This is a genomic window from Arthrobacter sp. AG1021 (assembly GCF_003633665.1).
GTDB lineage: Bacteria > Actinomycetota > Actinomycetes > Actinomycetales > Micrococcaceae > Glutamicibacter > Glutamicibacter soli.
The window spans coordinates 572,832-629,695 of record NZ_RBLB01000007.1 but is presented as its reverse complement, the minus strand read 5'-3'; the positions used below and the strand labels follow the sequence as shown (position 1 = coordinate 629,695).

Sequence of the window (56,864 nt, the reverse complement as noted above, 5' to 3'; positions counted from 1 at the left end):
CTGTTCATCGGCGGTCTGTCCGTGCTGGCTCCGTTCTTCGGCACCGCGATGCTCGGCTGGCTGGTCGATTCCGGTTCGCCGTCCATCGTCGTGGCCTACCTGCTGGTGGGCGTGGCCTTCCTGATCCTGCGCCGCCGCGAACCGCAGATGGACCGCCCGCTGCGCATCGGCGGCAAGGGCAACTTCGGCCAGGTGATCGGCGTGATGTCGGTGCTCTTCTGCGCCGGCCTGATCTCCCTGTACCTGCCGGGCATGCCGGCGGCCATCACCTGGCAGCCGTGGGCCCTGTTCGCCGCATGGTGGGTGTTGGGAACGTTCTTCCTGTTCCGGGTCCCGCGCGGCGTCCAGCCCGGCGAGAATGCCGAAGAGGAACTGCTGCACCTGCTGAGCATCCGCCAGCAGTCCAAGCTGGGCGCGATCGGACCCGACGGCGCGGCCGCCACCTCCCGCAGGGGGCGACGCCGGCAGGCAACCGACGCGAAACGCTAAAACCGACAGGAAAGCCCCGACCGGAAGGTCGGGGCTTTGCCGCGCCGCAGGGCTTGCCGGTCCGGCTCAGCCTTGGTTGCGGCGCAGCGCCAGCCAGAGCGACGCCGAGATATCCGGGTCATCCAGATCGATGCCCAGCAGGTCCCCGGCCACGGTGATGCGGTGGCGCAGCGAATTGCGGTGGATGCCCAGCGCGCGCGAGGCGTCCTCCCAATGCCCGCGGTGGCGCAGGTACTGGGTGACGGCCGACAGCAGGTCGGCACGGGTGTAGGCGGCCAGCGCCTCCACCCACGTCTGCGCGCTGGCGTCGAAGTCCGCCCCGGCGTCGCTCAGCTCCCCGGCCGGGGCGCCGGACAGCGCCTGGCGCAGCGCCGGAAGATTCGCCGGCAGCTCGGCCAGCGTGAGCGGGGCGGAGAGCACCGCACGCAGGCTCCGTGCGCTCTCCCTGGCCCCGGCGTCCGGTTCCTGCGCCGGGGCGGCAGGGGCCTTGCCCAGATGGGCTTCGTCCAGCAGCAGGTAGAGCACCGCATCATCCGTTAAGCGCAACTGGCAGCGTGCCGCGGCATCCGCCACCGGAGGCAGCGCGGCGCTCGCCGGCAGCGCGCCGAGGGACTGGATTGCGGAGCGGGCCTCGGCCTCGTCGCCCACGGACAGCGCCAGGACCCTGACCCGGGAGGGCAACTCGTCCATGCCAGCCTCTTGGGCAACCAGCCGGGCGGATTCAGGCTGCCCGTGCAGCAGCAGCTTGGCGGTGGCTCCGCCCAGGGCCGCATTCGTGCTGACCATCAGCTCACGCTGGCGGGCGCGCAGCGAGAGCAGCATGCACACGGTCATGATGATCTGCCGGTCGGCCTTGGTCAGCGTGCGTCCCGAGCCCACCCCCAGGAAGCCGTGGATCCTGGTCCCGGCCAGGATCGGATACAGCACCACGGCCTGGCCGTTGATGCCGAAGGTGGACGCCGAGGGCATGCCGGTGCGCGGGAAACGCTGCGACTCCTGACGCAGCAGGGGCACGAAGCCCTGCGCGGAAGCGGGGTAAACGGTGGCCGGCTGCGGGTCGTCAGGGAGGAACGCGGCCCAGCCGCCCAGCGCCTGCGCCAGCCCGCGCACCACCGCGTTGATGGCATCGGAACGGATCGCGGCCCGCGCCAGCGCGGTCTGGGTACCCAAGGAGCTCATCAGGTTCACCGTGTCGTCCCTGGCCGAGAGCCGCCAATAGGCACGCGAAACGCTCTGGAAGGGCGCGCCGTCCGGAACGATGCCCAGTTCCACTCCGGTCTGCCGGCAGGCGTCGATCACGTGCTGCGGAACCGTGTCCAGCCACGGGCCGAGACCCAGGCCCAACGCCTTGACGTCCTTGTCCTTCAGCCGCTGCATGTAGGCCAGCGAGGCGGTGGCCGAATGGCCGAAGGGCATGCCGGTGGTCAGCAGCAGTTCGCCGCCCTCCAGATAGGTGGTGGGATCCTCCAGCTCGGAAATGTGCACGCCGGTGACCGGGGCGGCGCTGAAGGTGGTCGAATCGGCGGGGAAAAACTCGTTTCCGAGCTCTGACCCCAACTGCAGCAAGGTGATCATGGGTAAATTATCCAATCATTTACCGCTCGTTGGACATAAAAGCTAATGACGCGTGTCACATGGATTTCTATCGTTGGATGCATGACCGAAACTCTTGCGGCGCGCGACGCCGAAACGCTGACCCAGACCCGCTACCTGGCCACCGCCATTCCGGGACCGCGCTCCACCCAGCTACACGAGGAACGTGTGCAGCAGGTCAGCAGCGGCCTGGGCATCACCCTGCCGGTCTTCGTCTCCCGCGCCGACGGCGGCATCATCGAGGACGTCGACGGCAACCGCCTGATCGACTTCGCCTCAGGCATCGCCGTGACCTCGCTGGGCGCCTCCAACCGGCGGGTGGCGCAGCGCGTGGCCAAGCAGCTGGAAGCCTTCACCCACACCTGCTTCATGGTCACCGAATACGAGTCCTTCACCCAGGTCTGCGACTGGCTGAACCGCAACACCCCGGGCGACTTCGACAAGCGCACCGCACTGTTCTCCACCGGCGCCGAAGCCGTGGAAAACGCTGTCAAGATCGCCCGCGCCGCCACCGGCCGCGCCAACGTCCTGGTCTTCGACGAGGCCTACCATGGCCGCTCGCTGCTGACCATGGGCATGACCGCCAAGGTCAACCCGTACAAGCTGAACTTCGGCCCGATGCCGGAGCATGTCATCCGCGCCGCGTCGGCCAACCCGCTGCGCCCCGCTGTCGAGGGCGGCGTCGAGGCGGCGCTGGCCTCCGTGGAGGCAACGCTCATCGAGAACGACCCGGGCAGCTTCGCCGCCATGGTGATCGAGCCGATCCAGGGCGAGGGCGGCTTCATCGTCCCGATGGCCGGCTTCATCCCGGGCCTGCGCCAGCTGGCCGACAAGTACGGCATCGTGCTGGTCATCGACGAGATCCAGGCTGGCATGGGCCGCACCGGCACGCTGTTCGCCTCCGAGCACGAAGGTGTGGCCGGCGACCTGATCCTCACCGCCAAGGCGCTGGCCAACGGCGTCCCGCTGTCCGCGGTCACCGGGCGCACCGAGCTGCTCAACGCCCCGCACGCCGGCGGCCTGGGCGGCACCTACGCCGGCAACCCGCTGGCCTGCGAAGCCGCGCTGGCGGTCTTCGAGCAGTTCGAGGACGGCGGTCTGCTGGAAAACGCCCAATTGATCGAGCGCGTGGCCCGCGAAGTGCTGGAGCCGCTGCTTGAATCCACCGCTGTGGTGGCCCAGGTCCGCGGCCGCGGCGCCATGCTGGCGGTCGAGTTCGCCGACCGCGGCACCTTGGCCCCGCGTCCGGAGCTCGCCGCCGCCGTTTCCAAGGCCTGCCACGCCCAAGGTGTGCTGACCCTGACCTGCGGCACCCACGGCAACGTGCTGCGCCTGCTGCCTCCGCTGGTCATCGGCGAAGCGCTGCTGCGCGACGGACTTGAGGTGCTTGCGCAGAACATCGTCGAGCTGGCCGGCTAACCGCCCGCCGCTGGCCTGCGGACCGGCTCCGCCGCCCCTGACCGGGACGGCGGAGCCGGTCCCTTTTGTTGCGCCGGGAAGTTTCGGGGACTCCGGAGTTTCGCGGCGGCCAGCGCCTTGACGTGGCGCAGATCGCAAAATAGCATAATAGGAAACTGAAGTTTCATATTAGACAACTAGTTGCGGACTGGTCCGGGTTGTCGGAAGGATGCTCCCATGAAGGAAATCAGGATTGAAGAGAACGGCAACCTGGGTCCCATCAACGCGGCCCAGATTCCGCGTTATGCGGGTGCCGGCACCTACGCCCGCCTGCCCCGCCTGGACCAGGTGCAGCAGGCCGACATCAAGATCGTCGGCATCCCCTTCGACACCGGGGTCTCCTACCGTCCAGGGGCCCGCTTCGGCGCCAACCACGTGCGCGAATCCTCGCGCCTGATCCGCCCCTACAACCCGGCCACCGACACCTCGCCGTTCGCGCAGAGCCAGGTCGCCGACGCGGGGGACATGGCGGTGAACCCGTTCAACATCCACGAGGCCATCGAGACCATCGAGCACGAGGCGCTGGAACTGACCGCCGACGGCTCCACCCTGGTGACCCTGGGCGGCGACCACACCATCGCGCTGCCGCTGCTGCGCGCGGCCGCCCAGCGCGCCGGCGCCCCGGTGGCGATGCTGCACTTCGACGCGCACCTTGACACCTGGGACACCTACTTCGGCGCCGAATACACCCACGGCACCCCGTTCCGCCGCGCGGTGGAGGAAGGCATCCTGGACACCGAGGCCATCTGCCACGTCGGCACCCGCGGCCCGCTCTACGGCAAGAAGGACCTGGAGGACGACAAGCGCTTCGGCTTCGGCATCGTGACCAGCTCGGATGTCTACTACCAGGGCGTGCGCGAGATCGTTGACAAGCTGCGGGTGCGCATCGGCAACCGCCCGCTGTACATCTCGGTGGACATCGATGTGCTGGATCCTGCCCACGCCCCGGGCACCGGCACCCCGGAAGCCGGCGGCATCACCAGCCGCGAGCTGCTGGAGATCCTGCGCGGGCTGCGCGGGCTGAACATCGTCGGCGCGGACATCGTGGAGGTCTGCCCGGCCTACGACCATGCCGAGATGACCGGCGTGGCCGCCAGCCATGTCACCTACGACTTGATCTCCCTGATCAGCGACTTCCGCAGCCGTGGCGGGGTGAACGCCCGATGACCGCCGTACAGGACACCGTACAGGGCACCGCGCAGCGCAACGGCGGCGACCTGGTCATCGAGACGCTCACCGCGCTGGGCGCGAAAACCGTGTTCGGCATCCCCGGGCAGCACGCGCTGGGGCTTTTCGACGCGCTCTCGCGCTCTGAGCTGCACTTCGTCTCCTCGCGCGTGGAGAACAACTCCGCCTTCGCGGCCGACGGCTATTCGCGGGCCACCGACGAGGTCGGGGTGCTGTTCCTGTCCACCGGTCCCGGCGCGCTGACCTCGCTGGCCGGGTTGCAGGAGGCCTATGCCACCGGCGTGCCGATGGTCGTGATCGCCAGCCAGATCCCGCTGGACGGACTGGGCGCGCGCCGCAAGGGCATGCTGCACCAGCTCGACGACCAGAAGGCCTCGGCCGCGAACGTCACCAAGTTCCAGCAGACGGTGCACCACGCCTCCGGCATCCCCTCGGCCATCCAGGACGCCTGGGCCAGGGCTATCACGGTGCCCATGGGCCCGGTCTGGGTGGAGGTGCCGCAGGACGTATTGCTGGCCCCGGTCATGGTGCCTCCGGTGCGCGACGCCCTGGCCGAGGCCTACGAGCATCCGCCGCGCGTGGAACTCATCGAGGAGGCGGTGCGCTGGCTGTCCGAGGCCAAGCGCCCGGTGATCGTGGCAGGCGGCGGCGTGCGCCGCGCCAAGGCCCGGGCCCAGCTGCTCGAAGCGGCCCAGACGCTGCAGGCTCCGGTGCTGTGCACCCCCGGCGGCAACGGCGCCTTCCCCTGGGAGCACGAGCTTTCGCTGCAGTCCTGGGTGGAGGACCGCTACGTCTCCGAGGTCCTGGAGGACGCGGACGTGCTGGTGGTCATCGGCTCCTCGCTGGGCGAGGTGTCAAGCAACTACTTCACCTTGGCCCCGCGCGGCCGGCTGATCCAGATCGACGCGGAACCGCGGGTGCTGGAGTCGAACACCCCGGCCCTGGGCATCCGCGCGGACGCCGGGGCGGCGCTGGACTTCCTGAACGCGCAGCTGCGCCGGGAAGGCTTCGCCGCCCGCGCCGAGTGGCGCGGGCGCAGCCCGCAAGAGGTCGTGGCCGACACCCTGGCCAAGGTCGAAGCCCGGTTGGATGCCCAGGACCTGGGCCTGGAGCGCCGTTTCATGGCGGACATCCGCGAGGCGGTTCCGGCGGATATGCAGACCTTCTGGGACATGACGATTTCCGCCTACTGGGGCTGGAGCTGCTGGGATTCGCGGCAGGGGCAGTTCCATTCGGCGCAGGGGGCCGGCGGCCTGGGCTTCGGCTTCCCGGCGGGCATCGGCGGGGCGATCGGCCTGGGCGAGCGGGTGCTGGCGGTCAGCGGCGACGGCTCGGCCATGTACTCCATCGCGGAGCTGGCCACCGCCAAGCAGCATGAGGCACCGGTGACCTGGCTGATCGTGGACGACGGCGGCTACGGCATCCTGCGCGAATACATGGAAGGGGCTTTCGGCAAGGCCACCGCCACGGAACTGGCCCGCCCCGACTTCGTCGCGCTGGCGAAGTCCTTCGGCGTCCCGGCCCGCGAGGTGCAGCCGCAGGATGTCGGGCAGGCGCTGCGCGAATCCTTCGCGGCGCAGGGCCCGAACGTCGTGGTGGTCAAGACGCTGCTGAAGATGTTCGCGCCGACCCACCTCTAGCGCCGAAATGCGGCCAGGGGCGGCACCCGTACGGGTGCCGCCCCTGGCCGCGTTCTGCACTGTAATTGGTGTTCCCAGTATGGTGCTCAGTGCGTGAAATGGTAGACGATGCCGAACATCATCGTTGAGAAGCCCAGGCTGACGCCGATGAGCAGCGGCACCCAGTCCTGCGTGTGACTCTGGGATGCCAACATCACTGCGAAAGCACCGAAGAGAATCATCACTCCGATCCCTCCCAGGATCAACCCTCCGCCCCCGTGATGACGCACGGCGGAGTGTGCGTTTCGGTGGAATAGTGGTTCCATACTCGTATCGTACGACCGGGAATCTCGAATTCCGAGGGGTTTGCGCAAGATCTTTGGAGTTGTCAGATTACATCGCGGACCCGGTGGTGCGCAGTGCATGCATCCGCTCGGCCGCCCGGGACAGCGAGGGGTAGTCGGCGCCCGGCCCCTGGGCGATGAATCCCGGGCACAGGTGGTCCGCCGCCGGCTCGGATCCATAGCCCAGCCCCCGGTAGCTGCCGCCGGCCATGCGCACCAGATGCGCGCCGGCGGCTACGTCCCACACCTTGGTGTCGAACCCGATGGTCGCATCGCTCCATCCGGCGGCCACATGCGCCAGCGCCAGCGCGGCGGACACCTTGCGGCGTACCGTCGCGAAATCACGGATCCACCCGCCCAGCAGCTCCAGGGCCAGCGGGCCGTCGGCCTGAAGCGATTCGGCGCCGGGGTAGTCGGTCATCAGGTTCGCGCGCGCCTGCTCCGGACGCGCGGCCGGGCTCAGGACCTGCCCGTTGAGGTAGGCGTGGGACAGATCGGCGCTGAATTCGTCCCCGGAGACCGGGTCGATGATCGCCGCGGCGACCAGCCGGTCGTCGACAGCCGCCGCGATGGACACGCAGAAGAAGGCGATGCCGTGCACGAAGTTGCTGGTGCCGTCGATCGGATCCACGATCCACTGCACGGCGCCCGGCGCGGCGGTGCCGGCTTCCGCCTCGACCTGTTCCTCGCCCAGTACCCAGGAACCTGGAACCGCTGCACGCAGCGAACGGGTGATCAGTTCCTGGCTCTGCCGGTCGATCGCGGTGACCAGGTCGTGGGTGTTGGTTTTCTCCTCCACCCGCACGCCGCCGCGGAAGGCGCCGCGCAGCAGCTCGGCGGCCTGCCTCCCGGCGGCCAGCGCGGCGCTTCTCAGGGTTTCGGCGGAGGATTCCAGGTGCGCTTCGGAAAGATCAATCACGACTCCAGCCTATCGGGAGTGAGACCCAGAAAACGTTGACCAAGGCAACTATCTAAACTTAGAGTTGAGTGGAACCCCCGAAGATAGGCAGGCGATATATTGTGCAGTGGCCAGTGAACAAGGCTCCGACCGAGCTGCTCGGACGCCTGCTGGACGAGCTGGCGCGGACCTCGCGGCTGCTGCGTTCCTTCTCGCACCTGGACCAGACCGATCCCGAAGTCTCCAACGCTTCGCACCATGTGCTCAAGACCCTAGACATGCGCCAGCCCACGCACGCGGCCGACCTCGCCAGCCATCTGGGCATCGGCACGGCGGCGATGAGCCGGCATCTGGCCGAACTGGAGCAGGCGGGACTGCTGGACAAGCGGCCCAGCGACCTGGACGCACGCCGCCAGGTCCTGTGGGTGACCGAAGCCGGCAGCGACCGGCTCGAAGCCCGGGCCCAGCTGCGCATCGAACGTCTGCGCCCGCTGCTGCCCGACTGGGACAACGACCGCCTGACCTTGATCGCCGACGCGCTGGGCGAACTGAACAACTCGATGATCCAGGGCATCCATGAACACCGCGAGCTGCAGGCCGAAGAACCGCGAAGCGGCTCGGATGGCTAACCGGACTCCGCGGGCCGCGGGCCCGACCGACCTGGCCGAGGCGGCCGCCGACACCCCGCAGATGACCCAGCGCGAGGTGCTGCGCTCCATCGCCGGCGTGCTGGCCTCGTTCTTTGCGGCGATGCTCGCCGCCACCATCGTCGCCATCGCGCTGCCCACCATCATGGACAAGCTCGGCGGATCGCAGACCGACTTCAACTGGGTTTTGTCCACCACCTTGCTGGCCAACGCCGCCACCACCCCGATCTGGGGGAAGATGGCGGACCTGTTCAACAAGAAGAAGATGCTGCAGGCGGGCATCCTGGTCTTCATCCTCGGATCCTTCCTGGCGGGCATGGCCTGGTCCATTCCGGTGCTGCTGGCCGCCCGCGTGATCCAGGGGATCGGCATGGGAGGGCTGACGGCCATGGGCATGGCGGTGATCGGCACGGTCATCGCCCCGCGCGAACGCGGACGCTACTCCGGGTACTTCGGCGCCGTCATGGCGGTGTCCACCGCGGCCGGCCCGCTGCTGGGAGGATTCATCGTCGACTCGCCACTGGGCTGGCGCTGGTGCTTCTTCTTCGGCATCCCGATCAGCGTGCTGTCCATGATCCTGATCCAGAAAACCCTCCACCTGAGCCACCAGAAGCGCAAGGTGCGCATCGACTGGGGCGGGGCGCTGCTGCTGACGGTGGCGGTCTCCACGCTGCTGATCTGGGTGTCCTATGTGGGCAAGGACGAGTTCTTCGCCTTCAACTCCTGGCAGACCTACACCATGCTCGGCGGCGTCGCGGTGCTCACCGCGGCCCTGCTGCTGGTCGAATCGCGCGTCGTGGAACCGATCATTCCGCTGAAGATCATAACCACCCGCACCACCTCGCTGGCGATCATCGCCTCCGTGGCGATCGGCGTGGGCATGTTCGGCAGCGGGGCGTTCATCGGGCAGTACTTCCAGATCGCCCGGGAAGCCACACCCACCGCGGCCGGGTTGATGACGCTGCCGATGATCGCGGGGAACTACTGCGGCTCCGTATTCTCCGGCCAGATGATCACCCGCTTCGGACGCTGGAAAATCTACCTGGTCATCGGCTCGCTGCTGAACGTGGCCGGGCTGGGCCTGCTGGGCTCCATGCACCACGACACCGAGTACTGGATCCTGGCCATCGGCATGTTCCTGAACGGCGTGGGCATGGGCTTCATGCTGCAGAACCTGGTGCTCGCTGTGCAGAACACCGTGAAGGTCACCGACATCGGCGCGGCCAGCTCCTCGGTGGCGTTCTTCCGTTCCGTGGGCGGTTCCGCCGGCGTCGCGTTCCTCGGCGCGATGCTCGCCACCCAGGTGGCCTCCCTGGTCTCCGAGGGCCTGGCGAAGCTGGGCGTTGACACCTCGAAGGGCGGTTCCGGGGACTCGCTGAACCTGTCGGGCATGCCGCCGGCAGTGCGCGGCGTGGTCGAATCCGCCTACGGGGAAGCCACGGGGCTGGTCTTCCTGGTCTCGGCAGCGGTCGCGGCCATCGCCTTCATCTGCATCCTGTTCATCAAGGAAGTCCCGCTGCGCAAGACCATCTAGGACCTGCGCCGGGACGCTCCCGTTCCGGCGACCACCGCAGAACCCTTCCGAACCGGGCGGGGCCGCCTAGGAAAGGAACTGCCGTGCCGAACCCACGTTTTCCAGCATTCCGCCGGATCAGCGCCGCCGCGCTGGCCGCGACGCTGTGCCTCGCCGCCGTTCCGGCGGCGCAGGCCACCGAAGCGCCGCAGGGGTGCAGCGGCACCGCCGAGCCGGACACCTGCCAGACGGTCATCGGGTGGGCCGCCGCGCAGCTCGGCGACGTGCCCGGGGACGAAGCCGAGCTCGGGGCCGCGAACGGGATGCTCTCCACCTATGTGGACTTCGCCAACCAACCCGGATTCCCCGCGGACTACGCGGCCGAAGCCGCGCGGCGCAACGCGGCCCTGCTGATCGCCTGGGAACCCTACGACTGGGAGAACCGCAGCGTGGACCAGCCGGAATACCGCCCGGCGGCCATCGCTGCTGGAAGCCACGACGACTATCTGGTCTCTTGGCTGAAGCAGGCCCAGAAGTACGCGGCGAACCAGCCGATCCTGGTGCGCTTCGCCCCGGAAATGAACGACGCCATCCGTCCCTGGTCCGTCGGGGTGAACGGCGGGAACACCGCCGCCGACTACGTGCGGATGTTCCGGCACGTGTACCAGCTCAAGGAACGCTGGGCGCCGGATGCCGCTTTGGTCTGGAACCCGCTAGTGGCCGGATCCGCCCCGGATGGGACACCCGTCGACTTCGCCTCGGTCTACCCGGGCGCCGACTCCGTGGACATGCTGGCGCTGGACGGCTTCAACTGGGCCGACGCCAACGACCCCGCTGTCAACTGCAACTGGCAGTCCTACGACGACGTCTTCGGCGCGCCGGTGGCGCAGCTCAAGCAGCTGGCCGGCGGCAAGCCGTGGGGCATCGCGGAGGTCGCCTCGGCCTCGCGCGGCGAATCCTTCTTCACCGCGGGAGGTGAATGCGCCGAGGCCTGGGGCTCCTGGGTATTCCAGTGGCCGCAGAGCCCGCCGTTCTACGCCGAGGCCGATGACTGGATCACCCAGGCTGGCTGGATGAAAACGATGATGCTCCAGGCGCACGCGGACGGCGCGCTGTTCGTCAACCTGTTCAACATGGACAAGGAAACCGACTGGCGGCTTGAAGCCACGCCGGCCGGAACCGAGGTGCTGGGCCGGATCGACGCCACCGGCTCCTTCAGCTTCGGCAATGAGCGCAGCTCGCAGCTGATCCGCGACGCGCTGCACCCCGAACCGGCAGCCCCGTAGCCGCCGCCGGCCGTCTGTGCGACGGCAAACAATCCGAGCTTTTGTGCATTCTTCACAAGAACTTGGGCAGAACAACCCAAGCCCGTGACGGCGCGCACACCTAGGGTAGAGAAGGACGAAATCAACGAGTAGGGGAGCATCATGAGCGGACTTCGACCATTGGAAGGAATTGTCGTCGCTGACTTTTCCCGGGTTCTCGCCGGACCCCTGAGTACCATGACGCTCGCCGACCTGGGTGCGCGCGTCATCAAGGTCGAACGCCCGGATACCGGGGATGACACCCGCAGCTGGGGCCCGCCATTCTCCGCGACCGGCGCCACCTACTTCGAATCGGTCAACCGCAACAAGCAGTCCATCGCGCTGGACCTGCGCAACGAGCAGGACCGCGAGGTCGCCCGAGACCTGGTTTCCAAGGCCGACGTGCTGGTGGAAAACTTCATCACCGGCGGCATGGACAAGATGGGCCTGGGCTACGAGGAGCTCTCGGAGCTGAACCCGTCGCTGATCTACGCATCGATCACCGGCTTCGGGTCGGCGGGCGGATCCAAGATCCCCGGCTACGACTTCATCGTGCAGGCCCTGGGCGGGCTGATGTCCATCACCGGCGAAGCTGATGCGGATCCGATGAAGGCCGGCGTGGCGCTGGTGGACGTGCTCACCGCCAAGGACGCCACCATCGCGATCCTCGCGGCGCTGCAGAACCGGCAGAAGACCGGCCGCGGCGCGCACATCGAGGTCAATCTGCTCTCCAGCCTGCAGGGCGCGCTGGCCAACCAGGGCCAGGCCTACCTCGGCGCGGGGAAGATCGCCGGGCGCATGGGCAATGCGCACCCCTCCATCGTTCCCTACCAGCTGCTGGACTGCCAAGACGGCTCGGTGGCCGTGGCCTGCGGCAACGACGGCCAGTTCGTCAAGCTGTGCGCCGAGCTCGGGGTTCCCGAGCTGAGCGGCGACCCGAGGTTCTCCACCAACACCCAGCGCGTCGCGCACCGCGAGGAGCTCATCCCGCTGCTGGAACAGGCCCTGCGCGCCGACACCGGCGCCAATTGGCAAAGCCGCCTGACCGAGGTCGGCGTGCCGGCCGGCAAGGTCGCGAACATCGCCGAAGGCCTGGACTACGCCGCCTCGCTGGGCCTGGAGCCCACCATTGAAGTGCTGGACGCGCAGGGCGTCGCGGTCGGCGAGCAGGTGCGCCACCCGGCCATCTGGACCCCGGCGCTGGACGCCCCGCGTCAGGCCCCGCCCAAGCTCGGCGAGCACAATGACGTGGTGCGCGGATGGCTGGGGGCCGCCGCCACCGTCTAGGGCCGGTTCCTAGAATCCGTGCGTTTCAGCGTGCCGCAGCGCAAGCCACAGGTGCGCTGAAACGTCCGGGTCATCCACATCCACGCCGATCAGCGAATTCACCAGCTGCATCCGGTAGCGCAGCGTGTTGCGGTGCAGCCCCAGTTCCCGGGCCGCCTCTTCCCAGGTGCCGCGATGGCGCAGGTAGCTGGTCACCGTGGCCACCAGGTCCGCCCTGGCATACTCGTGCAGCGCCTTGACCCAGTTGGACGCCTTGGATTCGTCGCTGGAACCCAGATGCGTCAGCATGCCCTTCGGCGCCCGCGCAATCGCCGCGCGCAGCGCCTGGAAGATGGCGGGGATCTGCGCTCCGTGGATTTGGGCGGAGAGCACGGCGGCCGTTTCAGGGATCTGGTTTTGGTTCTCGGGGGAGAAGCCAAGCACCTGGAACTCGGTGCCCTCCAGATCATCGAAGGGGCGCTCGCCCAGCGGGGCCACCAGCGACGCGTCAAGCAGGGCAATCAAGGACGACTCGTGTTCGAACACGAAGGGCGTGGCCTTCAACGCCGGCCCCAGGTCGTAGGGTTCCGGGCCCAGCAGCCCGCGGGCCGACTCGGCGGCGAATGACACCGGGATGCTTCCCTGCGCGCGCAACGCGAGCAACCGCAGCGTCGAGGGGACATCGGGCAGTCCCGAATCCTCGGCCAGCATCCTGGCCGCTTCCAGCTGTCCGCGCACCGCGAGCTTGGCCACCGCGCTGCCCAGCACCGCCGTGGACTCGGCCTGCTGCTCGCGCTGGCGCGAGCGCATGGCCAGCAGCACGCAAACCGTCGTGATGACCTGCCGGTCCGCCGGGGTCAGCCGCCGTCCCGGACCGAGCGAGAGCACCCCGTACACCTGCGCGTTGACCAGCACCGGATACAGCACCACCGGCTGGTTCAGGATCTCGAAGGTCGCGGTGCTGGGCGCCTCCAGCTTGTCGATGCGGTGCGTTTCCCGCCGCACCTTGGGCATGAACTGCTCGGCGGACGGGGGCCAGACGGTTTCTCCCTCGCCGAAGCGCGGCACGTAGGCCGCCCAGCCGCCCAGCGACTGCGCCAGCCCGCGCACCACCGCGGGCACTGCGTCGGGGCGCATGGCGGCTCGCGCCATGGCGGTCTGGGTGCCCAGCGAATCCATCAGGTCGGCATTGCTGCTGCGCATGGCCAGATTCCAGTAGGCGCGCGAAACGTTCTGGAACGGCACCTGGTCCGGGACCACCACCACTTCCAGTTTCGCTTCCGCGCAGGCCGCGGCCAGCGCCGGCGGGATGGCGGTGAGCGAGGGCCCCAGCCCGATGCCCAGGACCTTGACCGACTTCTCCTGAAGCCGCCGCACGTAGACGGCCGGGTCGACCTGGCCGCGGGCGAAAATCATCCCGGTGGTCAGCAGCAGCTCGCCGCCCGAAAGATACGGGGTCGGGTCCTCCAGCTCGGAGACGTGGACGCCGGCAATCGGGGTGGTGCTGTAGCGGCCCGATGGACCGGGCTCCAGGTCCGACGCGAGGGCGGTGCCGAGTTGAAGAAGCGTGATCATAGAAAAAGTATCCGACAATTCGGACTCTCTTGTACAGAATGTCCAAAGCGCGAATCACAATTGTTGCGTAATTTCAGAGGTAAGCAATTCGACGGTGTGTGACGCAGTCCCGGCCAACGGGACGGCAAGACGCCGAACCCCACGTTTCAACACCTCTTCAAGGAGACCACCATGGCACTGGCAGAACGCGTTTTGGACCCGGCAGACCTGATCAACTTCGACGCGCTGCTGACCAGCGAAGAGCTCGCCCTGCGCGACTCGGTGCGCGGCTTCGTCAACGAGAGCATCAAGCCGAACATCGCCCGCTGGTACGAGGACGCAGTCTTCCCGCTGGAGATCGTGCCGGAAATGGCAAAGCTCGGCCTGCTGGGCATGCACCTGGACGGCTACGGCTGCGCCGGACGCTCGGCCGTGGAGTACGGCCTGGCCGGAGCGGAGCTGGAAGCCGGCGACTCGGGCCTGCGCACATTCGTCTCGGTGCAGGGTTCGCTGGCCATGAGCGCCATCTACAAGCACGGCTCCGAGGAGCAGAAGCGGGAGTGGCTGCCGCAGATGGCCGCCGGCGAGGCCATCGGCTGCTTCGGCCTGACCGAGCCGACCGCGGGCTCGGACCCGTCCAGCATGAAGACCTTCGCCCGCCGCGACGGCGACGACTGGGTGCTGAACGGCTCCAAGCGCTGGATCGGCCTGGCCAACGTCGCCAAGGTCGCAGTGATCTGGGCGCAGACCGACGAGGGCATCCGCGGCTTCGTGGTGCCGACCAGCACCCCGGGCTACAAGGCCACCCCGATCGAGCCGAAGCTGTCCATGCGCGCCTCGATCCAGTGCGAAATCGAGCTGGTCGACGTGCGCCTGCCGGGCTCGGCAGTGCTGCCCGAGGTCAAGGGCCTGAAGGGTCCGTTCTCCTGCCTGAATGAAGCGCGCTACGGCATCATCTGGGGCTCCATGGGCGCCGCCCGCGATGCCTTCGAGGTCGCCCTGAAGTACTCGCAGGAGCGCCTGCAGTTCGACAAGCCGCTGGCCGGCTACCAGCTGACCCAGCAGAAGCTGGTGGACATGGCACTGGAAATCAACAAGGGCTTCCTGCTGGCGCTGCACATCGGCCGCCAGAAGGACGCCGGCACCCTGGACCTGCACCAGATCTCCGTGGGCAAGCTGAACAACTGCCGCGAAGCCATCGAGATCTGCCGCGAGGCCCGCACCATCCTGGGCGGCAACGGCATCACCCTCGACTACTCGCCGCTGCGCCACGCCAACAACCTGGAATCCGTGCGCACCTATGAGGGCACCGACGAGGTCCATACCCTGATCCTGGGCAACAAGCTGACTGGCGTTCCGGCCTTCCGCTAAACCGGCCGAACCGCACGAGAGAAGGCATATTTCGATGACCCTATCGACCTCCGCAAACCTGCTCGCCCAGCTCGACCAGTACATCAACGGTGTCTGGGTGCAGGGCGAAGGCGGCATGATCACCACGCAGAGCGCCTCGGACTCCGCCGTGGTCCTGGCCTCCGGCAACGCCGCCAGCGCGGACCAGATCGACCAGGCATTCCAGGCCGCCGAAGCGGCCCGGAAGTCCTGGGCGGCCACCCCGATGGCCGCCCGCGGGGCGATCCTGGTCAAGGCGGCCGCCTACCTGCAGGAGAACTCCGCCAGCTTCGGCGAGCAGCTTTCCGCCGAGGAAGGCAAGACCAAGGCCGAAGGCGTGGGCGAGGTGCTGCGCGCCGCGCAGATCCTGACCTACTACGCCGCGGAGGCTGAGCGCGCCGCCGGCACCGTGTACCAGTCCCCGCGCGCCGGGGAGCAGATCATGGTCACCCACAAGCCGCTGGGCGTGGTCGGCGTAATCACCCCGTTCAACTTCCCGATCGCCATCCCGGCCTGGAAGATCGCCCCGGCGCTGGTCTTCGGCAACACCGTGGTGTTCAAGCCTGCCAGCTTGGTGCCGCTGCTGGCGGTGCGCCTGGTGGAGGCCCTGGCCCACGCCGGCCTGCCGGCCGGCGTGCTGAACCTGGTCATCGGACCGGGCTCGCTGGGCGATGCGATCATGGAGCACGAGCACCTTGACGCGCTGAGCTTCACCGGTTCCACCGGGGTGGGCCGTCGGCTGTGCGCCGCCGGCGCCGCCCGCGGCATCCCGGTGCAGGCTGAAATGGGCGGGAAGAACGCCTCCGTGGTGCTGGCTGACGCGGACCTGGACCTGGCCAGCGAGCAGGTGCTGTTCGGCGCCTTCCGCTCCACCGGTCAGAAGTGCACCGCCACCAGCCGGCTGATCCTGGACGAGTCGATTGCCGAGGAGTTCCTGGCCAAGCTCACCGGCCGCCTGGATTCCTGGGTGACCGGCGATCCGCTGGATCCTTCCGTGCACATGGGCCCGCTGGTGGACGCCAAGGCCGCGGTCTCGGTGCGCGCCGGGGTGGACAAGGCGATCGCCGAAGGCGCCACCGTGGCCTACTCCGGCAAGGCTCCGAACGGCGGTAGCTTCATGGCGCCGACCATCCTGGAACTGCCGGCCGGGCCGGCCGGACGCGCGAACACCGCCTGGCGCGAGGAATTCTTCGCTCCGGTGCTTTCCGTAGTGCGCGTGAACGGGACCGAGGAGGCCTTCGAGGCCGCGGAGGACTCTCAGTTCGGGCTGAGCCTGGCGCTGTTCACCCGCGACCTGTCTGTGGCGCTGGCCGCGCAACAGACTCTCGATGTGGGGATTTTGCATGTAAATTCGGAATCAGCGGGTGCCGACCCGCACGTTCCGTTCGGCGGAGCCAAGGCCTCAGGCTATGGTCCCAAGGAGCAGGGCGCCGCCGCGCGCGAGTTCTACACGCACACCACCACGGTGTACCTGCGCGGCTAGTGACGTAACAGTACCCGAGCAGAAAACAGAGGAATCAATGACGATCGAACGCATTCTGGTAATTGGCGCAGGAACCATGGGACGGCAAATTGCCATGAGTTGCGCGCTGGGAGGCTACACGACCATCCTGCAGGACATTTCCGAGAAGGCCCTGGCCGCAGCCCGCACCGAGCTGGAGGGCTGGGCCGCCTCCCGCGTGGCCAAGGGCAAGCTGAGCCAGGATGAGGCCGATCGGGCGCTGGGGCTGCTGACCCAGTCCACCGACCTGGCCAGCTCCGCCGCGCAGGCGGATCTGGTCATCGAGGCCGCGGTGGAACGCCTGGACATCAAGGAGCAGATCTTCGCGCAGCTCGGCCAGGCCGCTCCGGCCCACGCCATCCTGGCGACCAACTCCTCGACCCTGCCTTCCTCGCGCATCGCCGCGGCCAGCGGACGCCCCGAACTGGTGTGCAACATGCACTTCTTCAACCCGGCCCTGGTCATGAAGTGCGTGGAGGTCGTGCGCAACGAGCAGACCAGCGACGCCACCGTAGAGGCGGTCACCGCGGTCGCCAAGCGCCTGGCCAAGCAGCCGGTGCTGGTGAACAAGGAGATCCCGGGCTTTATCGCCAACCGCATGATGGGCGCCATCAACCGCGAGGCGCTGGACCTGGCCGCGGCCGGGGTGGCCAGCATCGAGGACATCGACACCACTGCCCGCACCGCGCTGGGCCACCCGATGGGCCCGTTCGAGCTGATGGACCTGGTGGGCCTGGATGTGGTGGACTTCATCGCGCAGGCCACGTTCGAGGAGACCGGGCTGGAGGCGGACAAGCCCCACGCCCTGATCGTCGAGAAGGTCCAGGCCGGCAAGCTGGGCCGCAAGAGCGGCGAGGGCTTCTACCCGTACAAGGGCTGAGCCCCCGCCCGTTTCGGGCATACGCAGGACCCGCAGCGCCAACCGGTGCTGCGGGTCTTGCGTTTAATGGCTGCTGGCGCCTACTGCCCGACCTCGGGCTGCTCGCCGAGCTGGAAGTGGCGCCCGGAGATGGAGTGGACGTGGATGCGGATCCAGAAGTCCTTCTGCGTCGGAACCCAAGGGCTCACGCCGCTTTCGCGGGCTTCCTGGATGTCGGCCTCGTGCTCGAGCACCTCGGCGGAGCCGTGCACCACAACGGACCACGCTTCGTCGGCGAGGATCCCGTCGGCTTCGAAGGCCACCTTGTCGTTGATGGTCATGGATGCCAGCTTGTTGCCCGGTGCGGTGCGCAGGAAGAGCTTGCCCTTGTGGACCCCGTAGTTGACCGGGACGATATCGACATCACCTGCGACGGAGGTGGCAACGCGACCGTGCGAGGTATGGGCCAGAAGTTCCCAGGACTGCTCCTCGTTCAGGACGAGGACCGGATGGTTGTTGTCGTGATCGTATTTCATACTCTGATCTTTCTACGTAAAGTAGAAAACCGCAAGGTCTGCGACACATTGTGATTGGTCAAGCCTGCCGACGGCAGGCATGAAAGACTTGGAGCATGAGTCACGCTGCAAGCGACGGAGTTGCGCGCCATGTCGCCTCCCGGTTCGAGGACGGCTACCACCGCTGGAGGGTCCGCAACGCGGAACGCAAGGGCTTGGGTCCGGTCATCCTGCCCTACCTCGGCTACGGCTACGCCAGCAGCGCCGGCGGCTGGATCCGCGTGCTCGCGCGGGTGGTGCTCGCCAAGCCCGGCGCCTTCGAGGACGGCCACCACCAGGCGCAGGTCATCGCCGACGGCATCCGCGGTTTCCGGAATTTCACGTCCCCGATCCTGCCGGGCGGCAAGGTCTCCATCGAGGTGGCGGGCCAGCGCTTCGAGGTGCAGGCCGACCGCGGCGGGGTCATCGACGCGAAGCTGGCGGTGGACCTGGACCCCGGGTGGCACGAGGTCTCGCTGCGCGCCCACGACGGCGATGACGCCAGCGCGAAAATCCTGGTCATCGACGAGAGCCAGCGCTTCGGCGTGATCAGCGACGTGGACGACACCGTGGTGGTCACCGCGCTGCCGCGCCCGCTGCTGGCCGCCTGGAACTCGTTTGTACTCTCCGAGCATGCGCGCGTGGCAACCCCGGGCATGGCGGTGATGATGCAGCACATCCTCAAGGAGCACCCGCACAGCCCCACCATCTACCTGTCCACCGGTGCGTGGAACGTCGCGCAGACGCTGCAGCGCTTCATGTCGCGCAACCTCTACCCGCGCGGACCGCTGCTGCTGACCGACTGGGGGCCGACCGACCGGGCCTGGTTCCGCAGCGGCCAGCAGCACAAGGTCGACCAGCTGCGCCGGCTGGCCGAGGAATTCCCGAACATCTCCTGGGTGCTGATCGGCGATGACGGGCAGCACGACCCGGCGATCTACGCCGAGTTCGCCCGCCGCTATCCGGAGCACGTGCGCGCCATCGTGATCCGCCAGCTGACCCCTTCCGAGGCGGTGCTGGCCGGCGGCCGCTCGCAGGAGCTGTGGCGCACCACGCCGGGGATCCCCTGGGTCTATGAGCCCGACGGGGCGCGGATCCTCCAGGGGCTGGCCCGGCTCGGGCTGGTCGATGTCGATACCGATTTCCAGGAGGAAGACTAATGAGCGGTGCACCGCTGCGGGTCCAGGTGCCCATGCGCTGGGGCGACATGGACGCCTACGGCCACGTGAACAACGTGAACTTGATCAGGCTGATGGAGGAGGCGCGCATCGCCGGGTTCGGCGTGCCGGGCGGCACCGGGGCGCCGGGCATGGACCCGAAGGCGGATATCTTCTCCGCGGTGCCTGCCGGGGTGCAGATCCTCGTGGTCGAGCACCGCGTGCGCTATTCGCGGCCGCTGGAATACCGCAACGTCCCGGTGAACGTGGATCTGTGGGTGGCCAACATCAAGCCGGCCAGCTTCGAGATCTGCTACGAATTCCGCGACCCCATCGAGGACTACCTCTGCGTCAAGGCCGCCACCACCTTGGCCTATTTCGACCCGGCGGTGGGCCGCGTCCAGCGCCTGAGCGAGGCCGAGCGCCAGGGGCTCGCGGCGTTCGAAGGGGCGCCGACCTTCGCGAAGTAGGGCGCACGGCTTGGGTGAATTAGGATTGAGTTATCTAGTCTTATTCAGATAGGAAGTGCTATCGTGGCCAATCCCCAAGCCGAACGCCCGCAGGGTGGCGGGCGCGCTGCCCGTCCGCAGACCGTACTGCAGGTCATGAAGCGCGAACAGATTGCTCCGCACCTGGTGCGCCTGACCCTCGGCGGCCCGGGCTTCGAGACCTTCGTCGACAAGCCGGTCACCGACCGCTACATCAAGATCCTGTTCGCCAAGCCGGAGCTCGGTCTGACTCCTCCCTACGACATGGATGAGCTGCGCGAGAAGCTGGACATGCAGGACCTGCCGGTGCGGCGCACCTACACCGTGCGCAGCAGCGACGCGGAAGCCGGAACCATCCAGGTGGATTTTGTGGTCCATGGCGACGAAGGATTGGCCGGCCCCTGGGCCCGGGACGCCCAGATCGGCGACACCGTCTGCTTCTCCGGCCCCGGCGGCCTGTACTACCCGAAGGAGGAATTCGACTTCCACTTCCTGGTCGGCGACGAGACCGCCATCCCGGCCATTGCCGCGGCGCTGGAATCCATGTCCGAGCACATGCGAGGCGTCGCGATCATCGAGGTTTCCGCCGCCGAGGACGAGATGGACCTCAAGGCCCCGGCCGGCGTGGAGATCCGCTGGGTCCACCGCAACGGAGCCTTCACCCCCGAGAACACCAAGCTGGAGTCCGTAGTGCGCGACTACCCGTGGCCCGAGGGCACGGTGCAGGTCTTCTCCCATGGCGAGCGCGAAGTGACCAAGAAGCTGCGTGGCTACTTCTACAACGAGCGCGGCGTGGACCGCCGCGACATGTCGCTTTCCGCCTACTGGGCCTTCGGTCGTGCGGAAGACGATTTCCAGGCGGAGAAGCGCAGCCCGGTCGGCCAGATCTTCGAAGAGGCTCCGCTCCAAAGAAGTTAGAGTCACCTAAGTTAATTTTTATTAAATTAGCATGCAGGGGTTGACGTTATTGCCCACTGCCGGGTTATGCTTATTCCAGAGCTTCTCCCGTGTGTGGTCGGGAGAAGCTGCAAACTTGACCGATGTGAATCGGCTTGTTCACCGCGAGCCAGGAAATGCTCATCCTGCTCTGGTGGTCGGCCTAGCCGGCTTGAAATAAGGGGAATAGGGAAGCGGTTGACCTGCTCAGTCAGCCGAGTCGCAGAAAAATGGGACCTGCCGGGATCGCACACCCCGGCAGGTCTCATTTTTTATGCCGTCGCGACCGACACCGCGCGGCGGGAAGCCTACCGGGGCCAGATCCCGGAGGTGCCGCGGCGATGGGACCCGAGCAGGTGGGTGTCGACCATGCCCACGGCTTCCATGAGGGCGAACATGGTGGTCGGCCCCACGAACTTGAAGCCGCGCTTCTTCAATTCCTTGGCCAGCGCCTTGGATTCCTCGCTTTGCGTAGGGATCTCCGACATGGCGCGCGGTCTGGGGGTTTGCACCGGCTGGTGCGACCAGATGAGCTGGGCCAGCCCACCCTCGTCGCGCAGGGCCAGGGTGGCCTGCGCATTGGCGATCGTGGCGCGGATCTTCAATCGGTTGCGCACGATGCGCGGATCCTCGATGAGCCGCTCGAAATCCGTTTCGGAAAACAGGGCGACCTTTTCCGGGTCGAACTGCGCGAAGGCGTCGCGGAACGCCTCGCGCTTGGACAGGATGATCGCCCAGGACAAGCCCGACTGGAAGCACTCCAGGCTCAGCCGCTCAAAGAGACCGGTCTCGTCGGTGATCGGCATGCCCCATTCGGTGTCGTAGTACCGGCGCAGCATCTCGTTGCTCGAAGCCCACAGCGGCCGGGCCAGCCCGTCATCGCCAATGATCAGGTCGTTGCTCATTCCTCCATCTTGCCATTGGCAGATGGCGCCAGGATTGAGCGACCCTGTTGCGCGGCGGCCTGAAATGCTATCATCGTCATATGGCGATAATAGAGTCGCAGATCGATGCAATGGAAGAGGCCCAGCAGCGCCTGCAGCTCGCGGCGCTGTTCCATGCGCTGGCCGACCCCACGCGGTTATTGATCCTTGAGCACCTGAAAACCGGTGAGCACAAGGTCAAGGACCTCACCGAGCATCTGGGCCTGGCACAGAGCACCGTCAGCGCGCACCTTTCCTGCCTGAAGGACAGTGGCCTGGTCAGCGTCCGCAGCCAGGGCCGCGCGAGCCTGTACTCCCTGAGCCACGCCCAGGACCTGGCCGCCGTGCAGAGCCAGGCGCTGCGCCTGGGGCGCCCGGCCAACCGCAACCACCAGTGGCATGAGGGCCACCCCTCTCCGGAAGGCGGGGTGTAGCTCCATGGGCCACGACCACTCCCACGCGCATTCCCACGACCATTCCGCCACCAACCGGACCCGGCTGGCCTGGGCGCTGGGCATCACCGCCAGCATCCTGGTCGCGGAGGTCATCGGCGCGATCATGACCAACTCGCTGGCCCTGCTGGTGGACGCGGCGCATATGCTCACCGACACCGCCGGGCTGCTGATGGCGCTGACCGCTGCCAACCTGATCATGCGCAAGCCCACCATGAAACGCACCTGGGGCTTCCGCCGGGCCGAGGTGCTTTCCGCGACCCTGCAGTCGGCGCTGCTGCTGGCCGTGGGCATCTACGCCGCGGTGGACGCGGTCCAGCGGCTCTTCGACCCGCCGGAGGTCCAGCCCGCCGGGCTGCTGGTCTTCGGCATCATCGGTTTGCTCGGCAACATCGCCTCCATGCTGATCATCGCCGGGGGACGGGGCCACAACCTGAACATGCGCGCGGCCTTCTTGGAAGTCGTCAATGACGCGCTGGGTTCGGTCGCCGTGATCGTCGCGGCCGTGGTGATCGCGCTGACCGGCTGGATGCGCGCCGACTCCGTGGCCGCGCTGCTGATCAGCGCGCTGATCGTGCCCCGCGCCGCCACCTTGCTGAAGGAAACCACGCACATCCTGCTCGAATCCACCCCGCGCGGCCTGGACTTGGGCGCGGTGCGCACCCACCTGGAAGGCCAGCCGGGCGTGCTCGCCGTGCACGACCTGCACGCCAGCCAGATCGCCTCCAACCTGCCGGTGCTCACCGCGCACGTGGTGGTCAAGAACGAGATGTTCGACGCGGACGCTGCCGGGGGCCTGCTGCGCAACCTGCAGCAGTGCGTGGCAGCGCACTTTGAGGTCAGCATCGAGCACTCGACCTTCCAGATCGAACCGGAATCGCACAGCGTCACCGAGCGCCATACAGGGTGCTGACCGAGCGGCGCGCACCCGCGGAACCAGCGTCCAGGATGCCGGCTCATACCCAGGTATGAGCCGGCGGCATCCAAGACCGGCCTGTCGGCCGATACGGGTTTCTCTTGGCCTTTTATAGTCTTGGAACATGACATCTGAAACTCTGCCCCTTACCGAATACGCGGTCTGCGCCCGAGGTCTGACCAAAAGCTACGGACATGACAGCACCCGCGTGGAGGCGCTGCGGACAGTAGACGTCGCCTTTGCCCGCTCCCGTTTCACCGCCATCATGGGCCCCTCGGGTTCCGGCAAGTCCACGCTGATGCACTGCCTGGCCGGGCTGGACACCGCGGACGCCGGGGAGATCATCATCGGCGGCCGCGACCTGATGAACCTGAACGACGACGAGCTGACCATGATGCGCCGCGAGCAGATCGGCTTCGTGTTCCAGTCCTTCAACCTGGTCCCGACCATCAACGCCAAGGACAACATCCTGCTGCCGCTGTCGCTGGCCGGCAAGAGCCACGACCGCGAATGGTTCAACACCGTCATCGACGCGCTGGGCCTGCGCGACCGCCTGAGCCACAAGCCGCACGAGCTTTCCGGCGGCCAGCAGCAGCGCGTCGCCGTGGCGCGCGCCCTGCTCACCCGCCCCGAGGTCGTCTTCGGCGACGAGCCCACCGGCAACCTGGATTCCCGCACCGGGGCCGAGGTGCTCTCGCTGATGCGCACCTCGACCCGCGAAATGGGCCAGACCATCATCATGGTCACCCACGACCCGGCCGCCGCCTCCTACGCGGACACCGTGCTGCTGATGAAGGACGGCAGCATCGTGGGCCAGCTGGATGACCCGACCGTGGCCACCGTGACCGAGGCACTGGCCTCGCTGGCGGAGTAGTCGATGCTGCACGTAGCCCTCGCCAATATCAAGACCTATGCACGGCGCTATATCGCCGTGCTCCTGGCGGTCGCCATCGGCACCGCCTTCCTCGCGGCCACCCTGGCCGTGAACACCTCGACCCGCGCCACCTTGAAGAACTCGCTGGGCGACACCTACAAGAACGCCGACCTGGTCGCCTTCCAGGACTGGGAACTGGTGCCCGAGGACGATCCCGACTTCGAGTACACCGAACTGGCCATGGAACAGGTCGAGGACATCCGCAAGCTCCCGGAGATCTCCACCGCCTACGGCACCGCCTACGAAACCGGTGAACTGCACACCGCGGACGACGGCTATGGCGTGCTGCTCCAGCCGGTGTCCGCCGAACAGAACCTCGGCGGCATGGAGCTGCTCGAAGGCCGTGCCCCGCTGAACGCCGACGAGGTCATCCTCGACGACGAGCACGCCGATCGCATGAAGGTCTCGGTGGGGGACACCGTCGGCCTGACCACCTCCGAGTCCACCAAGGACATGAAGGTGGTGGGCATCCAGCGCACCAGCACCGATCCGCAGCTCTCCGGCTACGCCATGGTGGGCCTGCCGGAATCCGTCTGGACGAAGATCGCCGGCGATTCCGGTTCCTTCCAGAACATCGTGATCGATGCCAAGGACTCCCTCCCGGCCGCCCAGCAGGCGCTGGCCGCGTACTTCGCCGAGCACCAGATGAGGGACGTCTCGGTACTGACCGCCGATGAAAAGGTCATCAAGGACGTCGCCATGCTGACGGACGGCACCGACCAGCTCACCGTGGTGCTGCTGGTGTTCGCCCTGGTCGCCCTGGTGGTCACCGGCCTGGTCGTGGTGAACACCTTCAACGTGGTGATCGCCCAGCGCACCCGCGAACTGGCGCTGCTGCGCACCCTGGGCGCCAAGCGCAAGCAGATCCGCAGCTCCGTGCTCATCGAGGCCCTGGTCATCGGCATCGTCGCCTCGGCGATCGGCGTGGCCCTGGCCGTCGCGCTGATGGCAGGCCTGATCCAGCTGCTGCACGTGATGGTGCCGAGCCTGTCCTACGCCACGCTGGCGCTGGATGCCAAGGGCCTGGTGATCCCGGTGGTCGTGGGCATCGCAATGACCGTCATCGCCGCGAGCCTGCCGGCCCGCCGCGCCATGAAGCTCGCCCCGCTGGCGGCCCTGCGTCCCTTCGACGCGGCGAGCGTGAAAAACCGCGCCGGCAAGCTGCGCATCGTCATCGGGATCTTGCTGGCCCTGGCCGGCGCCGGGCTGCTGGCCTGGGGCGCGATCGACGGTTCGCTGCCCATCGCCTTCCTCGGCGGCCTGCTCTCCTTCCCGGGCATCCTGATGCTCGCATCGCTGTTCGTCCCGGCCAGCGTCTTCGGCATCGGCAAGCTGGTGGCCGGGCGCTCGGTGGCTGGCAAGCTCGCCGCCCTGAACGCAGTGCGCAACCCGGGCCGCACCACCGCCACCGCCACGGCCCTGCTGATCGGAGTCACCCTGGTTTCCATGATCATGGTCGGCGGACAGACGGCCAAGTCCAGCCTTAACACTTCCCTGGCCGGAGAGTTCCCCGTGGATCTGACCCTCTCGCTGTACGAGCGCCAGGTCGACGACGCGAAGACCCAGGAACTGGCCCGCGAGCTGGCCTCCTTGGACGGCATCGAGGAAACCTCGACCTTCGTGGCCGGCACCGCGGAAATCAAGGGCCGGGAGGACGAAGCCCCGGTACAGCTGATGGGCGTCGATCCGCAGGGCTTCTCCAAGACCGTGCTGGACCAGAGCATCGTGCCGGCGGACGGGCAGATCATCCGCTTCAACACCGGCACAGAAGAACAGCCCAAGAAGCTGACCGTCGGCGGCAGGGAACTGGACGTCAAGGTGTCCTCCGCGGCGCTGTACCAGGACCTGGTCACCAAGGACACCTTGGAATCGTTGAAGCTGGCCGACTCGGAGAACGAGTACGGCGGCGTGCTGATCAAGGCGGCCCCCGACCTGTCCAACGCCGACATCACCGCCCTGGTGGAGCAGATCGCCGATGTGGCCAACGTCGAGTCGTACATGATCGACGGCGGCGTGGTGCAGAACGCCATGTTCTCCCAGGTCATCGACGTGCTGCTGGCCATCGTGTCCGCCCTGCTGGCTGTGGCGGTGCTGATCGCGCTGATCGGCGTGGCCAACACGCTCAGCCTCTCGGTGCTCGAACGCACCCGCGAGAACTCGCTGCTGCGGGCCCTGGGCCTGAAGAAGAAGCAGCTGCGGGCCATGCTGGCCCAGGAAGCCGTGCTGATCGGCGGCGTGGCGGCCCTGCTGGGTCTGGTGCTCGGCGTGGTCTACGGACTGCTCGGCGCGCATGCCACGCTCTCTGCGGTCGGCGAGATGTCCTACGAGATCCCGTGGCTGCAGCTGGCCCTGGTGCTGGTAGTCAGCATCGTAGCCGCCCTGCTGGCCTCGGTGACCCCGGGACGCCGCGCCGCGAAGCTCTCCCCGGTCCAGGGGCTGGCGACCGAGTAGCTTGGCGCCTCGCGACCGGCAGGCAGACGCCCGGGCCCGATGACTTCTCGTCATCGGGCCCGGGCGTTGCTCGTATACCGCTGGTTCGATGAACATCGAGCTGATGCGTTGTCGGGTGTAACCAGGCAAGACCGAACGAGTCGACCAGTGGCTCCAGTTCCTGAACTCCAATATGCCGGCGGTGCTGGAAGCCCTGGAGGGGGAGCGGATGTACGTCGAGACGTTATTCAGCGAGACGCTGGACGGGGCCGAATACCTGTACTGGTACAGCATCCAGGGACACGGCAGCACCGAGGCCCGCGACTCGGGGCACTGGATCGACCGCACGCACCTGGAGTACTGGGACGAATGCATCGATCCCGAGTTCGCCCCGCAGACACTGGCCACCCGGGTGAGTATGATCCCGCAGCGCATCCTGGAACAGATGCAGTAGCCGCGCCGAAGACAGGCAAAGGCCCGCAGGACGCCTCGCCGGATGCGTGGCGGAGCGTCTTGCGGGCCTATGCCGCGCAGCTAGCGCAGCGTGATGGTGGTGGCCATGGCCGGGGACCGGCCGGTGGTGACAAAGCCCGAGATGTTGGATCCCGGATGCTTGATGATGTCCGTGATGGATCCCAGGTGGCGGCTCAAATCGATCTTGTCTTCCGGGGCTGCCAGCACCAGATGGAAACCGAACTCCTGCAGCGCGCGGATGCCTGCCGCGGCATATTCGGAGTTGGCCTGGATGAACGCCTCGTCGATCATCACCGTGCCGAAGGACGTGAACCCGGCGGTGGCGAAGCCGAGCTGGTAGGCCAGCGCGGCGCCCATGATGAACGAGGTGAAGCGCTGCCCCTCGCCGCCGGAAAGGGTGCCAGGTTCCAGACCGGTCTCCACCTCGCCGTTCGGCTTGTGCTCGTTGCAGCTGATCACCACATGCTGGCGCACGTCAAGCACCGTTGAACGCCAGGCCGAAAGGCCCGGGTCGCTCAGCGCCGAGACCAGCGCCTCCAGCGCCTGGTAGGAGCTGGCCAGCTTGCCCTCGTCCTTGGTGGTGTAGGCGTCCTGCAGCGCGTTCTTCAGGTCCTTGCGGAAGGTGGCGGCCTCCACCGGGATGGAGCTTTCCACCTCCAGGCGCAGCAGCGAGCCGTGCTCGAAGGCCACCTCGCCGAGGATCTGGTTCAGCGGCTTGATGCGCTCGGAAATCATCCTGCGCTCCTCGTCCAGCAGCTGCAATAGGTCGCTGAAACGTTCGTAGGAGCGGTTGGCGAAGTATTCGCGGAACTGCGCCTCATGGTGCGGCAGGCCGTCGGCGACGATCTGCTCATGCAGCTGGGCGTAGTGCTCCGCGGCCTCCGGGGAGGTGCCGTGGGTCTGCGCGTGGGAGCCGCCGAATTCACGGGCGAAACGGCGGAAGGTCTCGCTCAGCGCGCCGCCAATCTCCTGGCGCTGGGCTGTCAGCTCGCTCAGCTGGCCCGCCAGCTGCAGCCTGGCCTCGGCGAAGGCGCTGGAGATCTCCTCGGAGGCCGGGCTGCTGCCGGCGCCGATGGTTTCCAGCAATCCGCCGAGCAGCTCGTGGCCGCGCAGCGCCGCCGGGACCCGCTCCAGCCAGTCGCCGCTGTCCGCGGGACCGGCAGCCAGGACCTTTTCGGCCCGCTCGATCTGCAGGCCCAGCTCGCCGGCGCGGGAGCGGACCAGCGCCAGGTCTCCGACCAGCTGCTCGGACTCGGCTTTGGCTGCCTCGATCTGCGCGCGGACCCGGGAGGAATCCCTGGAGAGCGTGAGCGCGTCGCCCAGCTTCTGCTCGCTGCGGCGCAGCGCCTGGAGCGCGGGGGCCGCATCCAGCTGCGCGAAGGTGCGCTCGTCCTCGATCAGCGCGCCGAGCAGCTGCGCCTTGGCCAGCACCTTGGCCTTGGCGGCGCTGCGGTCATCCGCGGCATTCTTGGCGTCCTGCACCTTGATTTCCAGGCGCGCGGCCTTGGACTGCAGCTCGGAGATCTTCGCCTCGTTGGTGAAGCCCAGCAGGTATTCGGAGGCCGGCAGGGTGCGGGTGTCGCGCTCGAAGAGGCCGGTGCCGGTCTTGATGGTGCCGGCCGGGGTGATGGCCTTGGGATGGATGTGCATGGCCGCGTCGTTCTCCACGCAGGCCAGCGGATAGTCGGAGGTGATCTTTGCACGCAGCCAGGCGCCGGCCTCACCCGGGGCGAAGTCCAGCTTGGTGACCAGGTCCGCCGGACCGGCCTCGGCCTCGCGCGGGGCCAGCGAGATGTCCGCCCAGCGCACCCGGCCCAGCCCGTCGAGCTTGTCGATGGCGTGGGTGACCTGGGCCAGGAACTCGCCGGGCACCAGGAGGGTGCGGGCCACCGAGTGCAGCGCCTTCTCCGCGGCCAGCCGCCACATGGCGCAGTCGGCGGAGACGTCCATCAGCTCGCCGGCGAAGGGCAGCTGCTCCTCGCGCAGCGAACAGGCCGAGGCGATGGCGCGCCGGGCCGCGACCGAGCGGTCGTCGATGTTGGTGCTGCGGCGCTGGTAGGAGCGGATCTGCTCGGCCAGCGTGTCAGCGCGCTTGCGCAGGTTGACCAGCGAGGCCATGGCCTCGTATTCAACGGTCTGCGCGTCCTTGGTGATGGAGTCCAGCTGCTGCAGGGTGCGGGCGGCGTTGGCACGCAGCTCGTCCAGCCCGGTGGCGCTGAATTCGAAGGCCAGCCCGGCTTGGTCGGCCTGCTCCTGCAGGGCGCGCAGCACGCGCTCCTTCTCGCTCAGCGCCTTGCGTGCGGCGTCGGCTTCGCGTTCCAGCAGCATCAGCGAGGCGGAGCCGGCCGAATCGTGCGCGGCCTCCAGCGACTGCAGCTGGTCATCGAGCTTGGCCTTGCGTTCGCCCAGCTCGGCCTGCCTGGCAGTGAGCTGCGCATGCTCGGCGCGGTGCGCCGCCAGGTCGTTGCGCAGCACCAGCTGGCGCACCTGCGTTTCGAGCTGCGCCAGCTCGGTTTCCAGCAGCTGGCGGGTCTCGCCGATCCTCTCGGCCAGCGAGCGGTAGGCGCGGTCCTGCTCCGGCACGGCGGCCAGCACGTCGCGCTGCGCGCGGGCGGTGTCCAGCTGCCGGTAGATGCCGCGCAGGTGCGCGAAGTCCTCCACCGCGGCGGCGGCGGCCTTCAGCGTGGCAGGTTCCTCCAGCACCTCGTGGCGGAAGAACTGGTTCACGCCCTTGGCCAGGCCCTTGCCGTTCTGCAGGGTGCGCAGCAGGGCGAAGGCCTTGTCGCTTTCCACGCCCAGGCGGCGGCGCAGCCGGTCGATGAACGCCTTGTGGGTGTCGAAGGCCTCGGCCGGGGCCAGCGCCTTGGACAGCGAGGAGACCGTGAAGCGGCGCGGGCCGTGGTTCTCCAGCTCGGCGATGTCCAGCGCGCCCTCGCACAACAGGTAGTGCTTGGATACCTGGCCTTCCAGCCCGGCGTCCGGCAGGTCGAAGACCGCGCCGGCGCTGACGGTGTTGCCCATGCCGTCCTGGTAGCTGAGCAGCACGGCGCTCCAGGTGGCGCCGGGGCGCTGGAACACGGTGCCGGAGCTGGTCTTGAACTTGCGTCCGCGCATGTAGGAATAGGTGGTGCGGCGGTCCTCGCGGGTGGCCGCGTCGTTGGCCGACTCGTTCAGCCGCGGGCTGGCGAAGAACACGTGGCCCATGGCGTCGAAGAGCGTGGACTTGCCCACGCCGGGATGGCCGGTGACCAGCGTTCCGGCGCGGTCCACCCCCAGGTCGTGCAGCCCGTGGAAGGTTCCCCAGTTCACCAGCTGGACGCGCGAGAGGCGGTGCTGGCCGGGGTTGATCTCGCCGCCCAGCGGCAGCGTCATTTCAATGCTCATCGGCTACTCCTGCACCAGTGCGTCGGTCTGTTCGGATGCGTCGGCCTCGTCGGGCTCCGCCTCGGCGAGGTTCAGCACGCCCTCGTTGGCGTCGATCGCCGCGATGTAGCGCGGGATGTCCTGGATGGAGGCCAAGGGCAGGGCCATGGCCAGCGCCGGGGAAATGCGGAACTCGTCGGCCAGCTCGGTATTGGTCAGCAGCCGCAGCGAGCCCAGCCGGGCGATGGCCGCATCGCAGGACTCGGCGAAGCGCTTGTCGTCGCGGTCGGCGGCGGCACGGTGCTCGGCCAGGATCTCGTGCATGCCCGCGCGGGAGATCACCGCATCGGCCCCGGTGCCCGACTGCTGCTCCAGCAGCAGCCGCAGCCGCAGCGCCAGCAGGGTCTCGTCGCGCTTGAGCGGGCGGCGCGGGGCGATCGGCGCGGTGTGCGCCTGCTCGATGTCCACCGGCGCCAGCATGGCGATCTTGCGGTCCATGTCCAGGCTCAGCGCCAGGAAGATCTCCGAGAAGTACTTGGTGACAGCGCCTTGCGAATCCAGCAGCAGCTGCCAGGCCGCGGCGTCCACGGAGCCGTCGAGGTACGGGCCGCGCAGCAGCCGCACCAGCAGCTGGCGCAGCGGGAGCGGAAAGCTGCCGGTATCCCCGTCGAACAGCGGATCGGTGATCGGTGCGGCATATGAGTCGGTGTAGGTCATAGCGGCTCCTTCGTGAAGCTCAGGGCGGGCAGGTAGGCGGTGCGCGTGGAACCATCAAGCTGGGTGAATTCGATGCCCAGCAGCTTCGACTCGTCGAGGTTCTCGCCGTTGGTGCGCCCGATCTCGATGAGCGCGCGGATGGTATTCAGGTGCTGGTGCTCGGCGGGCAGGGCCGCGAACAGCTGATCCAGCGGCACCGGGTCCTGCGCGGCGCCGCGCAGCCGCTGCGCGATCGCGCTGCGCAGCGCCGGCATGTCGGCCTCCGGGGTGCTGGGGGTGCGCACGATGTCCTCGGCGCTGAATTCCGGGGCATGGGCCAGCGGCGGCGGGGCCACATGCTCGGAGGGATCGTAGATGCCCAGCCCGTGCAGGGTGACGAACTGCGGGGCGAACAGTTCCAGCGGGGCCAGCCCGCTGCGCGGCTTCAGACCCGCGGACTTGCTGATCGCGGCCTCCGCCTCGCGCACCGCCCGGCGCAGCAACTCGGCCTGCTTGTAGTCCTCGGACTGCACGAAGGCATGCAGGGACTCGGAGAGCTTGCCGTAGGAGGTGTGCACCTCGGCGGCCTGGCGGCGCAGCTCGCGCAGCAGGTTGGTGAGGATCTGGCGTTCGGGGGTGTCCAGGTCGTCCACGAAGTCGCGCTCCAGCACCTCGGCCAGCGCCGCGCGGAAACGCTGCTGGGCTTCGGGGGAATTCAGGAACTCGGTGAAGCCGCGGAAGGTCTCGCCCTCGGCGGTTGAGCGCAGCTGCCGGTCGGCTTCCAGCACCTGGCCCACCGCCACGCCCTTGGCGGTGGAGGCGTCCAGGATTCCCTCGCGCAGCGAATGCAGCATGTCCTGCACCCCGTCGCGCATGCGGCGGAAGTCCGCCGGCAGGCTCGCGGCCAGATCCAGCACCGAGCGGGCCGCGGACAGCGCGGTGGTGCGGGAGAGCACCGCCGGATCGGTGCCGGAGCGCAGCTGGTCGATCTGCGCCTGGCGCTGGGCGATCTGGGATTCCAGCGCGCGGATGCGCGCCTCGGGATCCGGGTCGGTTTCGTGGGCCAGGGATTCCAGCGAGGACAGCAGCGTGTTCAGGCGCGAGGAGTTCAGGTGCGAGTCGTCGGTGGAGAAATCGGCCAGGAAGCGCAGCGTGCGCAGGGTCTGGGCGCTGGGCTCGTAGACGAAGCGCCCGTCGATCAGCGGACGGGCCAGCAATCCCTGCTTGACCCAGGTTTCGGCGAAGTCCTGCGCACTGTAGGTCTGCGGGATCTGCTCGTCGCTCGTGCGGGCGGTTTTCAGGAAGGAATCCAGCGAGGCGTGGAACAGTTCCAGCGCGATGCGCGGGCGGTCCGCGGTGAACTCGGCGCGGATGAAGGCGACCGCCCAGGGCTGGGCCGTTAAGAGCCGGTACGCCGCCGAGCTTCTGAACTGCTGGGACTGGATCCACAGGCTATTCGCGCGGTGCGAGGGATGCATGCATTTCCTTGATCTTCTTGACGCCTAACCTCCTAATTCTAGAGCATCCGGCTTCACGCCAGATGTGCGCCCCCTGCGCGGCAGATGCCAGTTTTGTATCGATTGGAGTAATGAACTGCCATTCGGTGTTTTTGGCAGGGATGCCTGTGTAGTGTCGGAACGAGACGATGACAACGCCGTATCTGCTGGTTTTCGGCGCGTTTCGGGCATGGAGGTCGAAGATGATGAAGTTCGCACGGTTGCTGGCCGCAGGGATCCTGGTGGCGGCGCTCGCCGGATGCAGTAGTGAGCAACCCAACCCGCAGGACGCGGCGAACGACGCGTCGGCCGCCCCGGACGCCTCCGCCCAGGCCGCGCAGGAAGAAGCCCGCGTGGCCGAGGCCAAGGCGGAGATCAACCGGTTGGCCGACGGCTACGACTACCCGGCCGCCATCAAGATGGCTTCCAAGGACCCCAGCGAGGAACTGCAGAAACTGGTCCCGGGGCTGGAAGAGGAAAAGTCCCAGACCGTGGCCTGGGAGAAGCCGAACCAGATCCCGCACCTGTTTTTCCACTCGCTGGTCATCGACACCGACCGCGCCTTCGACGGGGACGGCGAAGCCCAGGGCTACAAGGACTACATGGTGACCCAGAAGGAGTTCACCGCGATCATCGAGGAGCTCTACGCCCGGGACTTCGTGCTGGTGAACCCCGCGGACTTCGCCGGCCCGGACAAGAAGGGGAACATGGCCTACCGCAAGATCATGCTTCCCAAGGGCAAGCAGCCGCTGGTGCTGTCGGTGGATGACGTGAGCTACTACGAGTACATGGACGGCGACGGGTTCGCGAGCAAGCTGCTGGTGGACAAGGACGGCAAGGTCCGCAACGAATACACCGATGCCAAGGGCAAAACGCATGTGGGGCCTACGACGTGACCACCATGCTCGACGACTTCATCGAGGAGCATCCTGACTTCTCCTACCGCGACGCCCGCGGCCTGGTGGCCATGACCGGGTACAACGGCGAATTCGGCTACCGCACCTCGGCCAGCCAGTACCCGGAAAACAAGAACATCAAGAAGGACCAGAAGGCCGCGACCGAGGTCGCGGACGCCATGAAGGACGAGGGCTGGATCTTCGCCTCGCACTCCTGGGGCCACATTTCCACCGGCACCGTGGACATGGCGCGCTTCAAGCGGGACATGAAGCTGTGGAAGGAAGAAGTCGAGCCGATCGTGGGCAAGACCGAGCATTTGATCTACCCGTTCGGCTCGGACATCGCCCGCACCGCCAAGTACTCCGGAAGCCGGTACGAATACCTGGAAGACCAGGGATTCAAGTACTTCTACGGCGTGGACGGCACCATCCGCGCGTGGATGCAGCAGAGCGACGACTACCAGCGCCAGATGCGCATCAACATCGACGGGCTGCAGTTCGACAAGGAACTCCGCGGGGACCGTCCGGTGCTCTCCGAGTTCTTCGACGTCAAGAAGGTCATCGACCCGGCACGCTGAACGCGCGCCGGGCCGGCGGACGGCGGGATCCAGCCGGGCTAGAGCGCCATGAAGGCGCCCAGCTGGGATAGGGCCGCCGGGCTGGAGGGCAGGTAGTCGGTCAGCCGGTCGCTGCGCACGATGACCGCTTTCCACTGGCCGCGGGAGATCGCCACGTTGATGCGGTTGCGGTTGAGCAGGAAATCGATGCCGCGCGCCGCGTCGGCCGCGCTGGAGCAGGCCATGCTCATCAGCACCACCGGGGCCTCCTGCCCCTGGAACTTGTCCACGGTGCCGACCCGCACGTCCCCGAGCCCCTCTGATTCCAGGACCTCGCGCACCATGTTGACCTGCGCGTTGTAGGCGGCGACCACCAGGATGTCCGAGGCCGCCAGCGTGCGGGAGGCGGCGTTTTGTCCCGGGGACCATTGCATGCCCAGATGCTCGCGCACCAGCGCGACGATTTCCGCGGCTTCCTCCGCGCTGCTGACGGTGTTCCCGCGGTGCTCCACCAGCCGGGTTTCCACCCCGGCGGCGCTGCCGGCCAGGCTGCGCTGGCCGGCGGCCTGCGCGGAGAACAGCTGGTGGTCGTAGCTCAGCGCGGAGACCTTGGCGCACAAGGCCGGGTGCATGCGCCACGAGGCGGCCAGGAAGTAGCCCAGTTCCCGGGGCAGCACCGGGCGGCCGTTGGACAGCCAGCCGAGCGCCGATTCGTCCACCGGCTGCGGATGCGAGCCCTGGGTCACCTGCGGCAGCTGCTGCGGGTCGCCGAGCAGCAGCAGGTTGCGGGCCGCCCGGGACACCGCCAGGGTGTTGGCCAGCGAGAACTGCCCGGCCTCGTCGATCACCAGCAGATCGAGGCTGCCGGCCGGCACCCTGGATCCGGTCATGGTCCAGGCGGTGCCGCCGATCAGCGCGCCGTCCCGGCCGGACAGCACGCGCTCCAGGTCCTCCTTGTCGGTGCCGTGCCACGGCACCGGGTCCTTGTGCTTGACCTCCTTGGCCACCAGATCCGGGTCGACGCCGGCGGAAATGGCCTTGCGCAGCACGTTCTCCACCACCGCATGGGACTGCGCCACGACACCGATCTTCCATCCGGCATCCACCAGTTCGCGGATCACGTGGGAGGCGACAAAGGTCTTGCCGGTGCCCGGAGGGCCCTGCACCGCCAGGTACGAGTTGTCCAGGTCCTGCAGCGTGCGCACCACGGCCTGGTAGACCTGGGCGCTGCCGTCCACCACGGCCGGCTCCACCGGCGCGGCCAGGGTCTTCAGCCGTGGCGGGATGCGGCGCAGGATGTCGATGCCCGGCTGCTGCGGCAGCACCGGGACAGTGGATCCCACCGCGATGGCGAGCTGCGCCAGCGCCTCGTCGATGCTCTTGGTGGCAATGGGCTTGTCGGGGGTGAGCGCGACCGGGAAGGCCCCGTATTCGGGGATCTTGCCGCTGGTCTTCTCCGCGATGGTGATCCAGCCCTCGCCCACCTCCACCACCGTCGCATTGAAGGCGCCGCCGCGCAGCGCCTTGTCGTCGACCTCCATGCCTTCGGGCAGCGGGCCGGCGAACATGGCGAACACCCCGGAGCCGGGGGAGAGCAGCGAGCCCTCGGCCAGGGTGCCGTGCAGCCTTGAAATCCTGGTCACGGTGCGGGCCCGCGGCGTGGGCTTGTGCCAGTCTTCGAGCACCTGCGCCGAATCCACCATGAAGACCCCGCGCACGTCGGCCCACTCGTCCATGTTTTTGCTGAGCCGGTCGAAGTGGTCCCACCAGTACTGCTTCTTCTCACGCCGGTTGTAGCCTGTCGCGGCGGCGACCATCGCGATGGCGCGGTCGTCCGCGCCGAGCGCCTCGCCCTCGGGCAGCGCCGCCAGGTACTCCTGCAGGCGCAGCTCCTCCGGGGCCGGCTCGTACTCCTCGACGGCTTCGGGCACAGCCGAGTCCGGAATCAGCGTGTGCGGCTGGAAATCGACAAGGGACAGCAGCCAGTCGCGCAGGCGCAGCGTCGAGAGGCAGTCGTATTCGTTGTAGTCGGCAATGGAATCCAGCACCTGCTGCGCCTCGGCATCGGCGCCTGAATCGCGGGCCTGCATGTACTGGGCGTAGGCGACCACCGAGGCGCCGGCGTCGGTGACATCGCCCGAGCGCAGGTGCTCGCCCATGTACAGCGGTTCAAGCTTCTTGATCGAGTAGGAGCGGGTGGAGACGACCAGCGAATTGCGCACGGTATCGTACAGGTCGATCAGCAGGTTCTCTCGCAGCCACTGGTCCACCTCGTCCTCCCCGGCGATGTGGACCTGGGAGAGCTTGCGCAGGGCGCTCTTCTCATAGGCCGCGTAGTGGTAGATCTTCATGCCCGGGAAGCGGCGGCGCCGCTGTTCCACGTACTCGATGAAGTCGAGGAATGCCCGGCGTTCGCCGGCCCGGCTGTGCGCCCAGAACGGACGGAACACCGGTTTACCGGTGTCGTTCTCGATCACTCCGAACAGGTATTCCAGGCCCCATGAATCATCCAGCGGTTCCTGGTAGAGCGGGTCGCCCTCGAAGTCGAAGAAGATGTCCCCCTGGTCGGGGTTGGGCAGGCTGGTGATGGTCTGGTCCGACTTCACCCGGTAGGACACGTTCTGGATGGTGGTGGCCAACGGGTCGGCGCCCACCTGCATGCGGGCCTGCTCCACGGCGCGGGCCAGCGAGGTCTTGGGATCGGGCTCCAGCGCGGCGAGCTGGTCGATTGTGGAAATGCCCTGGCGGCGCAGCTTTTCGCGCTGGGCCATGGACATGCCGGCGACCAGCAGCAGGTCGCGGGTCTGCTCCACCTGTTCGGCGCACAGGCTGCATCGGCCGCACAGGCGCAGCTGGTCCGAATCCCAGGCCACGGGCTGGCCGGAGGCCTGGTGCTCGCGCACCATGGACAGGAAGTGGTCGCGCTGCGCGCGGAAGACCGGCAGGATCTCATCGATGCGATGGGACGAATGGGTGCCGTCGCCCAGCACCAGCGTGGTGTGGGGGTGGACCTCGATGCCCTCGGCCATCATCTGGTCCGCGTAGGCTGCGACTTGGAGCAGCGCGCTGACGCGGGCATGGCGGGCAAGCTTCGTGTCCCACACGGCCCAGGATCCATCTTCCTGGCGGACCAGGAAGTCGGCGAAGCCGACAAATGACCCGTCGAAGAAGGTCGCCTGGAAAATGACGTCGGCACCGCTGCGCAGCACTGCCAGCGTCTGCTCATGGGCCCGGCGCAGGGACTGTTCGGTCATCTCCGGCCGGTCGGTGAATTTCTTGACCCCGGTCCCGGTCTGCGGGTTGTACTCGCCGTATCTGTGCACGAGCTGGTCCAGGACGCGGTGTTCGTGCACGTCGCCGAGCACCGCGGTGCGGTGCAGCATTTCGTCGGTGACGGCGTCCGGCTTCTCTCGGCGTTCCAGCCGGACGTCCAGCAGGAACAGCGACTGGTACTGGCAGTCGACGGCGATTGACAGGTCGCTGGCCGAGTATACGAAGTGCTGGTTCAAAAAGAACACGGGGCCGGTGCCTTTCGCCGACTAGATAGTTACCTAGTCAACGTAGCACTCGACCCCGACAAAAGGATTATTGGGATTCCTACTGGTCAGCGGCTTTCTTCTTGCCGCCCAGGAGCAGCGAGAGCAGACCGACGCCTGCGGTGACGGTGTTGACTGCAGGCCATGCGCCCATCGACTTGGCCATCGGGTGGGACGCGCCGAAGCCTGAAACGTAGGCGGAGGCCAGGGTGACTGCCCGGGCGGTTCCCGCGTCCTTCTTCCAGATCATGAATGCACCCGCGCCTGCCGCACCCAGAACCACTGCCGCTAGTGGACGCTTCTTGGTCGCACGACCGGTTGCGTAGCCGCCAGCCAGACCGGTGACTGCCAGTGCAGTTGATGCCAAACGTGACACGATGAACCTCCAGTGAAATATGTTGTTTTGCTTCATCCATCGTATGGCTGCCAGCTGTGACTATTCATAGAACTTCTCCCTGCACGTGTCGTGCGGTTCGGTTCGCCGGCCCGGGCTTGGAAGAATGGAACCGAATATAGTCCAGGGCTCGGGCAGCCCGAGCGGGAGAGCGGCGAATGAACCTGAATATCGGCGAAGCATGGGCTCGTCTGGCCGAACCGGTTGCTGTCGACCTGCAGGCCTGGCAGTGGGCAGCCTTGGCCGTCGTCGTCGGGTTGCTGGTCCTGCCGCGCCGCATCTGGCGCATCACCGGGCTGTACTCAACACTCATCCACGAGATGGGGCACATTGTCTCAGCGATGCTCACCGGGCGATTCGTCATGGGCCTGCGTCTGGGATGGGACCATTCCGGCGAAGTGGTCAGCCGCGGCCGGGGAAAATTCTCGGTCATTTTCTCGGGCCTTTTCGGGTATCCGGCGCCGTTGTGGGTGTCGGCGGTGATGCTGTGGGCGATTTCCGAGGGTTATGCCGGCCGGGCGCTGGGCGTTTACGCGCTGTTCTTCCTGCTGGCCTTGTTCTTCGCCCGCAACTGGCCCGCGGTGGTGGTCTGCCTGGTCACCTCCGCGGTGGCCCTGGCCGTGGTGTTCTTCGCCCCGGCCGGCACCTATGTCTACCTGTCGCTGCTGATTGCCGGCTTTCTGCTGCTGGCCGGAGTCAAGGACTTCATCAAGGTCATCGGAGTGCACACCTGGCGGCGGCGCGATCTGGAGCAGTCCGATGCCTACCTGATAGCCCGCGCGACCGGTACCTTCGCCACCCTGTGGCTTGTGGTGATGCTGGCGCTGGGGACTGCGGCGTTGCTGTGGGCCGTGAGCAGCCTAGTCGGACTTTTCTGAGGCATGCTTGTCCACTGATTTCTTGGTCGCCCATCGGGTGACAGCCCAGGCCGCCGCGGCAACCAGGACGATCGGCGCGACCTTGGCCTTGCGTTTGGTTTTCCCTTCCGGGTCCACCGCCATGTCCTGTAGCGGATCGCCGCCGTGCTTGATGCGGATTTCCTGGGCCTGGACCAGGTCGCGGTAGTTGGACAGGGACTTCTTGGCCACCAGCGTTGAATCACGCAGCGGCAACTGGACCTCTTCGGCGGACGGCATTCCGGTGCGCAGCTGCCTGAGCCTGATGAATTCGATGTCGACCAAGGCTCCGAGGATCAAGGCGATATTGCTGACCCAGCAGGCGACGATCAACACGATGACGCCGCCGATGGCCCCGTAGGTTGCCGAATAGTTGGCGAAGTTGCTCAGGTAGATGCTGAAGCCTGCCATGGAGAGTCCCAGAATGAACATCGCAGTGACAGTGCCCGGCGAGAACCACTGGAAGCGCGGGCGCTTCACGTTCGGGGTGTAGTAATACAGCAGCGCAAGGACCAGCAGGAAAACCACCAGCAGTGCGGGAGGTTTGGCCAAGTTGAAGATCGTGACAAAGCTGTCGCCCAGGCCGAAGATGTTCCCCAGCGCCTGCGCGACGGATCCGGAGGCGACCAGCAGGACCATGGTGATGACCGCCAAGACCATGATCAGCAGGGTGATCAGGAACATCTGCGGGCGGCGCTTCCACTGGGGCCGGCCTTCGGTTGCGCCGTACAGCCGGTTCATCGACCGGCCGAATGCGGCAACGTAGGCCGAGGTGCTCCACAACGCACCCAGCGAACCTGCCACGATCGCCAGCGTTGTCCCGGCCGCATGTTCAGCCAAGGTGTCGAGCAGCTGTTCGGCCGTGTCCAGCAGCTGCTTCGAGTCGCCGGTCAGTACTTCGCCGTTCGGGGCCAAGGCCATGTGCAGCACCTCCAGCATCCATTCGGTGCCGCTTTCGGTGGCGCCCGCGAGCGTCAACAGCGAAATGAGTGCGAGAAGTCCGGGGAACATGGCGAGCACCATGTAGAAGGACAGGGAGGCGCCGCCATCGAGTCCATCGTTTCTGAAGAACTCGCGCACTGCGCGCGGATAGCAGAGGTAAGCCTCCCGCAGCCTGTCCTTCGCGGACCTTTTCGTCATGGGCATGAGCTTCCTCTGTTGCCCAATGCCGGGCTCTTGGCGTTGCATCTTGGTTTCAGCCTACAGAAGATCGGATTCGCACGTTCCGCAACTGCGCCCTGCCTAGGGATAAATACGGGATTATGCAGTATCGGGCACTCATTTCTCCGCTCGCGGCGCGGTATCGAAAAGATGCATGTGTCGTCGGGCACACCGGGCAGGGAACCCTTTGCCGCTTGGATTGAATAGCTCAGACAAAATGAAGTGGTTCCATATCACAATTGGGGTCCAGGAATCCATTTCGAAAACATAACGCTCGGGGTGCTTCGATGTGGGAATCAGGGCTTGGGGAGAAGATTTCTTAAATTTTTTTTCTGACTTTGACCTCGTGTTTTAGTGTCCCTGAGAATTCACTGAGTTGCCAAGGTGGCGGGGAGGTGCGCTATCGTCTTTCATAACGTTTCGATAACACTCGCGGTGTTATGGGGAAACAGGTACTGCCGGAACTTCCGAACCGCTCGTCAGGGCAGTGCTTAATCAACGTCGAAATGCGACGCTGAGCGGTGCACAAGGATGGTCTTGGAAGGCCTGAGTGCGGAAGAGCACTGGAGAATAATGATCCAGCAGAAGACTAAGAAGATTGTCCGTCGCGGTGGAGCCACCCTGGCCGCGTTCGCAGTTGCCGGCGGCGCCATGGTTGCCACCACCGCACCTGCCTCGGCAGCAAGCACCTGGGACAAGTTGGCCCAGTGCGAGTCCGGCGGAAACTGGTCCACCAACACCGGTAACGGCTACTCGGGCGGCCTGCAGTTCTCGCCGTCGACCTGGAAGGCCTACGGCGGCAAGGGTTCGGCCCATAACGCGTCGAAGGCCGAGCAGATCCGCGTGGCCACCAAGGTCCAGCAGGGCCAGGGCTGGGGCGCATGGCCAGCTTGCACCGCCAAGCTTGGCATCAGCGGCTCGCCTAAGGGCACCGCCACCAAGCAGGCAACCTCGACCGCCAAGAAGTCGAGCACCCAGACTTCGCAGAAGGCCAAGTCGTACAAGTCGTACTCGAACGACTACGAGCGCACTGCTTCGCGCAGCGCGGCTCCAACCCAGTCGGTCAAGTCGGTCAAGTCGACCAAGTCGGTTGCGCCGGCAACCTCGGGCAAGCGCGTCGCCGCAGCCCCTGCTCCGGTGAGCTTCAACATCGACGTCACCGATTCGGGCAAGAACTACACCGTGAAGTCCGGCGACACCCTGGCAAAGATTGCCAAGAAGCTGGACATCAAGGACTGGCGCGGACTGTTCGTCTTGAATGACGACCAGCTGAGCAACCCAGACCTGATCATGGTCGGACAGACCCTGAACGTTCCTACGAAGTAATTTCGCAGAACGATTCCCGAGTCCCACGATTGGCATTCAGCCGGTCGTGGGACTCGTCTTTTAAGGCGTCGGAAGCCTCGTGAAGCGCGTACTCGTTTTATACCTATATATAAAGGTATAGAAGCGGCGTATGGTGGCGTCATGAAAACCGATTTCACCCATCCGCAACCGGCCGTGCAATGGGACATTCTGGGTGCAGGATTCCAAGAATCCGCGTTGCTCGAACGGCCCGGCACAAGGGGCGGCGCCCCCGGCGGCTGGCGGGGCGGGGCGCTGGATGTGGAAGGGCTGGCGAGCCACAGCGTGGGACTCGTCGGCCAGGCGGTCGCCGAGCTGTCCGCCGGACGATGCGAGCTGCGCAGTGGGCCGTCCCAGCTGGCCGCGGGCTTCGAGTCCTTCCGGCACCTGAAGATCGCGGGGCGCACGGTGCAGGCTTTCGCGCCGCTGTCCGGATTCTTCCCAACCGCCCGGGGATGGATCCGGACCCATGCAAACTATCCGCACCACGAACGTGCGCTGTTGGATGCGATGAATGCCAGCGGCCCTGAGCAGCTAGCTGCCGCGCTCGCGCAGTCCGATGCCTTCGAAGCCCAAGAACGCATCGTGGCCGCCGGAGGCATCGCCGCCGCGGTACGCAGCCGCAAGCAATGGCTCGACGAACCGCAAGCGCAGCCGGCAGCGGCAGGACCCTGGGCGCAGTTCGAGTTGTCCGCAATGCCCGAGACCGGCGTGTGGCGGTTCCATCCGGAGTCCCGGCTGCCCCTGGAAGGACTGAAAATCCTGGACTTCACCCGGGTCATCGCCGGTCCCACGGCGTCCCGGACGCTGGCACTGCTGGGCGCGCAGGTGCTGCGCGTGGACGGACCCCGGATCCCGGAACTTCCCGACCAGCACATCGACACAGGATTCGCGAAGCGCAGCACGGTGCTGGACCTTGCCACGGTGCCGGGGCTGGCGGCAGTCCACGAGCTGCTGGCGCAGGCGGATGCGGTGATCCTGGGATACCGGCCCGGGGCCTTGGAAACGCTCGGACTGTCCGCCGAGAGCCTGCGGGAGCGCTACCCGCAACTAGTCATCGCCCAGCTGTGCGCTTGGGGCTTCGCAGGTCCGTGGGCATCCCGCCGCGGGTTCGACAGCATCGTGCAGGCTGCCACCGGCATCGCGGACGCGTACCGGACGCCGGGCGGGAAACCCGGAGCTCTTCCGGTTCAGGGGCTGGATTACGCCGCCGGATACGGTATTGCGGCCGCGGTGATCGCCTTGCTTCGGGCCCGCACCGAGCGGCAGCGGACCGGGACCGTGCGGTTTTCGCTGGCCAGGACCGCGCAGGCCCTGTTCGACTTCGGCCGCCCCGCCGCCCCGGCAGTGGAGCTCGGAACCCCAGCGACCGCCCGCCGGGAGAGCGGCTACGGCATGCTCGACTACGCGCTGCCGCCCTTCGAGCTCAATGGCGCGCAGCTGGACTACCCGCAGGCGCCGACGCGCTACGGCACGGACCAGCCCGCGTGGGCCTAGCCTTTGAGGAGGGCCGTGGCGAAATGCCGCGCGCCGGGTCCATAGGCCCGGGACAGGGCGAGGAAACGTTCGCGGCTGGGCCGGCCGGGCCAGTTGCCAGGCAGCATGGCATCAGGCAGTCCGGGATCGAGGTAGGGCAGCGCCCGCCAGGCATCGACCATGGCCACGTAGCCGCGGTAGGCGGCGGCCGGCGAGGCTGGCTGCGCGTCCAGCGCGGCGGTGCTCTCCAGGAAGGTTGAATGCATCGATTCCAGCCGGCCGAGGTCCCACCACTGCCGTGCGGCCTGCATGGCGCCCTCGGGGAAGTCCGGGGTCTGCGTGGTGAAGACGGTGGCGTAGGAGCGGACCTCCAGCGCGCCGAGGACCTGGAGCACTTCCTCGCGCAGGTAGCCGGGGAAGATCCACAGCCCGGCATTGACCAGGCCGCCGCCGAGCTGCAGGAAGTGCTTGCGCACCTGGTGCCGCAGGGGTCTCATGGTCTCCGGCAGCGAATAGGCCACCAGGCACCATAGTTCTTCGTCCGCCATTTGGCGTGGCGTGAAGATCCGGCGGTCGCCCCGGGCGAACATCGCGTGGGCCGCGGCGGTGACCTGCAGGCTGGAGGTCCCGGCGGCCTCCAGCACGCCGCGGTCCGCCAGCCGCGAAATCGCCGTCTGCGCGGTCGGGGCCGAGACCTCGGCGGCCGTGGCCAGCGCCAGGATCTTGGTGCGGGCTACCGGAGCGGCTTCATGGCGCAGGTACAGGCCCGCGATGGTGCGGATGATGGAGGCGGCGCTGCCGGTACGCGCCTCGAAATCATCCAGGGTGAAGGCGACGAGCTGCGTGCTAGCTGCCAATTTCGGTGCGCACCGCAAACAGCTCGGGGAAGAACGTCAGGTCCAGGGCGCGCTTGAGGAAGTCGACGCCCGATGAGCCACCGGTGCCGCGCTTGAAGCCGATGGTGCGCTGCACCACACGCAGGTGGCGGAAGCGCCAGGCCTGGAAGTTGTCCTCGACGTCCACCAGGTCCTCGCAGGCCTGGTAGAGGCTCCACAAGGTGTCCTCGGATTCGTAGATGTCCTTGTAGACCGGGATCAGCGATTCCTGGAAGGTCCACGGCTTGGTGACATCGCGTTCGAGCACCTCTGCCGGGATGTCGTAGCCGTGGCGGGCCAGCGCCGCGAGGAACACGTCGTAGAGGGTCGGCTCGTTCAGCAGGTTGCTGAGCAGCTCGTGCGCCTTGGGATCCGCTTCGTGGACCTTGAGCATTCCGGCGTGCTTGTTGCCGAGGATGAATTCCACCGCGCGGTACTGGAAGGACTGGAATCCCGAGGAGGATCCGAGGAAGCCGCGGAACTGCGCATACTCGCGCGGGGTGAGCGTCGCCAGCACTGACCACTGCTCGGTCAGCGTCTTCTGGATGTGCTTGACGCGGGCAAGGCACTTCAGTGCCTTGCCGATGTCGTCGGCGCCCAGCAGGCGGCGCGCCTCGACTAGCTCGTGGAGCATGAGCTTGAGCCACAACTCCGAGGTCTGGTGCTGGATGATGAACAGCATCTCGTCGTGGTGCTCCGGCACGCTGACCGGATGCTGCGCGGAGAGGATCCGCTCCAGGTCGAGGTAGCTGCCGTAGGACATCGTGTTGTGGAAGTCGGTGCGGACCCCCGACTCGATGTCACGCTGATTGGTTCCATGCTGGTCTTTGCTCATGGAGACAAGAGTATCAATATCGTTTCGCTCGTCACAATAATGAAATTCGCAGTTTTCGCGCACGGGCAGTCAGTCTTTCCGGGCCTCGGGAATAGATCTCCGATGTTGCGGGTTGTTACATGCATACGCATCTAAACCTCGGGAAAGGCGTGAACATGAGCAAGTCCGTTGTGGTGATCAGTGGTGGCCTGGGAAGCCCGTCGAGTTCCTCGCTGCTGGGACGCCAGCTGGGCGAATCCATCGCCGGGCAGCTGGCGCTCGCCGGCGTGCAGGCCGACGTGGCCAACATCGAGCTGCGCGAGCACGCCAGCGACATCACCAACAACATGCTCACCGGATTCGCCGTGCCAACCCTGCAACGGGTCATCGACGCGGTGCTCGGCGCCGACGTGCTGGTGGCCGTGACGCCGGTCTTCACCGCCTCGGTATCCGGCCTGTTCAAGTCCTTCCTGGACATCCTGGATCCCAAGTCGCTCAGCGGCAAGCCGGTAGTGCTCGCCGCCACCGCGGGCACCCAGCGCCACCAGCTGGCCATCGACTACGCCATGCGGCCGATCTTCGCCTACCTGCGCGCGCAGGTCATGCCGACCACGGTCTTCGCCGCCTCGGAGGACTTCGGCGGCCAGGGCATCTCAGGCACCCTGTCCGACCGCGCGCAGCGCGTGGCCCGCGAGGTGGCCACGGCCCTGGCGTCCTCCGACGGGGAGCTGAAGCCCGACGCCGATCTGGGCGACACCCGGTCCATCGCCCCGTCGGTCAGCGAAACCGCCGACCCCAACGACGAGATGACCTCCCTGCCCTTCGAAGCGCTGCTGGCCAACGTCCGCTCCGGGGCCAGCTAGGCCAGCCCCGAAACCCGCGAATCCCGCGGGGCGCCGAGCTCCAAGCCCGGTGCCCCGCGGGATTTTCCATGCCTGCCGGCATCTCGACCGGATTCGTCGAGGGCAGGGAGAAAATGTTAGTACGATGTGCCATGCCTGCTGAACACCGATAACATCAAGAATTGTGGGCCGAGCAGCGACGCGACGGCGTTCGGCGGTGCCCGCGCAGCTTTGTACTACCAGTGAAAGGTGTAGCAGTCGATGCTATCCGAGGAAACAATCACGGCAATCGCCGATGAACTGGTCCAAGCAGGAGTCACGCGTACCCCGGTGCCCCGCCTGACTGCCCGCTACCCGGAAATGACCGTCGAGGACTCCTATCGGGTGCAGAACCTCTGGCGCCAGCGCTCCGAGGCCAACGGCCGTGTGCTGGCAGGCCGCAAGATCGGCCTGACCTCCCGCGCCATGCAGATGGCCACCGGCATCACCGAGCCGGACTACGGCATCATCTTCGACGACATGGTCCTGGACTCCGGGTGCACCGTGAAGTGGGACCAGTACACCCACCCGCGCATCGAAATGGAACTGGCGTTCAAGCTCAAGAAGGACATCAAGGGCCCGAACGCGAACATCTTCGACGTGCTGGAAGCCACCGAATACGTCATCCCCGCCCTGGAGATCCTCGATTCGCGCATCGAGATGGAAGGCCGCACCATCGTGGACACCATCTCCGACAACGCGGCGATGGGCGCCATGGTCATCGGCGGCAATCCGGTGCGTCCGGAAGCCGTGGACCTGCGCTGGGTCTCAGGCATCCTGTTCAAGAACCAGACCGTGGAGGAAACCGGCGTCGCCGCCGGCGTGCTGAACCACCCGGCCGCCGGCGTGTACTGGCTGGCCAACAAGATCGCCGCCCATGGCGATAAGCTCAACGCCGGCGAGATCATCCTCGCCGGATCCTTCACCCGTCCGATGTGGGTCTACGAAAACGACACCGTTTTCGCCGACTACGGACCGCTGGGAACCGTGACATGCCATTTCGAGTAGAACCCGATGCCTCGCTGAAGGACGCGCTCAAGGACGCCGACCACGCCCTGTCAGGGGTGTGGGTCTGCTCGGGCTCCCCGCTGGTCGCAGAGATCTGCGCCGGCGCCGGCTTCGACTGGCTGTTCATCGACGGCGAGCACTCGCCCAACGACCTGGGCAGCATCCTGGCCCAGCTGCAGGCGGTGCGCGGCTACCCGGTGGTGCCCGTGGTGCGCCCGCCGGTAAACGACCCGGTGGTCATCAAGCAGTACCTGGATCTGGGGGTGCAGTCGCTGATCATCCCGATGGTCAATGACGCGCAGCAGGCGGCCAACGCTGTCGCGGCCTGCAACTATCCGCCGGCCGGCGTGCGCGGCGTCGGCTCGGCGCTGGCCCGCTCCGCCCGCTGGAACCGCATCCCCGACTACCTGAACCGGGCCGGGGAGACCATCACCGTCATGGTGCAGATCGAATCCGCCGAAGCGGTGGAGAACGTCGAGGCGATCGTGGCCACCGCGGGCCTGGACGGCATCTTCATCGGGCCTTCGGACCTCGCGGCCTCCATGGGAGTGATCGGCCAGCAGAACCACCCCGAGGTGGTCGCCGGCGTGATGAAGTCCATTGCCGCGGCCCGCGCCGCCGGCAGGTACGTGGGCGTGAACGCCTTCGATGCGGCCACCGCGCGCAAGTACATCGAAGCCGGGGCCCAGTACGTGGGCGTCGGCGCGGACGTGGCGCTGCTGGCCCGCTCCACCGAGGCGCTGGCCGCCAGCTACCGGGCCGAGGCCTCGGGCGCAACGCCTGACAGCTACTGACCCAGGCGATCTGCCTTACCCAAGGTGCCATCATTGCGCGTCGATCATGATCGGTCGGCGCCGATGGTGGCACCATGGAAGATGATGAGCCGCGAAAAGAAACCCATGAAGGCAGTGATGTTGCGCCTGCGCAACGGCTGGCCGATGCCCCTTGCCCTGCAGGGAGTCTTCGAGATGCTGCAATCGGTCGTGTTCGCCCTGGCGCTGATTGCCCTGCCGCTGGTCGCTGTCTACTTCAGCGGCGGCTTCCTGGAGGACTCCTTCGAGACGATCCTGCAGTTCGCCGGGTTCGTCTGGCTGCTCATCCACGGTGTGCCCATCGAGGTCTTCAACTTGGGGCCCGAGACGGATCCGAGCTCGGTCACCGGCTGGCTGACGCTGATGCCGCTGGGGCTGAGCCTGCTGCCCTTCCTCTTCTGCCTGCGCGCCGGGCGCCGCATTGCCCGCGCCTCCTACACCGACCAGCTCTGGCAGGGCCTGCTGGGTGCCATCCTGGCCTACGGGGCCATCGGCACCGGCGTCGGCTTCCTGGTCGCGAACGACTATGGCCGGGTCAATATCCTGGCCGCCACCTTCATTCCGCTGATCATCGCCTCGCTGGGCCTGATCATCGGCGCCCGCCGCGAGGCCGGCTCCTGGGGCCGGCTGTTCGGCATGGACACCGCCGCCTACCTGCACAGCGTCTCTCCGCACCGCCGCTGGGCCGGCTCCTACGTCTGGCATGTGATCGTCTCGGGCTTCATGGGCTACGTGGCCGCCGTGGGCATCTCCGGCATCCTGCTGACCATCACCCTGGGGCTGCACTGGACCGAGGTCGCCAACGTCTACCAGGAACTGCGCCCCGGGCCCATCGGCTCCGCCGCACTGACCCTGCTGCAGCTGGCGCTGATCCCCAACGCGGTGTTCTGGGTGCTCTCCTGGATCAGCGGCGGCGGGTTCAGCCTGGGTGCGGGCAGCACGCTGTCCACGCTGGAAACCACCGTCGGCCCGCTGCCCTCGATTCCGATGCTGGCGGCGCTGCCTTCCGGCGAGCCGGCCAACCAGTGGCTCTACCTGCTGATCCCGGTGCTGGCAGGCATCCTGGCCGGCTGGTACTTCCTGCGTGTGGGGGAGAATCACCTGGAAGACTGGTTCGCCCGCCGCATCCCGTTCAACGCGCTGGCGCTGGGCGCCTCCACCGCCTGCCTGGCCGTGTTCACCGGTATCGTGGCCGGCCTGATGTCGCTGGCCGGTTCGTGGCTGTCCTCCGGCTCGCTGGCCATCGGCCGGCTGACCGAGATCGGCCCGCACGCCTGGGTGACCGCCGGGGCGCTGGCCCTGCAGATCGGTCTGGGCACCGCCATCGGCTACCTGATCGCCCCGCTGTTCGAAACCGACCCGGTGCTCGAAGGCTAGCGCCGGCGGCGCATCGGTTCAGGCGTCCAGATCCCAGAGGTGGTGCACCACGTCATGCCAGGCATACTGGTTCAGTGTTTCCACCGTAAACGCGGCGCCATTTGAGCGTATGCCCCTGCGGGTATATTTCTCCGGACTGATGCTTTCAAGCTTGGCGGCATAGGCCTCGGCCGCCGCGCGCAGCTTCTGCGACGCCTGTTCCGGGCTCAGCGTGTTGTAGTGGCCCTGCTCGGCGGCAACATCCTGGTCCCAGTTCGGAAAGCCCGGGTCGGCCTGCTCCAGCATCAAATCCAGGCGCCCGAGCATGACTTCCAGCATCTCGGCCACGTGCACCACGTACTCCTGGTCGCTCCAGCGGGCGGGGTTGCGGCGGGTCGCGGCCCCCGGACGCTCCAGCACCGACTGGTAGCGCTTGACCACCTGCGGCACCTGTGCCACGGTTTCCTGCACCGACAGGGTGCGCACGTCGACACCGCACTCGGGGCACACTTCATGCAGGACGAAGGTCCAGTCCTTGTCATCCGGGACGATCTGGCTCATGGTCCACTCCTTGGTTGCTCGGCCGGAAATTCAGTCTAGGCCTGGGCCGGGCCCATGGACAGGGGGCCGGTTCGATGTGACGAAGTTCGAAGGCCGCAGCAGGCACCGGGTCGGTGCAGGCTTGCCGCCAACCGTAGAATGGAAGCTATGCGTATTGTGGTTTTGGTGTCCGGCACCGGTTCGAATCTCCAGGCAGTCATCGACGCGGTCGCCAGCGGCGAACTGGCAGATGTGCAGATCGCGGCGGTGGGCGCCGACAAGCACGGCACCTACGGGGTTCAGCGTTCGGCGGCCGCCGGCATCGAGACCTTCGTGGTGAACTTCAAGGACTTCGCGGACCGCGGCGAGTGGAACCACGCGCTGACCGAAAAGTGCCTGTCCTACGCCCCGGACTACGTGGTGTCCTCCGGTTTCATGCGCATCGTGGGCGAGGAATTCATCAACGCCTTCGACGGCACCTACATCAACACCCACCCGGCCCTGCTGCCGTCCTTCCCCGGCGCCCACGGCGTGCGTGATGCCATGGCCTACGGCGTGAAGGTGACCGGCTGCACCGTGCACATCGCGGACGCCGGCGTGGACACCGGCCCGATCCTGCGCCAGGAAGCCGTGGCCATTCTGGACACCGACACCGAAGAGACCCTGCACGAGCGCATCAAGGTGGTCGAGCGCCGCCTGCTCATCGCCACTCTGGCGGACCTGGCCGCCAAGTAGCCGCCGCCCGCCGGCCGCACCCTAACGAGACTGAGATGACCGAACACACTTCCCCGGCCGCGGCCGGCGATCCCGAACTTTTCACCGCCGAGGAACTGGCCACCGCGCTGAAGGTGCTCTCCGTGGTGCACCAGCTGGACTCCGAGGACGAACGGCATATCGCCGTGCGCCGCGCGACCAGCAACATGTTCAAGGCCGCCAAGCGCTACCGCAAGTCCCAGAAGCGCGCCGAGATCAGCGCCGCGGACCGCGCGCTGATCGAGCGCACCGCCACCGGCTCGCCGCAGCGGCTGGATGACGAGACCCTGGGCCTGGATCTGAGCACTCCGACCCTGGAACAGAGCGCCGGGGAATTCCGCAAGCCGCGCGGCTGCTACATCTGCAAGCAGCGCTACACCACGGTGGACGCCTTCCACCACTACCTGTGCCCCGACTGCGCCGCCGCAGGCCGCGAACGCCGCGACGCCCGCGCGGACCTGACCGGCAAGCGCGCGCTGCTCACTGGGGGACGGGCCAAGATCGGCATGCACATCGCCCTGCGCCTGCTGCGCGACGGCGCCCACACCACCATCACCACCCGCTTCCCCAAGGACGCGGCCCGGCGCTTCGCGGCGCTGGAGGACAGCGCGGACTGGCTGCACCGGCTGCGCATCGTGGGCATCGACCTGCGCGACCCGGCCCAGGTGATCTCGCTGGCCGACCGCGTCGCGGCCGAAGGCCCGCTGGACATCCTGATCAACAACGCCGCCCAGACCGTGCGCCGCACGGCGAACTCCTACCAGCACCTGATCGAATCAGAGCAGCAGCCGCTGGCCGGGGAACTGGCCTTCGGGCAGGGCGGCCCGGAGCTGTGGGGAGAAGCGAACCCGCCGGCCGAGCACCCCCGCGCCCTGGCCAGCGCCTTCCGCCTGGAGGACTCGGCGCTGCTGGCCCCGAGCACGCTGGGCAGCTACGACGCACAGCAGCTCGCGGACCTGGCGATGACCGCCGGCTCCGCCTCGCTGGAGCGCATTGCCGCGGGCACCGCCATCGACGCCGGCGGTCTGGTGCCTGACGTGGTCACCGAGAATTCTTGGACGCAGATCCTGGGCGACGTGGATGCGCTGGAGATGCTGGAAGTGCAGCTGTGCAACGTCACCGCGCCCTTCCTGCTGGCCTCCCGGCTGCGCCCGGCGCTGGCCGCCTCCGAGGCGCGCCGCAAGTACATCGTGAACGTCTCCGCCATGGAGGGGCAGTTCTCCCGCCGCTACAAGGGCGCCGGGCACCCGCACACCAACATGGCCAAGGCTTCGCTGAACATGCTCACGCGCACCAGCGCCGAGGAAATGCTCAAAACCGACCGGATCCTGATGTCCGCGGTGGACACCGGCTGGATCACCGACGAGCGCCCGCACGATTCGAAGGTGCGGATGGTCGCCGAGGGCTGGCACGCCCCGCTGGACTTGATCGACGGCGCCGCCCGCGTCTACCAGCCCATCGTCGACGGCGAGCGCGGCATCGACCTCTACGGCTGCTTCCTCAAGGACTACGAACCGTCCCCGTGGTGACGGACGGTCAACCAGCAAAACCCGTGATGGCGGGGCGGTTCGCGAAGAACTGCCCCGCCATCACGGGTTAATGGGACCTAGCTGCTGGGTCAGGCGCGGCTGGTGGATCAGGCCAGGGTAAAGCGCAGCGTGCGCACCTCGAAGGCTCCGAGCTTGAGCTGAACAGAATTTTTGTTCACTTCCACCGGCTCCAGCGGATCCTCCAGCAGGCTCGCCGTGGCGGCCGAGGCCACCGGGCGGTTGAGGCTCAGCGCGCCGGGGGCGCGGCGTCCCAGCGATTCATACACCCGCACCACCAGGTCCCCGGAGCGGTCGGCGGCCAGCTTCACGCTGGAGACCACCAGGCCGTCGCCGGAGAGCGCCACCAGCGGCTCGACCTCGCGGGCGCCGGAGCGCACGGTTTGCGCGCTGTTCAGCAGTGCGCCGGCTTCGGTGGCGCTGGCGATGTCCGCGCCGATGACCAGCCCGTACCGGTGGGTCTGCAGCCCCTGGTCCGTCTGCGGATCCGGGAAGCGCGGGGCGCGCAGCAGCGAGAGCCGCACGGTGGTGGTGACCCGGGCGTCCTCGGCGTCGCGGGTGACGTCGAACCCGTAGATCGAGTCGTTGACCAGCGCGGCGCCGAAGCCCGGTTCCTGGGCCAGCACGAAGCGGTGCATCGAGGTTTCGAACTTCGCCGCCTCCCAGCTGGTGTTCACGTGGGTGGGGCGCTGGTGGTAGCCGAACTGCGTTTCAGCGATCGTCTGCTCGGCGCGGATATCCAGCGGGAAGGCGACCTTGAGGAACTTCTCCGCCTCGTGCCAGTCGGTGCTCTGGGAGATCTGCACGGTGCGCTCTCCGGGAGCCAGCGACAGTTCCTGGACCACCGTGGAGTTGGAGAAGCTGCGGGTCACCGTCACGGTGGCAGTGCCCCCGGTTTCGGAGAGCTGCAGGCTGTCCGCCGCACGCAGGTCGGTGACCTGGTTGCGGTAGTACTTGTCCACGTCCCAGGCATCCCACATGTTCGGGAAGTCCTGGTGCAGCTGCAGCAGGTTGGCTTCCTTGCCCTCGGCAATGGTTTCGCGGCCGGTGGCCAGGTCCACGGCGGAGGTGATCAGGCCTTCGGAGTTGATGACCACGCGCACCAGCTCGTTGCCCAGCACGTATCCGCCGTCCAGGGCTTCGGCCTGCACCGGCTGCGCCGTGGCGGGCTCCGGCACACGGGCCGCGCCGAAAGGCACCCCGTGGCGGGTGTAGGCCGCCGCGTTGAACTCCAGCTGCAGGCCGCCGGATCCGGCCAGCACCTGCTGGGCGCGGGCGATCAAGGCCCGGGCCTGGGTGATGGCCTCGGCGTAGCGGGCAACCACCTCGCGGTGCACCCAGGCGATCGAGGTGCCCGGCAGGATGTCGTGGAACTGGTGCAGCAGCACCCTCTCCCACAGCTCGTCGAGCTGCTCGTAGGGGTAGGGCTCGCCGGTGTACACCGCAGCGGTGGCGGCCCACAGCTCGGCCTCGACCAGCAGCTGCTCGGTGCGGCGGTTGCCCTGCTTGGTCTGGTGCTGGCTGGTCAGGGTGGCGCGGTGCAGCTCCAGGTAGAGCTCGCCCACCCACACCGGTGGGTTGGGAAGCTCGGCCTTGGCGCGGTCGAAGAAGTCGTTGGGATGCTCCCAGGCCACCGTGGCGCTGCCTTCCAGGTTGGCCAGGCGCTTGGCCTTGCCGGTCATCTCCCGGGTGGTGCCGCCGCCGCCGTCGCCCCAGCCCACCGGGGCGATCGAATTGTTCGTGACCCGCGCTTCGCGGAACTGGCGGGCGGCCTTGGCCACTTCCTCGCCCGAGAGCTGGGAGTTGTAGGTGTCCATGGACGGGAAGTGGCTGAACATGCGCGAGCCGTCGATGCCCTCCCAGTCGAAGGTGTGGTGGGGGAACTTGTTCTGCTGGTTCCAGGAGATCTTCTGGGTGAAGAACCACTCGAAGCCGGCGCGGCGCATCAGCTGCGGCAGGGCGGGGGAGTAGCCGAAGGAGTCAGGCAGCCAGACGCCCTTGGAGGTGATGCCGAATTCCTCGCGGAAGAAGTTCTGGCCGTAGAGGAACTGGCGCACCAGGGATTCGCCCGAGGGCATCACGGTGTCGGATTCCACCCACATGCCGCCCAGCGGCAGGAAGCGGCCCTCGGCCACCTGGCGCTTGACCCGGTCCCAGACCTCGGGGCGGTGGGTCTTCAGCCACTTGTACTGCTGGGCGCTGGACATGCCGTAGAGGAATTCCTCCTCGGTCTCCAGCAGCTCAACCATGGAGGAGCAGGTGCGCGAGACCTTGCGGATGGTTTCGCGCAGCGGCCACAGCCAGGCCGAATCGATGTGCGAGTGCCCGATGGCGGAGATCCGGTGGGCGCTGTGCTCGGCCGGGGCGGCGAGCACAGCCGCCAGCTGGTCGCGGGCGTCCTGCGCGGTCTGCGGGATGCGCTGCAGGTCCATCACGTCCAGGGCGTTGTCCATGGCTTGCAGGATCTGGAAGCGGCGCGGGCCGTCGGGCAGCTGCTCCTGCAGGTCGAAGAGCACCTCCAGGTCCAGGGCCAAATCGTGCACCACCGGTTCGAAGACCGCCAAATCCAGGCGGCGCAGCGTGTAGAGCCGGCGCGAGGAGGAAGTGAGGATGTCGCCCTGCTCGGTGGGCAGGAAGGGATGGTAGTCCAGCAGCACCGGATTGGAAGCTGCCTCCATGTACAGGTCCACCACTTCGCCGCCTTCGGCGGCCTCGGCGACCGGCACCCACTGATTGCGCGGGTTCAGCGCCTTGATGGTGATGCCGTCCGGGCGGTAGATCAGCCCTTCGCACTGGAAGCCTGTCATGTTGATATCGAAGCCCAGGTCGATGACAGCCTCGACGCGGCGCCCGGCCCAGGAGGCGGGAACCTGGCCCTGGAGGTGGAACCAGGTGGTGCCCCAAGCCGCGCCCCACGGGGTGCCGACCGAGGCCGGGGTGTACTCCAGCGCCAGGCCCTCGGCCGGCGTCACCGGTTCACCGGGCAGTTCGTGCCACGACACCTGCAGCGGAATGCTTTCCGAGTAGATGGCCGGACGAATTCGTTCGTCTAGTACGCGCTTGACTCGTCCGATGGTCAGCGAAGTGTCGTCGTGCATGAAGACCTTTCAAGGGTGGGACCTGCTTCGGTACAGCTCACTGGCCACACTACCGAAAAAACCGGGGCGCGAGCTGGTGCAACTCCCCCTGGCCGCGGGCGCAAGCTGGCAGTTCCCTGCGCGCGGGAAGCGCGCCCCGCGGTCTCCCGCAGGATCGGGCCGTACCAGCTTCGCGGCCTTCGCATGGTGTTGGCCGGAATCCTATCGACCGCGCGTGAAGCCTTCTGAGTTCGACAAATCGAGATGGGGCAGGCGGAAACAGGCGTCTTTTCAGCGCAGATCCGGCTGAAGCCCAGCAGATGCCCAAGTTCTGGAACTACACTGAATGCCTCCCAGAATGGAATGATCGCTTCCACTTCGTCAGATCTCCCATCAACGACTACCGTTAGAACGTTGCGGGGCAGGAAAGTTGCCCCGGGCACCCTGGAAACTGTGAAAGGTGGGGAAACGCATGCGCTCAGATGCACTACGACGACGTAAGCAAATTCTCCGCACGGCTCGTGAACTCTTTGCAACCCATGGCGCCAATGTGGCCATGGAATCAATCGCCGAAGCCAGCGACGTCGGTATCGGCACGCTGTACCGGAACTTCGCCGCACGCCCCGAACTCGTTGAGGAAGTCACCCTGGACATGCTCCAGGACGTCCGGCAGGCCGCCGAGCGCGCCGCCGCCGGCCTGGCCCGGGGTGAGAACCAGGCTTGGCAGGAATTCCTGGACGCCCTGGTGGGACTGAACCTGGGTGCGCTCAGCGAATCGCTGAGCCTGCAGCTCCCGCAGACCATCGGCGAGCGGATCATGCAGCCTCAGCGGGACACCGTGCGGGTGGTCAGCAAGGCCCTGGAACTGGCCAAAGCGGCCGACCTGGTCCGCCAGGACCTCACCGGCAACGAGCTGATCACCGGCATCGGACTGGCCACCAGGCCGTTGCCGCGCGCCTTCGCCAAGGCCGCTCCCGGGATCGGCAACCGGCTGACCCGCATCATGCTCGACGGCATGCTGCCCAATCCGGCCATGGGAAATCCCTAGCCGAGGCGTTTAGCCCAGCTCCCGCCCGCGGGTTTCCGGAGCGAACTTCGCCATGAACAGCACTGCGAGCAGCACCAGCGCGGTGGCGCCGGCGAACAGCCAGGACAGGCCGACAACCGGCCAGAGCGCGGCGAACAGCAGCGGACCGAAACCTGCGGCGAAACGGGACATGGTCGAAGCCCAGCCGAAGCCGCTGGCCCGCAGTTCGGTGGGATACAGCTCGGAGACATAGGCGTAGAGCACCGGGATCGCCACCTGGACCACCACGCCGAAGACCAGGACCCAGCCCACGGCGGTGGCCGGGACATCAAGGCTCTGCGCCACCACAACCAGCACCAGGCCCGAGAGCGGGCCGAAGATGCCCAGCAGCCACTTGCGCCCGATCTTCTCCACCAGCAGCGCGGCGATGACCACGCCGATCAGGCCCATCAGCGCCATCACCGCGGTGGCGAAGAAGGACGCTGACTGTGCCATGCCCGCCTCGGTCAGGATGGTCGGAAGCCAAGTCAGAGCCAGGTAGTAGACTAGCAGGATGGTCACGAAGAGCAGCCAGCTGGTGGCCGTCAGCTTCCACGAATGGCGCCACAGCGAGGCAGCCTGCTCCCACCAGCGCGGGGTCTTGGGAAGCTCGGCCTGCTCGATCACGTACTCGCGCGGCGCAGCTCCGGTGCGCGCCACCAGCTGGTCGATGACCGCGCGAGCCTCGGATTCACGGCCCTTGGCCGCCAGATACAGCGGGGATTCCGGGATGGAGCGGCGCACCACGTACACCATGAAGGCCGGCAGGATCATCACCACGAGGATCAGCCGCCAGTTGTTGGAGGTCGCCATGACCCAGCCGGAGACGAAGAACGACAGGGCGGCGCCGACCGGCCACCAGCCGTCCATGGCGGTCAGCACGCGGCCGCGGTACCTGGCCGGGGTGAATTCGCCGACCAGCGCGTAGTCCACCGGGATGCAGCCGCCCAGGCCCACGCCGGCCAGGAAGCGGAAGACCACGAAGAAGCCGAAGTTCGGCGACAGGGCGCCGAGCACGGTGAACAGGGCGAACATCAGCAGCGTCAGGCTGAAGGCGTTCTTGCGCCCGTAGCGGTCGGCGATGCCTCCCCAGAGGAACGCGCCGATGGCCATGCCCACCAGGTTCGAGGTTCCCAGCAGCGCCGCGGTCGGCCGGTCCAGCCCCCATTCCTGGGCGACCAGCGGGATCAGCGCGCCGTTGAGCGTCACGTCCCAGGCGTCGAACATGAAGCCGAGCCCGCCGATGATGAAGATGGTTCCCTGGACCTTCCACTTGAACGGAAGCTCCTGCACCACATGGGTGCCGGAGGGGAGGGTGGCTGTGGACACGGTGGTGTACCTTTCGCACGGTGCAGATGATGTGGCTTCTACCGCGTCGAAGCTTAGCCGATATCCGCGCGCGGCGGGTACCCGCCTTACGTCTGATTGCCTAAG

47 protein-coding genes and 1 pseudogene (1 of these 48 only partly in view) are annotated in these 56,864 nt (G+C 67.2%); 31 read left to right on the top strand and 17 right to left on the bottom strand.

Annotated elements, in window-relative coordinates:
* Positions 1-489: the final stretch of an amino acid permease gene (locus DFO58_RS08280; protein WP_113606881.1), read on the top strand. It extends 1,041 nt beyond the left edge of the window; the window shows 489 of its 1,530 coding nt (coding positions 1,042-1,530); its start codon lies off the left edge, out of view; the stop codon is at positions 487-489.
* A gap of 66 nt (positions 490-555) precedes the next feature.
* Here DFO58_RS08280 and DFO58_RS08275 read toward each other — a convergent pair whose 3' ends face one another.
* Positions 556-2,064 carry a PucR family transcriptional regulator gene (locus DFO58_RS08275; protein WP_120990151.1) on the bottom strand — a complete coding sequence of 503 codons (1,509 nt, stop codon included), beginning with the start codon at positions 2,062-2,064 and terminating at the stop codon, positions 556-558.
* Positions 2,065-2,145: 81 nt separating this feature from the next.
* Here DFO58_RS08275 and DFO58_RS08270 point away from each other — a divergent pair, with 81 nt between their 5' ends.
* The 3 genes from DFO58_RS08270 (at position 2,146) to DFO58_RS08260 (ending at position 6,368) form a co-directional block, all read left to right on the top strand.
* Complete coding sequence (locus DFO58_RS08270; RefSeq protein WP_047118303.1) at positions 2,146-3,501, top strand: aminotransferase class III-fold pyridoxal phosphate-dependent enzyme; 1,356 nt, start codon at positions 2,146-2,148, stop codon at positions 3,499-3,501.
* 216 nt (positions 3,502-3,717) lie between these two features.
* Positions 3,718-4,707: an agmatinase gene (gene speB, locus DFO58_RS08265; protein WP_047118304.1), complete on the top strand. Its 990-nt coding sequence runs from the start codon at positions 3,718-3,720 to the stop codon at positions 4,705-4,707.
* Positions 4,704-6,368, top strand: coding sequence for a thiamine pyrophosphate-binding protein (locus DFO58_RS08260; protein ID WP_047118305.1), 1,665 nt, complete (start codon positions 4,704-4,706; stop codon positions 6,366-6,368). The genes speB and DFO58_RS08260 overlap by 4 nt, the downstream gene beginning before the upstream one ends.
* An 86-nt stretch (positions 6,369-6,454) precedes the next feature.
* Here DFO58_RS08260 and DFO58_RS08255 read toward each other — a convergent pair whose 3' ends face one another.
* Together DFO58_RS08255 and DFO58_RS08250 are read right to left on the bottom strand one after the other, a co-directional pair.
* Complete coding sequence (locus tag DFO58_RS08255; protein ID WP_146955929.1) at positions 6,455-6,673, bottom strand: hypothetical protein; 219 nt, start codon at positions 6,671-6,673, stop codon at positions 6,455-6,457.
* Positions 6,674-6,740: 67 nt separating this feature from the next.
* Entirely contained in the window at positions 6,741-7,610 is an 870-nt protein-coding gene (locus tag DFO58_RS08250) for an inositol monophosphatase family protein (RefSeq protein ID WP_286163526.1), read from the bottom strand.
* Positions 7,611-7,723: 113 nt separating this feature from the next.
* On the opposite strand from DFO58_RS08250, the gene DFO58_RS08245 reads away from it, so the two are divergent.
* The 4 genes from DFO58_RS08245 to DFO58_RS08230 all read left to right on the top strand — a co-directional run bounded on the left by DFO58_RS08245 (position 7,724) and on the right by DFO58_RS08230 (position 12,340).
* On the top strand, positions 7,724-8,218 hold the full coding sequence (locus tag DFO58_RS08245; RefSeq protein ID WP_147407229.1) for a MarR family transcriptional regulator: 495 nt from the start codon (positions 7,724-7,726) through the stop codon (positions 8,216-8,218).
* Positions 8,211-9,770, top strand: coding sequence for an MFS transporter (locus tag DFO58_RS08240; protein ID WP_220668538.1), 1,560 nt, complete (start codon positions 8,211-8,213; stop codon positions 9,768-9,770). The genes DFO58_RS08245 and DFO58_RS08240 overlap by 8 nt, the downstream gene beginning before the upstream one ends.
* 83 nt (positions 9,771-9,853) lie before the next feature.
* A complete protein-coding gene (locus DFO58_RS08235; RefSeq protein WP_120990149.1) occupies positions 9,854-11,035 on the top strand; it encodes a hypothetical protein in 1,182 nt (393 codons plus the stop codon).
* A gap of 141 nt (positions 11,036-11,176) precedes the next feature.
* A complete protein-coding gene (locus DFO58_RS08230; protein WP_120990147.1) occupies positions 11,177-12,340 on the top strand; it encodes a CaiB/BaiF CoA-transferase family protein in 1,164 nt (387 codons plus the stop codon).
* Between the two features lie 9 nt (positions 12,341-12,349).
* Here the strand turns inward: DFO58_RS08230 and DFO58_RS08225 are convergent, their stop codons facing one another.
* Positions 12,350-13,894: a PucR family transcriptional regulator gene (locus tag DFO58_RS08225; protein WP_120990145.1), complete on the bottom strand. Its 1,545-nt coding sequence runs from the start codon at positions 13,892-13,894 to the stop codon at positions 12,350-12,352.
* A gap of 171 nt (positions 13,895-14,065) precedes the next feature.
* Here DFO58_RS08225 and DFO58_RS08220 point away from each other — a divergent pair, with 171 nt between their 5' ends.
* Genes DFO58_RS08220 through DFO58_RS08210 form a run of 3 tightly spaced genes read left to right on the top strand, consistent with a single transcriptional unit; the run spans position 14,066 to position 17,643 of the window.
* Complete coding sequence (locus DFO58_RS08220; RefSeq protein WP_047118309.1) at positions 14,066-15,244, top strand: acyl-CoA dehydrogenase family protein; 1,179 nt, start codon at positions 14,066-14,068, stop codon at positions 15,242-15,244.
* Positions 15,245-15,278: 34 nt separating this feature from the next.
* On the top strand, positions 15,279-16,745 hold the full coding sequence (locus tag DFO58_RS08215; protein WP_047118310.1) for an aldehyde dehydrogenase family protein: 1,467 nt from the start codon (positions 15,279-15,281) through the stop codon (positions 16,743-16,745).
* Between the two features lie 37 nt (positions 16,746-16,782).
* Complete coding sequence (locus DFO58_RS08210) at positions 16,783-17,643, top strand: 3-hydroxyacyl-CoA dehydrogenase family protein (RefSeq protein ID WP_120990143.1); 861 nt, start codon at positions 16,783-16,785, stop codon at positions 17,641-17,643.
* Between the two features lie 80 nt (positions 17,644-17,723).
* Here the strand turns inward: DFO58_RS08210 and DFO58_RS08205 are convergent, their stop codons facing one another.
* Positions 17,724-18,158: a pyridoxamine 5'-phosphate oxidase family protein gene (locus DFO58_RS08205; RefSeq protein WP_120990141.1), complete on the bottom strand. Its 435-nt coding sequence runs from the start codon at positions 18,156-18,158 to the stop codon at positions 17,724-17,726.
* A gap of 95 nt (positions 18,159-18,253) precedes the next feature.
* Between DFO58_RS08205 and DFO58_RS08200 the strand changes: the two genes are divergently transcribed.
* The 3 genes from DFO58_RS08200 (at position 18,254) to DFO58_RS08190 (ending at position 20,739) form a co-directional block, all read left to right on the top strand.
* Positions 18,254-19,336: a phosphatase domain-containing protein gene (locus tag DFO58_RS08200; RefSeq protein ID WP_120990139.1), complete on the top strand. Its 1,083-nt coding sequence runs from the start codon at positions 18,254-18,256 to the stop codon at positions 19,334-19,336.
* On the top strand, positions 19,336-19,803 hold the full coding sequence (locus DFO58_RS08195) for a thioesterase family protein (protein ID WP_047118314.1): 468 nt from the start codon (positions 19,336-19,338) through the stop codon (positions 19,801-19,803). The genes DFO58_RS08200 and DFO58_RS08195 overlap by 1 nt, the downstream gene beginning before the upstream one ends.
* Before the next feature lie 63 nt (positions 19,804-19,866).
* Entirely contained in the window at positions 19,867-20,739 is an 873-nt protein-coding gene (locus DFO58_RS08190) for a siderophore-interacting protein (protein ID WP_342352846.1), read from the top strand.
* Between the two features lie 326 nt (positions 20,740-21,065).
* Here the strand turns inward: DFO58_RS08190 and DFO58_RS08185 are convergent, their stop codons facing one another.
* Positions 21,066-21,662: a DNA-3-methyladenine glycosylase I gene (locus DFO58_RS08185; protein ID WP_120990137.1), complete on the bottom strand. Its 597-nt coding sequence runs from the start codon at positions 21,660-21,662 to the stop codon at positions 21,066-21,068.
* A gap of 80 nt (positions 21,663-21,742) precedes the next feature.
* Between DFO58_RS08185 and DFO58_RS08180 the strand changes: the two genes are divergently transcribed.
* From DFO58_RS08180 to DFO58_RS08160, 5 genes and pseudogenes are all read left to right on the top strand, one after another.
* The gene (locus DFO58_RS08180; protein ID WP_047118316.1) at positions 21,743-22,114 is read left to right on the top strand and encodes a metalloregulator ArsR/SmtB family transcription factor; all 372 of its coding nucleotides are present in this window, start codon (positions 21,743-21,745) and stop codon (positions 22,112-22,114) included.
* 4 nt (positions 22,115-22,118) lie between these two features.
* Entirely contained in the window at positions 22,119-23,045 is a 927-nt protein-coding gene (locus tag DFO58_RS08175) for a cation diffusion facilitator family transporter (RefSeq protein ID WP_053797400.1), read from the top strand.
* A 127-nt stretch (positions 23,046-23,172) separates the two neighbouring features.
* Entirely contained in the window at positions 23,173-23,922 is a 750-nt protein-coding gene (locus DFO58_RS08170) for an ABC transporter ATP-binding protein (protein WP_047118318.1), read from the top strand.
* A gap of 3 nt (positions 23,923-23,925) precedes the next feature.
* Complete coding sequence (locus DFO58_RS08165; protein ID WP_120990135.1) at positions 23,926-26,433, top strand: ABC transporter permease; 2,508 nt, start codon at positions 23,926-23,928, stop codon at positions 26,431-26,433.
* Between the two features lie 133 nt (positions 26,434-26,566).
* Positions 26,567-26,866 (top strand): annotated as a pseudogene (locus DFO58_RS08160) (DUF6176 family protein); the annotation flags it as partial.
* Between the two features lie 80 nt (positions 26,867-26,946).
* Here DFO58_RS08160 and DFO58_RS08155 read toward each other — a convergent pair.
* Genes DFO58_RS08155 through DFO58_RS08145 form a run of 3 tightly spaced genes read right to left on the bottom strand, consistent with a single transcriptional unit; the run spans position 26,947 to position 32,423 of the window.
* Positions 26,947-30,270 (bottom strand): ATP-binding protein, encoded by a 3,324-nt coding sequence (locus tag DFO58_RS08155; RefSeq protein ID WP_120990133.1) that lies wholly within the window; start codon positions 30,268-30,270, stop codon positions 26,947-26,949.
* A gap of 3 nt (positions 30,271-30,273) precedes the next feature.
* Positions 30,274-30,966, bottom strand: coding sequence for a DUF4194 domain-containing protein (locus tag DFO58_RS08150; protein WP_047118322.1), 693 nt, complete (start codon positions 30,964-30,966; stop codon positions 30,274-30,276).
* A complete protein-coding gene (locus DFO58_RS08145) occupies positions 30,963-32,423 on the bottom strand; it encodes a DUF3375 domain-containing protein (protein WP_120990131.1) in 1,461 nt (486 codons plus the stop codon). Before DFO58_RS08145 ends, DFO58_RS08150 begins: the two co-directional genes overlap by 4 nt.
* Positions 32,424-32,644: 221 nt before the next feature.
* Here DFO58_RS08145 and DFO58_RS18770 point away from each other — a divergent pair, with 221 nt between their 5' ends.
* Together DFO58_RS18770 and DFO58_RS18765 are read left to right on the top strand one after the other, a co-directional pair.
* Entirely contained in the window at positions 32,645-33,337 is a 693-nt protein-coding gene (locus tag DFO58_RS18770) for a hypothetical protein (RefSeq protein WP_286163525.1), read from the top strand.
* A 5-nt stretch (positions 33,338-33,342) separates the two neighbouring features.
* Positions 33,343-33,915 carry a polysaccharide deacetylase family protein gene (locus DFO58_RS18765; protein ID WP_286163532.1) on the top strand — a complete coding sequence of 191 codons (573 nt, stop codon included), beginning with the start codon at positions 33,343-33,345 and terminating at the stop codon, positions 33,913-33,915.
* A 38-nt stretch (positions 33,916-33,953) separates the two neighbouring features.
* Here the strand turns inward: DFO58_RS18765 and DFO58_RS08135 are convergent, their stop codons facing one another.
* Entirely contained in the window at positions 33,954-37,412 is a 3,459-nt protein-coding gene (locus tag DFO58_RS08135) for a bifunctional RecB family nuclease/DEAD/DEAH box helicase (protein ID WP_120990129.1), read from the bottom strand.
* Between the two features lie 79 nt (positions 37,413-37,491).
* Positions 37,492-37,806, bottom strand: a complete 315-nt coding sequence (locus DFO58_RS08130; RefSeq protein ID WP_082344627.1) for a hypothetical protein — start codon at positions 37,804-37,806, stop codon at positions 37,492-37,494.
* 176 nt (positions 37,807-37,982) lie between these two features.
* Here DFO58_RS08130 and DFO58_RS08125 point away from each other — a divergent pair, with 176 nt between their 5' ends.
* Positions 37,983-38,702, top strand: coding sequence for a M50 family metallopeptidase (locus tag DFO58_RS08125; RefSeq protein ID WP_120990127.1), 720 nt, complete (start codon positions 37,983-37,985; stop codon positions 38,700-38,702).
* On the opposite strand, the gene DFO58_RS08120 is transcribed toward DFO58_RS08125, so the two are convergent.
* Positions 38,685-39,860 (bottom strand): YihY/virulence factor BrkB family protein, encoded by a 1,176-nt coding sequence (locus tag DFO58_RS08120; RefSeq protein WP_052772248.1) that lies wholly within the window; start codon positions 39,858-39,860, stop codon positions 38,685-38,687. The two genes, DFO58_RS08125 and DFO58_RS08120, sit on opposite strands and share 18 nt — an antisense overlap.
* Positions 39,861-40,454: 594 nt before the next feature.
* Between DFO58_RS08120 and DFO58_RS08115 the strand changes: the two genes are divergently transcribed.
* Both DFO58_RS08115 and DFO58_RS08110 read left to right on the top strand, forming a co-directional pair.
* The gene (locus tag DFO58_RS08115; protein ID WP_113606866.1) at positions 40,455-41,207 is read left to right on the top strand and encodes a transglycosylase family protein; all 753 of its coding nucleotides are present in this window, start codon (positions 40,455-40,457) and stop codon (positions 41,205-41,207) included.
* Between the two features lie 141 nt (positions 41,208-41,348).
* Positions 41,349-42,722 carry a CoA transferase gene (locus DFO58_RS08110; protein WP_120990125.1) on the top strand — a complete coding sequence of 458 codons (1,374 nt, stop codon included), beginning with the start codon at positions 41,349-41,351 and terminating at the stop codon, positions 42,720-42,722.
* On the opposite strand, the gene DFO58_RS08105 is transcribed toward DFO58_RS08110, so the two are convergent.
* Together DFO58_RS08105 and kynA are read right to left on the bottom strand one after the other, a co-directional pair.
* On the bottom strand, positions 42,719-43,558 hold the full coding sequence (locus DFO58_RS08105) for a PaaX family transcriptional regulator C-terminal domain-containing protein (RefSeq protein WP_052772250.1): 840 nt from the start codon (positions 43,556-43,558) through the stop codon (positions 42,719-42,721). The genes DFO58_RS08110 and DFO58_RS08105 overlap by 4 nt on opposite strands.
* Positions 43,548-44,411 (bottom strand): tryptophan 2,3-dioxygenase, encoded by an 864-nt coding sequence (kynA, locus tag DFO58_RS08100; RefSeq protein ID WP_053797411.1) that lies wholly within the window; start codon positions 44,409-44,411, stop codon positions 43,548-43,550. The genes DFO58_RS08105 and kynA overlap by 11 nt, the downstream gene beginning before the upstream one ends.
* Positions 44,412-44,566: 155 nt before the next feature.
* Between kynA and DFO58_RS08095 the strand changes: the two genes are divergently transcribed.
* The 4 genes from DFO58_RS08095 to DFO58_RS08080 all read left to right on the top strand — a co-directional run bounded on the left by DFO58_RS08095 (position 44,567) and on the right by DFO58_RS08080 (position 48,468).
* Positions 44,567-45,253 carry a CE1759 family FMN reductase gene (locus DFO58_RS08095; protein WP_120990123.1) on the top strand — a complete coding sequence of 229 codons (687 nt, stop codon included), beginning with the start codon at positions 44,567-44,569 and terminating at the stop codon, positions 45,251-45,253.
* Positions 45,254-45,493: 240 nt separating this feature from the next.
* Positions 45,494-46,279 carry a 2-oxo-hept-4-ene-1,7-dioate hydratase gene (gene hpaH / locus DFO58_RS08090; RefSeq protein WP_047118331.1) on the top strand — a complete coding sequence of 262 codons (786 nt, stop codon included), beginning with the start codon at positions 45,494-45,496 and terminating at the stop codon, positions 46,277-46,279.
* Positions 46,264-47,073 (top strand): aldolase/citrate lyase family protein, encoded by an 810-nt coding sequence (locus DFO58_RS08085; protein WP_113606862.1) that lies wholly within the window; start codon positions 46,264-46,266, stop codon positions 47,071-47,073. The genes hpaH and DFO58_RS08085 overlap by 16 nt, the downstream gene beginning before the upstream one ends.
* Positions 47,074-47,157: 84 nt before the next feature.
* Entirely contained in the window at positions 47,158-48,468 is a 1,311-nt protein-coding gene (locus DFO58_RS08080) for a DUF6350 family protein (RefSeq protein WP_286163524.1), read from the top strand.
* Between the two features lie 18 nt (positions 48,469-48,486).
* Here the strand turns inward: DFO58_RS08080 and DFO58_RS08075 are convergent, their stop codons facing one another.
* Complete coding sequence (locus tag DFO58_RS08075) at positions 48,487-49,008, bottom strand: DinB family protein (protein WP_120990121.1); 522 nt, start codon at positions 49,006-49,008, stop codon at positions 48,487-48,489.
* A 147-nt stretch (positions 49,009-49,155) separates the two neighbouring features.
* Between DFO58_RS08075 and purN the strand changes: the two genes are divergently transcribed.
* Both purN and DFO58_RS08065 read left to right on the top strand, forming a co-directional pair.
* On the top strand, positions 49,156-49,722 hold the full coding sequence (gene purN / locus DFO58_RS08070; RefSeq protein WP_113606860.1) for a phosphoribosylglycinamide formyltransferase: 567 nt from the start codon (positions 49,156-49,158) through the stop codon (positions 49,720-49,722).
* Positions 49,723-49,757: 35 nt separating this feature from the next.
* Positions 49,758-51,269, top strand: coding sequence for an SDR family NAD(P)-dependent oxidoreductase (locus DFO58_RS08065; RefSeq protein ID WP_047118334.1), 1,512 nt, complete (start codon positions 49,758-49,760; stop codon positions 51,267-51,269).
* 107 nt (positions 51,270-51,376) lie between these two features.
* On the opposite strand, the gene DFO58_RS08060 is transcribed toward DFO58_RS08065, so the two are convergent.
* Positions 51,377-54,385: a glycoside hydrolase family 38 C-terminal domain-containing protein gene (locus tag DFO58_RS08060; protein WP_120990119.1), complete on the bottom strand. Its 3,009-nt coding sequence runs from the start codon at positions 54,383-54,385 to the stop codon at positions 51,377-51,379.
* Positions 54,386-54,836: 451 nt separating this feature from the next.
* Between DFO58_RS08060 and DFO58_RS08055 the strand changes: the two genes are divergently transcribed.
* Complete coding sequence (locus DFO58_RS08055) at positions 54,837-55,412, top strand: TetR/AcrR family transcriptional regulator (protein WP_120990117.1); 576 nt, start codon at positions 54,837-54,839, stop codon at positions 55,410-55,412.
* Positions 55,413-55,421: 9 nt separating this feature from the next.
* Here the strand turns inward: DFO58_RS08055 and DFO58_RS08050 are convergent, their stop codons facing one another.
* On the bottom strand, positions 55,422-56,759 hold the full coding sequence (locus tag DFO58_RS08050; RefSeq protein WP_120990115.1) for an MFS transporter: 1,338 nt from the start codon (positions 56,757-56,759) through the stop codon (positions 55,422-55,424).
* Positions 56,760-56,864 lie beyond the last annotated feature (105 nt).

Excerpts from the sequence above, each read along its gene's own strand:
- DFO58_RS08275 (WP_120990151.1), bottom strand. The coding sequence starts at position 2,064 with ATGATCACCTTGCTGCAGTTGGGGTCAGAGCTCGGAAACGAGTTTTTC.
- DFO58_RS08270 (WP_047118303.1), top strand. The coding sequence starts at position 2,146 with ATGACCGAAACTCTTGCGGCGCGCGACGCCGAAACGCTGACCCAGACC.
- speB (WP_047118304.1), top strand. The coding sequence starts at position 3,718 with ATGAAGGAAATCAGGATTGAAGAGAACGGCAACCTGGGTCCCATCAAC.
- DFO58_RS08260 (WP_047118305.1), top strand. The coding sequence starts at position 4,704 with ATGACCGCCGTACAGGACACCGTACAGGGCACCGCGCAGCGCAACGGC.
- DFO58_RS08255 (WP_146955929.1), bottom strand. The coding sequence starts at position 6,673 with ATGGAACCACTATTCCACCGAAACGCACACTCCGCCGTGCGTCATCAC.
- DFO58_RS08240 (WP_220668538.1), top strand. The coding sequence starts at position 8,211 with ATGGCTAACCGGACTCCGCGGGCCGCGGGCCCGACCGACCTGGCCGAG.
- DFO58_RS08230 (WP_120990147.1), top strand. The coding sequence starts at position 11,177 with ATGAGCGGACTTCGACCATTGGAAGGAATTGTCGTCGCTGACTTTTCC.
- DFO58_RS08225 (WP_120990145.1), bottom strand. The coding sequence starts at position 13,894 with ATGATCACGCTTCTTCAACTCGGCACCGCCCTCGCGTCGGACCTGGAG.
- DFO58_RS08220 (WP_047118309.1), top strand. The coding sequence starts at position 14,066 with ATGGCACTGGCAGAACGCGTTTTGGACCCGGCAGACCTGATCAACTTC.
- DFO58_RS08215 (WP_047118310.1), top strand. The coding sequence starts at position 15,279 with ATGACCCTATCGACCTCCGCAAACCTGCTCGCCCAGCTCGACCAGTAC.
- DFO58_RS08210 (WP_120990143.1), top strand. The coding sequence starts at position 16,783 with ATGACGATCGAACGCATTCTGGTAATTGGCGCAGGAACCATGGGACGG.
- DFO58_RS08205 (WP_120990141.1), bottom strand. The coding sequence starts at position 18,158 with ATGAAATACGATCACGACAACAACCATCCGGTCCTCGTCCTGAACGAG.
- DFO58_RS08200 (WP_120990139.1), top strand. The coding sequence starts at position 18,254 with ATGAGTCACGCTGCAAGCGACGGAGTTGCGCGCCATGTCGCCTCCCGG.
- DFO58_RS08195 (WP_047118314.1), top strand. The coding sequence starts at position 19,336 with ATGAGCGGTGCACCGCTGCGGGTCCAGGTGCCCATGCGCTGGGGCGAC.
- DFO58_RS08185 (WP_120990137.1), bottom strand. The coding sequence starts at position 21,662 with ATGAGCAACGACCTGATCATTGGCGATGACGGGCTGGCCCGGCCGCTG.
- DFO58_RS08180 (WP_047118316.1), top strand. The coding sequence starts at position 21,743 with ATGGCGATAATAGAGTCGCAGATCGATGCAATGGAAGAGGCCCAGCAG.
- DFO58_RS08175 (WP_053797400.1), top strand. The coding sequence starts at position 22,119 with ATGGGCCACGACCACTCCCACGCGCATTCCCACGACCATTCCGCCACC.
- DFO58_RS08170 (WP_047118318.1), top strand. The coding sequence starts at position 23,173 with ATGACATCTGAAACTCTGCCCCTTACCGAATACGCGGTCTGCGCCCGA.
- DFO58_RS08165 (WP_120990135.1), top strand. The coding sequence starts at position 23,926 with ATGCTGCACGTAGCCCTCGCCAATATCAAGACCTATGCACGGCGCTAT.
- DFO58_RS08155 (WP_120990133.1), bottom strand. The coding sequence starts at position 30,270 with ATGAGCATTGAAATGACGCTGCCGCTGGGCGGCGAGATCAACCCCGGC.
- DFO58_RS08150 (WP_047118322.1), bottom strand. The coding sequence starts at position 30,966 with ATGACCTACACCGACTCATATGCCGCACCGATCACCGATCCGCTGTTC.
- DFO58_RS08145 (WP_120990131.1), bottom strand. The coding sequence starts at position 32,423 with ATGCATCCCTCGCACCGCGCGAATAGCCTGTGGATCCAGTCCCAGCAG.
- DFO58_RS18770 (WP_286163525.1), top strand. The coding sequence starts at position 32,645 with ATGATGAAGTTCGCACGGTTGCTGGCCGCAGGGATCCTGGTGGCGGCG.
- DFO58_RS18765 (WP_286163532.1), top strand. The coding sequence starts at position 33,343 with ATGCTCGACGACTTCATCGAGGAGCATCCTGACTTCTCCTACCGCGAC.
- DFO58_RS08125 (WP_120990127.1), top strand. The coding sequence starts at position 37,983 with ATGAACCTGAATATCGGCGAAGCATGGGCTCGTCTGGCCGAACCGGTT.
- DFO58_RS08120 (WP_052772248.1), bottom strand. The coding sequence starts at position 39,860 with ATGACGAAAAGGTCCGCGAAGGACAGGCTGCGGGAGGCTTACCTCTGC.
- DFO58_RS08115 (WP_113606866.1), top strand. The coding sequence starts at position 40,455 with ATGATCCAGCAGAAGACTAAGAAGATTGTCCGTCGCGGTGGAGCCACC.
- DFO58_RS08110 (WP_120990125.1), top strand. The coding sequence starts at position 41,349 with ATGAAAACCGATTTCACCCATCCGCAACCGGCCGTGCAATGGGACATT.
- kynA (WP_053797411.1), bottom strand. The coding sequence starts at position 44,411 with ATGAGCAAAGACCAGCATGGAACCAATCAGCGTGACATCGAGTCGGGG.
- DFO58_RS08095 (WP_120990123.1), top strand. The coding sequence starts at position 44,567 with ATGAGCAAGTCCGTTGTGGTGATCAGTGGTGGCCTGGGAAGCCCGTCG.
- hpaH (WP_047118331.1), top strand. The coding sequence starts at position 45,494 with ATGCTATCCGAGGAAACAATCACGGCAATCGCCGATGAACTGGTCCAA.
- DFO58_RS08085 (WP_113606862.1), top strand. The coding sequence starts at position 46,264 with ATGCCATTTCGAGTAGAACCCGATGCCTCGCTGAAGGACGCGCTCAAG.
- DFO58_RS08080 (WP_286163524.1), top strand. The coding sequence starts at position 47,158 with ATGAGCCGCGAAAAGAAACCCATGAAGGCAGTGATGTTGCGCCTGCGC.
- DFO58_RS08075 (WP_120990121.1), bottom strand. The coding sequence starts at position 49,008 with ATGAGCCAGATCGTCCCGGATGACAAGGACTGGACCTTCGTCCTGCAT.
- purN (WP_113606860.1), top strand. The coding sequence starts at position 49,156 with ATGCGTATTGTGGTTTTGGTGTCCGGCACCGGTTCGAATCTCCAGGCA.
- DFO58_RS08065 (WP_047118334.1), top strand. The coding sequence starts at position 49,758 with ATGACCGAACACACTTCCCCGGCCGCGGCCGGCGATCCCGAACTTTTC.
- DFO58_RS08060 (WP_120990119.1), bottom strand. The coding sequence starts at position 54,385 with ATGCACGACGACACTTCGCTGACCATCGGACGAGTCAAGCGCGTACTA.
- DFO58_RS08055 (WP_120990117.1), top strand. The coding sequence starts at position 54,837 with ATGCGCTCAGATGCACTACGACGACGTAAGCAAATTCTCCGCACGGCT.